General features: G+C 43.1%; 44 protein-coding genes, 4 tRNA genes and 1 rRNA gene. 37 read left to right on the top strand and 12 right to left on the bottom strand.

All coding sequences use genetic code 11. The features are described 5' to 3' along the window. The 9 genes from AM506_RS19905 to dnaA all read right to left on the bottom strand — a co-directional run. Positions 1–150: ribosomal RNA gene (locus tag AM506_RS19905) — 16S ribosomal RNA — on the bottom strand; the annotation flags it as partial. A gap of 317 nt (positions 151–467) precedes the next feature. After that, a complete protein-coding gene (locus AM506_RS19900; RefSeq protein ID WP_060674634.1) occupies positions 468–1,553 on the bottom strand; it encodes an HD-GYP domain-containing protein in 1,086 nt (361 codons plus the stop codon). A 149-nt stretch (positions 1,554–1,702) separates the two neighbouring features. Further along, the gene (gene gyrA / locus AM506_RS19895) at positions 1,703–4,237 is read right to left on the bottom strand and encodes a DNA gyrase subunit A (protein WP_060674632.1); all 2,535 of its coding nucleotides are present in this window, start codon (positions 4,235–4,237) and stop codon (positions 1,703–1,705) included. A gap of 108 nt (positions 4,238–4,345) precedes the next feature. Continuing rightward, complete coding sequence (gyrB, locus tag AM506_RS19890; RefSeq protein ID WP_152968637.1) at positions 4,346–6,274, bottom strand: DNA topoisomerase (ATP-hydrolyzing) subunit B; 1,929 nt, start codon at positions 6,272–6,274, stop codon at positions 4,346–4,348. A gap of 42 nt (positions 6,275–6,316) precedes the next feature. Next, positions 6,317–6,571 (bottom strand): extracellular matrix regulator RemB, encoded by a 255-nt coding sequence (remB, locus tag AM506_RS19885; protein WP_060674631.1) that lies wholly within the window; start codon positions 6,569–6,571, stop codon positions 6,317–6,319. Positions 6,572–6,580: 9 nt separating this feature from the next. Beyond that, a complete protein-coding gene (gene recF, locus AM506_RS19880; protein ID WP_060674630.1) occupies positions 6,581–7,699 on the bottom strand; it encodes a DNA replication/repair protein RecF in 1,119 nt (372 codons plus the stop codon). A 17-nt stretch (positions 7,700–7,716) separates the two neighbouring features. Then, positions 7,717–7,935: a S4 domain-containing protein YaaA gene (gene yaaA / locus AM506_RS19875; RefSeq protein WP_034764734.1), complete on the bottom strand. Its 219-nt coding sequence runs from the start codon at positions 7,933–7,935 to the stop codon at positions 7,717–7,719. 184 nt (positions 7,936–8,119) lie between these two features. Next, positions 8,120–9,256, bottom strand: a complete 1,137-nt coding sequence (dnaN, locus tag AM506_RS19870) for a DNA polymerase III subunit beta (RefSeq protein ID WP_060674629.1) — start codon at positions 9,254–9,256, stop codon at positions 8,120–8,122. A 206-nt stretch (positions 9,257–9,462) separates the two neighbouring features. Continuing rightward, positions 9,463–10,806 carry a chromosomal replication initiator protein DnaA gene (gene dnaA, locus AM506_RS19865; RefSeq protein WP_060674627.1) on the bottom strand — a complete coding sequence of 448 codons (1,344 nt, stop codon included), beginning with the start codon at positions 10,804–10,806 and terminating at the stop codon, positions 9,463–9,465. A gap of 930 nt (positions 10,807–11,736) precedes the next feature. Here dnaA and rpmH point away from each other — a divergent pair. The 11 genes from rpmH to AM506_RS19810 all read left to right on the top strand — a co-directional run bounded on the left by rpmH (position 11,737) and on the right by AM506_RS19810 (position 21,914). Further along, positions 11,737–11,871: a 50S ribosomal protein L34 gene (gene rpmH, locus AM506_RS19860; protein ID WP_034764748.1), complete on the top strand. Its 135-nt coding sequence runs from the start codon at positions 11,737–11,739 to the stop codon at positions 11,869–11,871. A 165-nt stretch (positions 11,872–12,036) separates the two neighbouring features. Continuing rightward, a complete protein-coding gene (gene rnpA / locus AM506_RS19855; protein WP_034764749.1) occupies positions 12,037–12,411 on the top strand; it encodes a ribonuclease P protein component in 375 nt (124 codons plus the stop codon). A gap of 141 nt (positions 12,412–12,552) precedes the next feature. After that, positions 12,553–13,341 (top strand): YidC family membrane integrase SpoIIIJ, encoded by a 789-nt coding sequence (gene spoIIIJ, locus AM506_RS19850; RefSeq protein ID WP_060674626.1) that lies wholly within the window; start codon positions 12,553–12,555, stop codon positions 13,339–13,341. After that, positions 13,338–13,955, top strand: a complete 618-nt coding sequence (jag, locus tag AM506_RS19845; RefSeq protein WP_060674625.1) for an RNA-binding cell elongation regulator Jag/EloR — start codon at positions 13,338–13,340, stop codon at positions 13,953–13,955. Before spoIIIJ ends, jag begins: the two co-directional genes overlap by 4 nt. Before the next feature lie 270 nt (positions 13,956–14,225). Continuing rightward, entirely contained in the window at positions 14,226–15,611 is a 1,386-nt protein-coding gene (mnmE, locus tag AM506_RS19840) for a tRNA uridine-5-carboxymethylaminomethyl(34) synthesis GTPase MnmE (RefSeq protein ID WP_060674624.1), read from the top strand. A 56-nt stretch (positions 15,612–15,667) separates the two neighbouring features. Then, positions 15,668–17,560, top strand: a complete 1,893-nt coding sequence (gene mnmG / locus AM506_RS19835) for a tRNA uridine-5-carboxymethylaminomethyl(34) synthesis enzyme MnmG (protein WP_060674622.1) — start codon at positions 15,668–15,670, stop codon at positions 17,558–17,560. Between the two features lie 21 nt (positions 17,561–17,581). Next, positions 17,582–18,298, top strand: a complete 717-nt coding sequence (gene rsmG, locus AM506_RS19830) for a 16S rRNA (guanine(527)-N(7))-methyltransferase RsmG (protein WP_060674620.1) — start codon at positions 17,582–17,584, stop codon at positions 18,296–18,298. A 117-nt stretch (positions 18,299–18,415) separates the two neighbouring features. Continuing rightward, a complete protein-coding gene (gene noc, locus AM506_RS19825; RefSeq protein WP_060674619.1) occupies positions 18,416–19,279 on the top strand; it encodes a nucleoid occlusion protein in 864 nt (287 codons plus the stop codon). A 215-nt stretch (positions 19,280–19,494) separates the two neighbouring features. Continuing rightward, positions 19,495–20,256: a ParA family protein gene (locus AM506_RS19820; protein ID WP_060674617.1), complete on the top strand. Its 762-nt coding sequence runs from the start codon at positions 19,495–19,497 to the stop codon at positions 20,254–20,256. Then, the gene (locus tag AM506_RS19815) at positions 20,249–21,088 is read left to right on the top strand and encodes a ParB/RepB/Spo0J family partition protein (protein WP_060674615.1); all 840 of its coding nucleotides are present in this window, start codon (positions 20,249–20,251) and stop codon (positions 21,086–21,088) included. The genes AM506_RS19820 and AM506_RS19815 overlap by 8 nt, the downstream gene beginning before the upstream one ends. Before the next feature lie 112 nt (positions 21,089–21,200). Then, positions 21,201–21,914: a DUF554 domain-containing protein gene (locus AM506_RS19810; protein ID WP_060674613.1), complete on the top strand. Its 714-nt coding sequence runs from the start codon at positions 21,201–21,203 to the stop codon at positions 21,912–21,914. Between the two features lie 38 nt (positions 21,915–21,952). Here AM506_RS19810 and yyaC read toward each other — a convergent pair whose 3' ends face one another. Then, positions 21,953–22,573, bottom strand: coding sequence for a spore protease YyaC (gene yyaC, locus AM506_RS19805; RefSeq protein ID WP_060674610.1), 621 nt, complete (start codon positions 22,571–22,573; stop codon positions 21,953–21,955). Positions 22,574–22,824: 251 nt separating this feature from the next. Here yyaC and AM506_RS19800 point away from each other — a divergent pair, with 251 nt between their 5' ends. The 11 genes from AM506_RS19800 (at position 22,825) to dnaB (ending at position 33,999) form a co-directional block, all read left to right on the top strand. Continuing rightward, the gene (locus tag AM506_RS19800; RefSeq protein ID WP_060674608.1) at positions 22,825–23,754 is read left to right on the top strand and encodes a mechanosensitive ion channel family protein; all 930 of its coding nucleotides are present in this window, start codon (positions 22,825–22,827) and stop codon (positions 23,752–23,754) included. Positions 23,755–23,767: 13 nt separating this feature from the next. Beyond that, positions 23,768–23,968, top strand: a complete 201-nt coding sequence (locus AM506_RS19795; RefSeq protein ID WP_034764770.1) for a DUF951 domain-containing protein — start codon at positions 23,768–23,770, stop codon at positions 23,966–23,968. Positions 23,969–24,220: 252 nt separating this feature from the next. Further along, entirely contained in the window at positions 24,221–25,321 is a 1,101-nt protein-coding gene (ychF, locus tag AM506_RS19790) for a redox-regulated ATPase YchF (RefSeq protein ID WP_060674606.1), read from the top strand. A 164-nt stretch (positions 25,322–25,485) separates the two neighbouring features. Beyond that, a complete protein-coding gene (gene rpsF / locus AM506_RS19785; RefSeq protein ID WP_034764776.1) occupies positions 25,486–25,773 on the top strand; it encodes a 30S ribosomal protein S6 in 288 nt (95 codons plus the stop codon). 79 nt (positions 25,774–25,852) lie between these two features. Beyond that, entirely contained in the window at positions 25,853–26,368 is a 516-nt protein-coding gene (gene ssb / locus AM506_RS19780) for a single-stranded DNA-binding protein (RefSeq protein ID WP_034764778.1), read from the top strand. 41 nt (positions 26,369–26,409) lie between these two features. Then, entirely contained in the window at positions 26,410–26,646 is a 237-nt protein-coding gene (rpsR, locus tag AM506_RS19775) for a 30S ribosomal protein S18 (protein ID WP_034764780.1), read from the top strand. A gap of 154 nt (positions 26,647–26,800) precedes the next feature. Next, on the top strand, positions 26,801–28,861 hold the full coding sequence (locus AM506_RS19770; protein ID WP_160316901.1) for a methyl-accepting chemotaxis protein: 2,061 nt from the start codon (positions 26,801–26,803) through the stop codon (positions 28,859–28,861). Positions 28,862–29,079: 218 nt separating this feature from the next. Beyond that, positions 29,080–30,003: a YybS family protein gene (locus tag AM506_RS19765; protein ID WP_060674602.1), complete on the top strand. Its 924-nt coding sequence runs from the start codon at positions 29,080–29,082 to the stop codon at positions 30,001–30,003. Positions 30,004–30,029: 26 nt separating this feature from the next. Beyond that, positions 30,030–32,003 carry a DHH family phosphoesterase gene (locus tag AM506_RS19760; protein WP_060674600.1) on the top strand — a complete coding sequence of 658 codons (1,974 nt, stop codon included), beginning with the start codon at positions 30,030–30,032 and terminating at the stop codon, positions 32,001–32,003. Continuing rightward, positions 32,000–32,446: a 50S ribosomal protein L9 gene (gene rplI / locus AM506_RS19755; RefSeq protein WP_060674598.1), complete on the top strand. Its 447-nt coding sequence runs from the start codon at positions 32,000–32,002 to the stop codon at positions 32,444–32,446. Before AM506_RS19760 ends, rplI begins: the two co-directional genes overlap by 4 nt. 200 nt (positions 32,447–32,646) lie before the next feature. Continuing rightward, the gene (gene dnaB / locus AM506_RS19750) at positions 32,647–33,999 is read left to right on the top strand and encodes a replicative DNA helicase (RefSeq protein WP_060674596.1); all 1,353 of its coding nucleotides are present in this window, start codon (positions 32,647–32,649) and stop codon (positions 33,997–33,999) included. A gap of 50 nt (positions 34,000–34,049) precedes the next feature. On the opposite strand, the gene AM506_RS19745 is transcribed toward dnaB, so the two are convergent. Further along, positions 34,050–35,774: an ABC transporter ATP-binding protein gene (locus AM506_RS19745; protein ID WP_060674594.1), complete on the bottom strand. Its 1,725-nt coding sequence runs from the start codon at positions 35,772–35,774 to the stop codon at positions 34,050–34,052. A gap of 291 nt (positions 35,775–36,065) precedes the next feature. Here AM506_RS19745 and AM506_RS19740 point away from each other — a divergent pair, with 291 nt between their 5' ends. After that, complete coding sequence (locus tag AM506_RS19740; RefSeq protein ID WP_060674590.1) at positions 36,066–37,358, top strand: adenylosuccinate synthase; 1,293 nt, start codon at positions 36,066–36,068, stop codon at positions 37,356–37,358. Positions 37,359–37,398: 40 nt separating this feature from the next. Here the strand turns inward: AM506_RS19740 and AM506_RS19735 are convergent, their stop codons facing one another. Next, positions 37,399–38,421 (bottom strand): potassium channel family protein, encoded by a 1,023-nt coding sequence (locus AM506_RS19735; RefSeq protein ID WP_060674588.1) that lies wholly within the window; start codon positions 38,419–38,421, stop codon positions 37,399–37,401. A gap of 124 nt (positions 38,422–38,545) precedes the next feature. On the opposite strand from AM506_RS19735, the gene AM506_RS19730 reads away from it, so the two are divergent. The 14 genes from AM506_RS19730 (at position 38,546) to AM506_RS19665 (ending at position 49,417) form a co-directional block, all read left to right on the top strand. Beyond that, a complete protein-coding gene (locus AM506_RS19730; RefSeq protein WP_060674586.1) occupies positions 38,546–39,010 on the top strand; it encodes a hypothetical protein in 465 nt (154 codons plus the stop codon). Then, positions 39,007–39,315 carry a hypothetical protein gene (locus AM506_RS19725; RefSeq protein ID WP_060674584.1) on the top strand — a complete coding sequence of 103 codons (309 nt, stop codon included), beginning with the start codon at positions 39,007–39,009 and terminating at the stop codon, positions 39,313–39,315. Before AM506_RS19730 ends, AM506_RS19725 begins: the two co-directional genes overlap by 4 nt. Before the next feature lies 1 nt (position 39,316). Continuing rightward, a complete protein-coding gene (locus AM506_RS19720) occupies positions 39,317–40,558 on the top strand; it encodes a glutathionylspermidine synthase family protein (protein ID WP_060674582.1) in 1,242 nt (413 codons plus the stop codon). Positions 40,559–40,573: 15 nt separating this feature from the next. Further along, complete coding sequence (locus AM506_RS19715) at positions 40,574–40,987, top strand: DUF350 domain-containing protein (protein ID WP_060674580.1); 414 nt, start codon at positions 40,574–40,576, stop codon at positions 40,985–40,987. 240 nt (positions 40,988–41,227) lie between these two features. After that, positions 41,228–41,303 (top strand) — tRNA-Lys (locus AM506_RS19710). Positions 41,304–41,311: 8 nt separating this feature from the next. Continuing rightward, positions 41,312–41,383: transfer RNA gene (locus AM506_RS19705), tRNA-Glu, on the top strand. A 175-nt stretch (positions 41,384–41,558) separates the two neighbouring features. Next, a tRNA-Asp gene (locus AM506_RS19700) sits at positions 41,559–41,635 on the top strand. A 173-nt stretch (positions 41,636–41,808) separates the two neighbouring features. Then, positions 41,809–41,881 (top strand) — tRNA-Phe (locus AM506_RS19695). A gap of 355 nt (positions 41,882–42,236) precedes the next feature. Beyond that, the gene (locus tag AM506_RS19690) at positions 42,237–43,721 is read left to right on the top strand and encodes a M23 family metallopeptidase (protein WP_060674578.1); all 1,485 of its coding nucleotides are present in this window, start codon (positions 42,237–42,239) and stop codon (positions 43,719–43,721) included. Between the two features lie 216 nt (positions 43,722–43,937). Next, positions 43,938–44,645, top strand: coding sequence for a response regulator YycF (gene yycF / locus AM506_RS19685; RefSeq protein WP_060674576.1), 708 nt, complete (start codon positions 43,938–43,940; stop codon positions 44,643–44,645). A gap of 6 nt (positions 44,646–44,651) precedes the next feature. After that, positions 44,652–46,478, top strand: coding sequence for a cell wall metabolism sensor histidine kinase WalK (walK, locus tag AM506_RS19680; RefSeq protein ID WP_060674574.1), 1,827 nt, complete (start codon positions 44,652–44,654; stop codon positions 46,476–46,478). After that, the gene (locus tag AM506_RS19675) at positions 46,475–47,827 is read left to right on the top strand and encodes a YycH family regulatory protein (protein WP_060674572.1); all 1,353 of its coding nucleotides are present in this window, start codon (positions 46,475–46,477) and stop codon (positions 47,825–47,827) included. The genes walK and AM506_RS19675 overlap by 4 nt, the downstream gene beginning before the upstream one ends. Beyond that, positions 47,814–48,617, top strand: coding sequence for a two-component system regulatory protein YycI (locus tag AM506_RS19670; protein WP_060674570.1), 804 nt, complete (start codon positions 47,814–47,816; stop codon positions 48,615–48,617). Before AM506_RS19675 ends, AM506_RS19670 begins: the two co-directional genes overlap by 14 nt. A 5-nt stretch (positions 48,618–48,622) precedes the next feature. Next, complete coding sequence (locus tag AM506_RS19665; protein ID WP_060674568.1) at positions 48,623–49,417, top strand: MBL fold metallo-hydrolase; 795 nt, start codon at positions 48,623–48,625, stop codon at positions 49,415–49,417. Positions 49,418–49,732 lie beyond the last annotated feature (315 nt).

The following is a 49,732-nucleotide window of genomic DNA, read 5'->3' as shown; positions in this document are numbered from 1 at the left end:
GTTATCCCAGTCTTACAGGCAGGTTACCCACGTGTTACTCACCCGTCCGCCGCTGATATCAGGGAGCAAGCTCCCATCAATCCGCTCGACTTGCATGTATTAGGCACGCCGCCAGCGTTCGTCCTGAGCCAGGATCAAACTCTCCGATAAAAGTTTGAATAGCTCTTTAAAAATAAATCTAGAATTAACGTTGACGTATTGTCTTGTTTTGTTCAGTTTTCAAGGTTCAATGTGTAAGCGCTTCGTTTGAAGCGACCTATATAATATATCATTTAAAGCGTTTATCGTCAAGGTGTTTTTATTATTTTAGAAAAGTTATTTTCTTGATAATTATGTAATGCCTTTCGGACAACAAATAATAGTATACACACTATTAAACAAGTTTGCAAGAGGTAAATGTTAAAAAGTCGCACGTCACTTTACTGACCTGCGACTCTCTTCATTCGGAAGCCAAATCGTAGACGACCTTAAATAAAAACCTCTGTAATATAGATGTCCTTTTGCTGAGATAAATCTACTATTTCTTCTGTCTTTAGTTTAACAATCGGACTGGTGAAGTCGTTCGGTTTGGTATATATGACTTCTCCAAATTCTCCGGACGATAACTTTACCGGGGTGCCTGTTCTTAAGTCTCCCATTAATTGAAGGAGTCCTTCCACTACTTTTATATCAAATTTGCCAAACAAGTCTTTGCTGATCATATCCAATACTTTGAAGATCGGCTGCTTGCTTCTGTATATTCTTTCTGATGTCATGGCATGAAACATGTCTGCAATCCCGACAATCTGTGAATAGAGGTGGATACGTTCGCTCTTTTCTGATGCAGGATATCCTGTTCCATCAAAGCGTTCATGATGCTGAAAGATCGCAAGCTTCGTTTCGGTTTTTAATAAGGGAGTGTCTTTGACCATCTTATACCCATTTGCCGTATGCAGCTTCACTTCTTTAAATTCACTTTCTGTCAGTGGCTGATCCTTGGATAATATGCGGGGGCTCACCTTAGCCATCCCACAGTCAGCAAGCGCCCCCGCTAATGCCAGTTGATTGATCTGTCCCGACTGTAAACCGATCTTCTTTCCTATTAAAGCACTGATGATACTGACTGAAACCGCATGATGATAGAGATAATCCTTCTTCGTTGAATAGTGGTGAAGGGAATAGATATAAATATGGTTTTGTTCCACCTGTTGAATAACGGGGAGTATGAGTTCTCTCACTCTTGCCACGTTAACAGCCGTACCCGACTGCCAATTCATAAATTCCTTCTTGTATTCTTTTACTGTCGTTAAATAAAGATCTACAAATCCTATTGTCTCCTTAGAATCCGTCTCTTCCTGAGTGGATGCCTTATCAGAAGAGAGCGGTGACCTGAATGGATTCCCGTCGGCTTTTGTTTTCTCTATGTATAACTCGTTGATATGGAATGCTTGAAGGATATTAAAATGTTCTTCTTCAAGCACCGTATTCTTTGGAATGATCGGGTTTGCTGCCATTCCCATGATATCTTCTGCAACGATGCAGCCTAATTGTATTTCCCCGCGATGTACCTTCAACTATACACACCTCACGTCTGTCCTTTTAGTTTATTTTACCAAATTCAGTGAAGTATGTTTGTTATTTTCAAAAAATAAATAGGTCTCCTACAAAAAATAAGCTATTTCCAGAATGGATATCCATTACTGAAAATAGCTTACTCTATTATTTATTCTTCTGTATCTTCATTAGCCTCATCTGAAGCCGGTTGTTCTTCCATGTCATCCTGTTCCATTCCTTCAACAGATTCGACAGGGGCTTCCGTTTCTTCTTCATCTTCTTTTTCAACTTTGGCGACGGTTGAAACGAATTCACTTTCTTGAAGACGGATCAGCTTGACCCCTTGAGTGTTACGTCCCGTTGTGGAAATATCATTTACGTCCATACGGATGAGGACACCATGGGCCGTGATGATCATTAAGTCTTCTTCGCCTGTGACGGCTTTGACAGAGACGAGTTCTCCATTACGCTCAGTCACATTACATGTCTTCAATCCTTTACCACCACGGGTTTGGACTCTGTACTCACTGGCTGGAGTACGTTTTCCGTAACCATTTACCGTGACAACCAGGACATCACTCTTGTCTTCAAGGATTTCCATACCGACAACGATATCATCATCGCTGAGGTTGATTCCTTTAACTCCAGTGGCTGTTCTTCCCATGGAACGGACGTCTGTTTCAGGGAAACGGATCAGCATACCCTGCTTCGTTCCGATGATCATATCTTTTTGGCCATCGGTCAGTTTCACGGAAATCAGCTCGTCATTTTCCCGAAGGTTGATGGCGATCAGCCCGTTCGTCCGGATATTGGCGAAATCCGATACCGGCGTACGTTTTGAGATCCCTTGCTTCGTCGTAAAGAATAAGTACCAATCGTCCACAAATTCTTCGACCCGGATCATGGCGTTGATCCACTCATCTTTTTCTACTCCGAGCAGATTGATGATCGGAAGTCCTTTTGCAGTACGACTGAACTCTGGGATTTCATATCCTTTTGCACGATACGCTTTTCCTTTGTTTGTAAAGAAGAGGATCGTGTCATGAGTAGAAGTCGTCAACAGGTTTTCAACGAAGTCTTCACCATTGGTACCCATACCCTGGATCCCTCTTCCGCCACGTTTTTGACTGCGGTAGGTAGAAACCGGGAGACGCTTGATGTAACCATTATGGGTGAGGGAAACGACGATGTTCTCTCGAGGAATCAAGTCTTCATCCTCGATGTTCTCGATTCCACCCGCTACAATTTCCGATCTTCTTTCATCATTGAAGCGATCTTTGATTTCGATGAGCTCTTCTCGGATGATTTCCAGAACTTTTTCGTCATCTGCAAGGATCGCTTTAAGTTCAGCAATCAGCTTCACCAGTTCCTGGTACTCATCTTCAATTTTTTCACGTTCTAAACCGGTTAGACGCTGAAGACGCATATCCAGGATCGCTTGGGCCTGTTTATCAGATAAGGAGAAATTCTCCATCAAACCTTGTTTCGCAAGCTCTGTTGTTTGTGAGCCGCGGATAAGGGCAATGATTTCATCAATATGGTCCAGGGCAATCCTCAGACCTTCTAAAATATGGGCCCTTGCTTCCGCTTTACGCAATTCAAATTCCGTTCTGCGGCGAATGACTACGCGTTGATGCTGAAGATAGTGAAAGAGACATTCTTTTAAGTTCAATACCTTCGGCTGGCCGTCTACAAGTGCCAGAAGATTGATCCCGAAGCTTGTTTGAAGTGCCGTTTGTTTATATAAATTATTTAGCAGTACGTTCGCATTGGCATCTTTTCTTACTTCAATGACGATGCGCATACCATTCCGATCCGATTCATCACGGAGATCCGTGATACCATCAATCTTCTTATCCCTGACAAGATCCGCGATCTTCTCGATGAGTCTCGCTTTGTTCACCTGATAGGGGATTTGATGGACGATGATCGTTTCTTTTCCATTGCTCTTTGTTTCGATTTCCACACGGGCGCGCATGGTGATGGAACCTTTACCCGTTTCGTAAGCACGGCGGATCCCGCTTCTCCCAACAATCAAACCGGCAGTAGGGAAATCAGGACCGTAAATGAATTCCATCAGCTCTTGGATCGTAATATCAGGATCTTTACTTAATGCAAGGATTCCATCGATGACCTCTCCAAGATTATGGGGAGGGATATTCGTTGCCATCCCTACGGCGATTCCTGAAGAACCGTTTACCAAAAGGTTAGGGAAACGCGCAGGCAATACTTCCGGCTCCCGCTCAGTGCCATCATAGTTATCTTTATAATCAATTGTGTCTTTATTAATATCACGAATGAGTTCCATAGAGATCTTGGACATACGTGCTTCTGTATAACGCATGGCCGCTGCAGCGTCACCGTCCACAGAACCGAAGTTACCGTGACCGTCAACCAGCATATAGCGATAGTTGAAATCCTGTGCCATACGAACCATGGTGTCATAAACGGCAGAGTCACCATGAGGGTGATACTTACCGATTACTTCACCGACGATACGGGCTGATTTCTTGTACGCTTTGTCAGACGTCATGCCGAGGTCATTCATCGCATATAAAATACGGCGATGGACGGGCTTAAGGCCATCACGTGCATCTGGTAAGGCACGTGAAACGATGACACTCATCGCGTAATCCAGGAAAGACGAGCGCATTTCACTGCTTATATTAATCTCTTTAACATTCGATCTTGGTGTTTCTGCCATAGTAAAAGGGACCTCCTTTTAAAGAAAGATTTAGACCTTTCTCACTCTTTACCTTGTCCGCTATGTAAAAGACAGGATAGCACCCAGGTCTATCCTGTTTATTTTATTTTAGATATCCAAGTTCTTGACGTAAGCTGCGTTTTCTTCGATGAAGTTACGTCTTGGCTCTACTTTGTCACCCATCAGGATATCAAAGGTTTCGTCAGCTTCGATCGCATCTTGAAGACTTACTTGCAGTAATGTTCTTGTTTCTGGATCCATTGTCGTTTCCCATAACTGCTCAGGATTCATTTCTCCAAGACCTTTGTAACGCTGGATGCCAGGTTTAGGTGTTGGGGAAATCTCTCCAAGGATGCGATCCAGTTCTTTATCATTATAGGCATACTCAATTTTCTTCCCTTGTTGTACTTTATACAAGGGTGGTTGTGCGATGTAGATGTAACCTGCTTCAATGATGTTTCTCATGTAACGATAGAAGAACGTTAATAATAGCGTACGAATATGAGCGCCATCGACGTCGGCATCGGTCATGATCACAATTTTATGGTATCTCGCCTTAGCTAGATTGAAATCTTCACCGATCCCTGTACCGAGAGCGGTAATAATCGCACGGACCTCGTTATTAGAAAGGATCTTATCAAGACGCGCCTTTTCTACGTTGATGATTTTACCACGTAGAGGAAGGATGGCCTGGAAGTGGCGATCCCGACCTTGCTTGGCAGATCCACCAGCTGAGTCACCCTCAACCACATAGATTTCGCTGATGCTTGGGTCTTTAGAAGAACAGTCCGCCAGTTTACCAGGTAAGCTCGAGATTTCCAGGGCACTCTTACGACGGGTAAGCTCCCTTGCTTTTTTCGCAGCCAGTCGGGCACGGGCAGCCATCAGGCCTTTTTCCACGACTTTTCGTGCGACAACCGGGTTTTCAAGTAAGAATGTTTCCAGATGCTCTGAGAAAAGGGAATCTGTGATTGTCCTTGCTTCTGAGTTCCCGAGTTTTGTTTTCGTCTGACCTTCGAACTGAGGGTCAGGATGTTTGATAGAGATGATGGCTGTCAATCCTTCCCGGACATCTTCCCCTGAAAGATTCGCATCATTCTCTCTGAATACATTATTTTTACGGGCATAATCATTGATGACCCTCGTCAATGCCGTTTTGAATCCAGACTCATGGGTTCCACCTTCATGGGTATGGATGTTATTGGCGAATGAGTAAAGGTTACTTGCGAAACCGTCATTGTATTGAATGGCGACTTCAACAGTTATATCATCCTTCTCACCCTCAATGTAGATCGGCTCTTCATGAATGACTTCTTTCGAACGGTTAAGGTGCTCAACGTAGGACTTGATTCCACCTTCATAATGGTAGTCCCTTCTTTTCCCTTCACCGCGCTTATCTTCAATACTGATCTGGATCCCTCTGTTCAAGAAAGCCAATTCGCGAATACGATTTGCTAGTATGTCATATTCGTATTCCGTTGTTTCAGTAAAGATTTCAGGATCTGGAGTAAAATGAATGATCGTTCCTGTCTTATCCGTTTCTCCAACCACTTTAAGGTCGAAGCTCGGGGCACCTTTTTCGAATTTCTGATAGTAGATATTTCCATCACGATGGACATGTACCTCAAGCTCCGTGGAAAGGGCATTAACAACCGATGCCCCTACTCCGTGCAGACCTCCGGATACTTTATATCCGCCGCCGCCGAACTTACCGCCGGCATGAAGGACCGTCATGATGACCTCTACAGCAGGTCGTCCCATTTTTTCGTGGATACCGACAGGAATACCACGTCCATTATCTGTCACCGTGATACTGTTATCCTCTTCAATGATGACTTCGATTTCGCTACAGTGTCCGGCTAATGCTTCATCAATACTGTTATCAACGATTTCCCACACCAAGTGATGCAGACCTCTGCTGCTTGTTGATCCAATATACATACCCGGTCTTTTCCGAACGGCCTCTAAACCTTCTAAAACCTGAATCTGATTTTCATCATAGGAGCCGCCTTGCGCTTGATTTTGCTCTATAGCCATACTGATTCACCTACACTTTCTAACCTTCAGGGCTTTATATTTCTATAATAAATTCTCATAGTTTGAGTATTTCTTTGATCGCTTTTTCAACGTACTTGATGCCAGTGGTGAAAGATACAACTGGCCTGTTGTGATAACAAGAGATTTATATGAACCCTTCGCGAGATTGCAAAGGTTTTTATCTTTCGTTTTTAGGAAATGTTGAATTTCCTCTGAAAATTGAACGGTGTCTCGATCAATAATGGCGATGATTTCATCTGTACGTACCATGACATCTTCTCCAACATGTATGTACAAGGTAACACCTCATTTCAATCTTTTCATGGATCCGGCTTCTACTTCGAACGTAGTGGCCTCATTTAAGGTTTGATGATCAATTCCGTCCACGTTGGTCGTGGTGACGAAGGTTTGAACTTTCCCCTGGATGGTATTTAATAAGTGAGACTGACGATAATCATCGAGTTCAGATAAAACATCATCCAGAAGTAAAATGGGATACTCTTTGATTTCAGAGTGGATCAGTTCGATTTCTGCAAGCTTCACCGAAAGGGCCGTTGTCCGTTGCTGCCCCTGAGATCCGAATGTTTGAACATCCCGTCCATTCACAATGAATTGAAGATCATCCCGGTGCGGTCCCACCAGGGTCACACCCCGATCAATTTCCCGTTCACGGATACCATCAAATTTCTGCTCATATATATCTACCATTTTTGACCATTCTTGATTATCTGATACATCCAAAGACGGTTTATATACGATTTCCAACGTTTCTAAGTTCCTTGAAATCCCTGAATGGATCGGTTTCGCCCAACTTTCCAACAATTGAACGAACTCAAATCGTTTCTTCGTAATTTTTACCGCCATCTCGATGAACTGTTCCGTCAAGACATCAAGCATCGTCTGGTCTTTTTGTTTTCGCGTTTGCAACTGTTTTAAATAATGGTTCCGTTGCTGTAATATTTTCTGATAAAGGCTGATATCATGTAAATAAACAGGAGAAACCTGACCAATTTCCATATCGATAAAACGGCGCCTGACTTGAGGGCTCCCTTTTACCAAATGAAGATCTTCAGGTGCAAACATGACCACATTCATATTCCCGACATATTGACTCAATTTAGATTGTTCAAGGTGATTACTCTTCGCCTTTTTTCCCTTTTTGGACAGGATCAGCTCCAAAGGCAATCCACCGTTATATTTCTGAATCCTACCTTTTATTTTAGCATATTCCTGGTCCCAACGGATTAAATCTTTATCATTTGAGGTCCGGTGGGATTTAGCCATTGCCAGGACATAGATAGACTCCATGATATTCGTCTTCCCCTGGGCATTTTCTCCAAGGATGACGTTCACCTTATTTTCGAAACTCACGTCTATCGATTCGTAATTACGGTAGTTTCTTAATTCTAATTGTTCAATGTACATGGACATAACACCCTTTATTATTCTCCAGCAACCACAAAGACCCCTACTTCAGGAATTTCAACTTTGTCACCAACCGTAAGTTTTCTCCCTCTTCTTTGGTCTTGTTCCCCGTTTATGTATACTTCATATTCACTTAAGAACCATTTCGCCATCCCGCCGGACTGAATCACTTCAGCAAGCTTCAGGAATTGACCCAATGTGATGATTTCTGTTTCTATGGTGATCTCTTTTGCCACTAAAATCACTACTTTCCGTATAAAGTCTCTAATATCTTATTTTACTCTAAATGGAGTTAAGTCACAACTAACGAAAAATGGAGAAAGATCTGGAGGTAATTTCCGCTGCAGATGCTCGGTTTCTGCGGGGTTAATAATAAAAGCCAACACCTGATCTTTTTCTAAGGTGTTGGCTTTTTGTCTTTTAGTACGTCCTTACCGGAAGGATCAATTGAAGAATGGAATCATCATGAAGGGGCTTCAATACAAACGGTCTCATCGCTCCCGTGAAGTTTACATGGATTTCGGTTCCTTCAATGGCTTTTAGTGCGTCCATCATATATTTCGCGCTGAAGGAGATTTTCAATTCTTCCCCTTCCACCGATTGGCTTTCCACCTGCTCGATGACCTTCCCGATTTCAGGCGTGTTCGATGAAATTTCAATGATTCCGCCATCCAGCGTCGAAAGTTTCACGACGTTATTTCTTCCTTCTCTCGCCAGTAGTGATGCACGATCGATCGCTTGTAAAAATTCTTTTGTATTAAGGGTCAATTCTGTTTTCGTATCAGAAGGAATCAAACGGCTTGTATCCGGATAGTTCCCTTCTAATAATCTTGAGAAAAATAATAAATGTTTAGCCTTGAACAGGACCTGGTTTTCCGTAATGACGATTTCAACGGCTTCATCCGTATCATCAAGGATCTTGTTCAACTCATTTAAGCTCTTCCCGGGTATCACAATATTGTAAGACGCATCATGATTGGTCTCAATCGGTGCTTTTCTCATCGCAAGTCTGTGACTATCTGTTGCAATACAGCTCAACGCCCCGTCTTCGATCTGACAGTTTACACCTGTCAAGATGGGGCGTGTTTCTGAGGTGGACACTGCAAATACGGTTTGTCTAATCATCGTTTTAAGAAGGTCCGTTGCAACTTTAATTCCATTTCCTTCTTCAATTTGTGGAAGATGCGGATATTCTTCAGGATCCAGACCGTTTAAATTGAATTCTGCCTGTCCTGAACGAATGACCGTTTGGAAATGACTTTGAACTTCGATTTCAACCGTATCTTTCGGTAACTTCTTTACGATCTCACTAAAGAATTTAGCCTGGAGGACGATTCCTCCTGTTTCCATGATACCAACGATCTCAGTACCTTCTTCCTCATTTGGAATAAAGGATTCAATCGAGATATCCGAATCACTGCCGGTCAATGTGACTCCATCTTCCGTTGCAATGATTTTGATCCCTGTCAGGATGGGAATCGTTGTTCTTGATGTGACAGCTTTCATGACGTCCTGGACGCTCTGGACAAGATGGTCCCTTTGAATAACAAATTTCATGATTTATTCCTCCAATTTGCACATAATTTTATGGACTGAATCATATACTAATAATTTATTTAGAAAATAGTAATAGAAGTAGTAGGGCCTGTTGATATGTGGATAAGTGTGTGAATCGAACGTAAACACAGCCTATCCACATGTGGACAGACTGTGTGCTAGTTAGTCGTAGTTATTCACATTATCCAATTTGGTTGTGTGTAAAATCAGGCCTTTAATGTTTCACGAATTTCCTTTAATTGCTGCTGAAGAAGGGCATCCGTTCCGAGCAATGTACTGATTTTCTCATGAGCATGAATGACAGTCGTGTGATCACGTCCTCCAAACTCTTCCCCGATCTTCGGAAGGGAGGAATCCGTCATTTCCCTGGATAGATACATAGCGATTTGTCTAGGGAATGCGATGGACTTTGTTCGTTTCTTCGCTTTAAAGTCCTCAAGCTTCACATTGAAGTGCTCACCAACGACACGTTGAATTTCCTGGATGGTAATCGCCCTTGGCTTCGAGCTCGGGATGATATCCTTCAACGCTTCGGCGGCAAGATCTGCATTGATGTCTTTATTTATAAGAGAAGAGTACGCGACGACACGGATCAATGCGCCCTCTAACTCACGAATATTGGAATCAATTTGATTTGCTATATAAAGCATGGCTTCATTTGGAATATCCAGTCCTTCAGCCTTTGCTTTCTTTCGTAAAATCGCAATTCTCGTCTCGAGATCCGGTGGTGTGATATCTGTAATAAGTCCCCATTCGAAGCGGGAACGAAGTCTATCTTCAAGTGTCGGGATTTCTTTCGGTGGCCGATCACTGGAAATGACAATTTGCTTGCTTTCTTCATGTAAGGTATTAAAAGTATGGAAAAATTCCTCTTGTGTTTGTTCTTTACCGGCTAAAAATTGAATATCGTCAATTAATAAAACATCAACACTACGGTATTTATTGCGGAAATCGACTGCTTTATTATCCCTGATGGAGTTAATGAATTCGTTTGTGAATTTTTCGGATGATAGATAAACCACTTTTGCAGCAGGATTATGTTCGAGTACATAATGGCCGATGGCATGCATCAAGTGAGTTTTTCCAAGGCCGACTCCCCCATAAATAAACAAGGGATTATAGGCTTTGGCAGGTGCTTCAGCCACAGCCAAAGAAGCGGCATGGGCGAACCGGTTGCCCGAACCGATAACAAACGTGTCGAAAGTGTATTTAGCGTTCAGCATATTTTGATTGATATCCTGCTGATCATCATCTTTCATCGACTTTGGCGGTATTTGAATATCAAACTCTTCCGGCTCCTGGTTTTGAGGAATGATAAATTTAACGACTAGTTCTTCGCCTGTAATATCATACAAAACCCCTGAGATTAGCTGAGAGTAACGACCTTCCAGCCAATCTCTTGCAAATTCATTTGGAGCTGTAATCACAAGGGTGTCCCCTTGAATGGAATGGGCCTTAGTTGATTTCAACCAAGTATCAAAGCTTGGTTTACTGATCTTTTTTTCGATATTTTCTAAGGCCTTGCTCCAAAGATCCCCGATATTCTCCAATCCTGATCCCTCCTTTTCTTAGTTTGTATAACCTCTGTACAATCATTACGCATTATACATTCCTTAAACTCACGCTATTTTATAAAAATACAATTCGTTGAATGTGGAAAAATATATAATAAGGAAGGAAAATGGTTTTTCGACATTATCCACTACTTGTGGACAACGTTTTACAAACCCTTTGTATAAGTTACCCACATGATATCCACATTTTGTGGATAAGTTATTTCCTTGAACACAGTTATCAAGAGTGAAAACACAATAATCATATCAAAATATCCTTAGAGGTGCAATGCTTTTTATATTTTATCCACAACCCCCCACACCTTGTGGAACAGAATTGTCCACAACCCAAGAACTTGTGAAAAAGTTGTCAGTATGTGTTGTGGATAATTTAAAACCATGTCGAATCCTATCCACAGGCACCTTGGATAGGAAAATCGGATAGGGTTTGTAGAAGGAAAATGATAATGAGGATTTTGAGTGTTCTTGGAGATACCCAACGATCATCAGAGGAAATTTTGTAAACAAAAGATTGGATGCTTTAAAGAGGATACCTTCATAATGAGAGGCATTTAATAAAGCACATTAATAATGGACGGTGTATTGTTAATTGAGCTTACTCGGTAAAATTTTTAAATAAGACTAATAAAGTTGATTGGAGCGGAAGGTGCTCGACTCCTGCGGGAAACGCTGGACAGGTGAGACCCCGCAAGGCGAAGCCTGAGGAGGCTCACCGCCAGCCCCGCGGAAAGCGAGCACCTGCAGCGGAAATCAATCACCACTCGCTAGTAACAAATGAGAAAAGCCGACTGAATCAACACTTTAAAAGAAAAATAATCTGAGTGTTGACTTTTTATGGGTAGCGTCTTTATAATAGTGAGGAATGTCTTTAACTTTTTAAAGATATCCTTCAGGGAGGTGTCATAGATGAAAAGAACGTTTCAACCAAATAACCGCAAAAGAAAAAAGAATCACGGTTTCCGTGCACGCATGAGCTCTAAAAACGGACGCAATGTTTTAGCTCGCCGTCGCAGCAAAGGAAGAAAAGTATTATCTGCCTAGACCACTGAACTGACTCAGTGGTCTTTTTTTTCCTCTCAATAATGAGATAAGACGATTTGGCTCGTTCGTATTTCGGTTTACGCGAAAAAGTACTTATAATTTCATATGAATGAGCCAATAATGTCGAGGTTAGATCAAGACAAAAATGAAAATTAGGTGTGGTCCATGAGGAAAGAGCAAAGAGTAAAGAAAAATAAAGAGTTCCAGGAAATATTCAAAAAAGGAACATCCTTCGCGAATCGTCAATTCGTCTTGTATCTATTAAAGAAGGAAGAGCCACAGCCCTTTCGAATCGGAATTTCCGTCAGCAAAAAAATCGGGAATGCTGTTTGCCGTAATCAAATCAAGCGTTATGTGAGGCAGGCTTTCTTAGAATTACAAGAAGAGGTTCACGATCAGTACGATTATCTTATCATCGCCAGGAAACCGGCGGCCGACATGAATTTCCATGAGGTGAAGGGGAGTCTCACCCATGTTTTAAAACGAGGAAAAGTATTGAAAAGGTCTTCTTATGGCAAATATGATAGGAAGAAGTCATAACATTTTGAGAGAATGACAGGTTTCGTCATCACAAGCCTCAAAAAAGATGTTACAATACGAGGGATTGTACTTTTTTAGTACGGAATGATGGTACTTGTTTTACATTTTACTTGAAAGATATTAGTTGGGAGGAAAATAAGGGTGAAAAAGAGAATTATAGCCCTGGTGGGAATCATTGGGCTAATGGCTATTCTATCAGGTTGTACCGATTACAATAAGCCGATCACATCTGATAGTAGCGGAATATGGAATGAATACATTGTCTATCCTTTATCACAATTAATTACAATGGTTGCGGAGTTCATGGGTGGATCTTATGGATTGGCGATTGTGATTGTTACATTGCTTATTCGTACAGCGATTCTGCCATTGATGATCAAACAAACGAGAAATTCAAAAGCCATGCAGACATTACAACCTGAAATGAAAAAACTGCGTGAAAAATATAGCTCGAAAGATGCACAAACTCAGCAAAAGCTTCAACAAGAAACGATGGCTTTATTCCAAAGTCACGGGGTGAATCCTTTAGCGGGTTGTTTCCCTTTGATCGTTCAAATGCCGATCTTAATCGGTTTCTACCATGCGATCGTCAGGACACAGGAAATTAAAGCGCATAACTTCTTATGGTTCGATCTCGGGAACCCGGATCCATACTATATTTTACCTTTAGTAGCAGGTTTAACAACGTTCATCCAACAAAAATTAATGATGGCGGGTACAGCGAATCAAAATCCGCAAATGGCGATGATGCTTTATATCATGCCGGTCATGATCATCATTTTTGCGATTAACTTCCCTGCAGCTCTATCCTTATACTGGGTAGTCGGAAATCTATTTATGATCGCTCAGACATACTTTGTAAAAGGACCTGAAATCAAAGAGGCGCAAGCAGCTAAAGCTGGTGGGAATTCAGGAGGAAAGAAAAAGTGAGAGAAGTAGAAGCGACTGGTCAAACGGTGGAAGAAGCCATTGAATCAGCCTTGTCTCAACTGAATATCACCAAAGATGAAGCAGAAATCGACGTCATTGATCAAGGTAAAAAAGGTTTATTCGGATTGTTCGGTGGAAGGCCTGCAATTGTCAAAGTAAAGAAAGCGGTTGATCCAGTAGAGGAAGCAAAGGATTTTCTTCTATCCGTTGCACGTGAAATGGGCGTGGAAGCGACCATAGAAGTGAAAAGGGATGGAAGAGATGTGGAATTCAACATTTCCGGTGAAAAAATGGCTCTATTGATTGGAAAAAGAGGACAAACGTTGAATGCTCTTCAACATTTGTCTCAATTGGTCGCCAATCGGGTATCCGGTCAGTTCATTACGATCCTGTTGGATGCCGAAAACTATCGGGAAAGACGGAAGCAGACGCTGACAACGCTTGCGGAACGGTTGGCAGAAAAGGCACTGCGCACCAATCGCTCTGTTTCATTGGAACCGATGCCCTCATATGAACGAAAAGTGATCCACTCCGCTTTAGTGGATTCCAAAAGGGTCGATACCCACTCAGAGGGAAGAGAACCCAATCGATACATTGTCATTGCACCAAAATAATGAAAGACGATTCCTTTCGGGGGATCGTTTTTTTTATTGCTTCACCCGTTTGAATCTTATTTTCACCCCGGTTTATTGTTATTCACATGTGGATAAGTTAAAATGATAGAGATAAGATGTTATCTTTGTGGATAACATTATTTGGTGACGAACAAAGGGTTTCCTTTCTTTAGTATTAAAACGGATTGTGATATTCTATTAATTTGGGGAAACGTTACTTTCTACAATACATTTCATATAGATAGATCAGCTATAAGAGAGGTGAACATAATGGAATTTGATACAATTGCAGCCATATCCACGCCGATGGGAGAGGGAGCGATCGCCATCGTCCGTTTGAGCGGTGACCAGGCATTCGATATCGGTGATAAAGTCTTTAAGGGAATGAAAGGAAGTTCCATGAAGGAATTTGCATCCCATACCATTCATTATGGAAATATCGTTGATCCAGACACCGATCAAGTGGTGGAAGAGGTCATGGTTTCCGTGATGAAAGGGCCGAAGACATTCACCCGGGAAGACATCATCGAGATCAACTGCCACGGTGGACTTGTGTCGGTGAATAAAGTTCTGCAGTTGGTGTTGAAGAACGGGGCGAGACTTGCAGAACCCGGTGAATTCACGAAGCGGGCTTTCCTGAATGGCCGAATCGATCTCTCTCAGGCAGAAGCAGTGATGGATCTCATTCGGGCTAAAACCGACCGGGCTATGAATGTAGCCCTGAATCAAATGGAAGGCCGTCTTTCCAATTTGATCAGAAAGCTCCGCCAGGAAATTCTTGAAACACTTGCCCATGTCGAAGTGAATATCGATTATCCGGAGTATGATGATGTAGAAGAGATGACGCACAACGTCCTTCTGGAAAAATCCAAGCACGTGCGGGATGAAATCGACCGGCTGGTTCGCACTTCAGAACAAGGGAAGATTTTAAGGGAAGGTCTTTCTACGGTAATTATCGGACGGCCCAATGTAGGGAAGTCCTCCCTCTTAAACAGTCTTGTTCACGAAAATAAAGCTATCGTGACGGATATCCCCGGGACAACACGTGATGTGATCGAGGAATATGTCAATGTAAGGGGTGTACCGCTCCGTCTTGTGGATACGGCGGGGATTCGTGAGACCGAAGACATCGTTGAACGGATTGGCGTGGAGCGCTCGAGACAGGTGTTGAAGGAAGCCGATTTAATTTTACTCGTGCTCAATTATGCAGATGAATTAACCTTTGAGGATGAACAGTTATTCGAAGCGGTGAAAGGAATGGACGTCATTGTCATCGTGAACAAAACCGATCTTCCTCAGAAGATTGATATAGATAAGGTAAGGAAACTATCCGAACATCATCAGTTGGTGACAACGGCTTTACTGGAGGAACAGGGAATCGATGAACTGGAAGAAGCCATTTCATCCTTATTCTTTGCAGGATCCATTGAAGCGGGGGATATGACATATGTATCCAACAGCCGTCATATCGCTTTGCTCAACCAGGCATCCCTTGCAATCAACGAAGCGATCGACAGCGTAGAGATGGGGACACCGATTGATATAGCTCAGATCGATCTGACGAGAACCTGGGAACTATTAGGTGAAATCATCGGGGACAGCGTTCATGAAAGCCTGATCGATCAGCTGTTTTCTCAGTTCTGCTTAGGAAAATAAACACTATTATAATGTGGACGTGATTTATCCGTCCTACAAGGAGGAAATAACAAACCATGCAATATGACGCAGGGCAATATGATGTCATTGTCATTGGTGCTGGCCATGCCGGGGTGGAAGCGGGACTTGCTTCTGCACGTATGGGAGCGAAGACGTTAATGGTCACCATTAATCTTGATATGGTCGCCTTTATGCCGTGTAATCCATCTGTTGGTGGACCGGCCAAAGGGATCGTTGTAAGGGAAATCGACGCTCTCGGTGGAGAGATGGGGCGTAATATAGATAAAACACATATACAAATGAGGATGTTGAATACAGGGAAAGGTCCTGCCGTACGTGCATTACGGGCACAGGCAGATAAATTCCTCTATCAGAATGAAATGAAGCGGACAATCGAAAACGAACCGAACATGACCTTGATGCAGGGAATGGTAGAGGAATTGATCGTGGAAGATGATGAATGTAAAGGTGTCGTCACGATGACAGGTGCTGCCTACCGTGCCAAAACGGTCGTCATCACTACAGGTACCTTCCTTCGTGGTGAAATCATATTGGGAGACCTGAAATATTCAAGCGGTCCCAATAACCAACAGCCTTCCATCAGACTATCTGATCATTTGCATGAGCTTGGCTTCGATACGGTACGGTTTAAAACCGGTACACCGCCGCGGGTCAATAGCTCGACGATCGATTATTCGAAAACGGAAATTCAGCCTGGTGATGATGTTCCACGTGCATTCAGCTATGAAACGACAAAATACATCACGGATCAACTTCCATGCTGGCTGACGTATACGAATGAACTGACTCATCAATTAATCGACGACAATCTTCATCGTTCGCCAATGTATTCAGGTATGATCAAAGGAACCGGACCTCGTTACTGTCCTTCCATTGAAGATAAGGTCGTGCGTTTCCACGACAAGCCGCGTCATCAAATCTTCCTTGAGCCGGAAGGAAGAAATACTCAGGAAGTATACGTACAAGGATTATCGACAAGCCTGCCTGAAGATGTGCAGCAAAAAATCCTGCAGACCATTCCGGGTCTTGAGAAAGTCCAAATGATGCGTGCCGGTTATGCAATCGAGTATGATTCCATCGTACCGACGCAATTATGGCCGACCCTAGAAACGAAAAAAATTAAAAACCTTTATACCGCTGGTCAAATCAACGGAACATCGGGCTATGAAGAAGCGGCTGGTCAAGGTTTGATGGCCGGAATCAATGCTGCGTGCCGTGCTCTTGATAAAGACGAGGTGATCTTAAGCCGATCAGACGCTTATATCGGGGTACTGATCGATGACCTTGTGACAAAAGGGACGAACGAACCGTATCGTCTTCTGACTTCCCGCGCGGAATACCGCCTGTTGCTCCGTCATGACAATGCCGATCTTCGCTTAACGGATATCGGTCATCAGATCGGATTGATCTCAGAAGATCGTTTTGAACGATTCACCACAAAGAAAGAAGCGATATCAGCAGAGAAGAAGCGACTTGAAACCGTCCGCATCAAGCCGACTGAAGAAACTCAAAGGGTTATCCGAGAAGCAGGCGGAAGCGAGTTGAAAGACGGGATAGTGGCTGCTGATCTCCTGAAGCGGCCAGAAATGAATTACAGCCATATTAAGACACTCGTCCCAAGCGATATCGAGCTTGATCCCGACGTAGAGGAGCAAGTTGAAATCCAGGTGAAATATGAAGGTTATATTGAAAAATCTCTTCAACAGGTCGATAAAATGAAGAAGATGGAAAATAAACGAATTCCTGAGAACATTGATTACAGTGCGATCAGCGGGTTAGCTTCTGAAGCAAGACAGAAATTGATCGAGGTCCAGCCTCTTTCTCTTGCACAGGCCTCCCGCATTTCAGGCGTGAATCCTGCAGATGTCTCTATATTGATGGTCTACATCGAGCAGGGGAAAATCGCTAAAGTATCCGGTGATCAATAGAGGTAAAGGAAGGAAAATTTCATGAACGTAAATGAATTTCAATCAATGCTTGAGGAGAAGGGGATTTCCCTTTCTTCCAGGCAATTAGATCAGTTTGAACGCTACTATGAATTGCTTGTTGAATGGAATGAAAAAATGAATTTGACGGCAATCACGAACAAGGAAGATGTCTATTTAAAGCATTTTTACGATTCCATCAGTGCAGCATTTTATGTTGACTTCACGGAAGTTCAATCTCTGTGTGATGTTGGGGCAGGTGCCGGTTTTCCAAGTATTCCGCTTAAAATATGCTTCCCCCATCTACATATCTCGATTGTTGATTCCTTGAACAAGCGGATCACATTTTTAAATCATTTGTCGGATGAGCTGGGACTGGAAAATACCCATTTTTATCATGATCGTGCAGAGACATTTGGAAAAAATAAGGCTCACCGCGAAAAATATGATATGGTTACAGCAAGAGCCGTAGCCAGGATGTCCGTTTTAAGCGAATTATGCCTGCCGCTTGTGAAAAAAGGTGGAGCGTTTGTCGCCATGAAGGCTTCGAATGTTAATGAAGAGCTGTCTAATGCTAAGAAAGCCATCGGAACGCTTGGTGGACAAACGGATAAAATGTATTCCTTCGTTCTTCCTGAAGAGGAAAGTGAGCGGAATATCGTGAAGATCAATAAAGTGAAAGAAACGCCTAATAAATATCCCAGAAAACCCGGGACACCGAATAAATTACCGTTAGAATAGTATGGTCACTCTCCTGCCTTTATCGGTCATGGTATAATCGGCATATGCAGAAGGCAGGAATTTGACATATTTTAGAGAATATTAATTAAGGGAGTTTCTTAAAGGTGGTGTAGGAAGATGAAGCATCCTTTCTCTCGTTTTTTTGGCCTAGGTGAAAAGGAGCAAGATGTTGAATCTGAAGAGTCAAATGTAGTGGAAGAAGTTCGTGATGAAGTGAGGAAAATACAGGTCTCACAAATCATCCCTAATCGATTTCAACCAAGGACTGTGTTTAATGATGAAAAGATAGAAGAGTTATCCAGAACGATACACACTCATGGCATCATCCAGCCGATCGTGGTGAGACAATACGATGATGACCAGTTTGAAATCATTGCGGGTGAACGGCGATACAGAGCTGTTCAAAAGCTTGGCTGGGAAACCGTACCGGCGATTGTGAAGAATCTTAATGATACAGAAACAGCTTCTGTCGCATTAATTGAGAACTTACAAAGAGAAGAGCTCTCTCCTATAGAGGAAGCAATCGCATATGGAAAACTGTTGGAATTACATGATCTAACTCAAGAAGCCCTTGCTCAACGCTTAGGAAAAGGACAATCAACCGTGGCGAACAAGCTTCGTCTCCTAAAGCTTCCAGAAGAAATTCAATCGGCTCTACTAGATAAACAAATCACTGAACGTCACGCCAGGGCTTTGATTCCTCTGAAGAATTCTGAAAAGCAGATCCAGCTCCTTCAAGAAATCATTGAAAAGAGTTTGAATGTCAAACAGACCGAAGACCGGGTTGTGAAAATGCAAGAGGGAACGACTCAAAAGCCGAAGCCTAAACGGAAGGCATTCAGCAAGGATATGAGAATTGCCGTGAATACGATCCGACAATCGCTGTCCATGGTATCCGATAGCGGGATCAATCTCGACTCAGAAGAAGAAGAGCACGAGGAATTCTACCAATTCACCATTCGTATTCCGAAAAAAAAATAGATTCCCAGACTAAAAGTGAGAAACATATCCGAACCGTTTCTCACTTTTTTTATTGGGAAACGAAGCTAGTAAGGGAGCAACTTTCCTTTCCTATTTGTGGAAACGTGTCTCTTTTTGAAAAATTGACAGACAATTATCCGGGAATTTTGATAGAATAAAAGAATACTGTGAAAAAATGAAATCAATCTTAGGAAGTCAAAAGGTAGGTGACAACCTTGGGCAGAATCGTAGCCGTTACAAACCAAAAGGGCGGAGTGGGAAAGACCACGACATCCGTCAATTTGGGGGCTTGTTTAGCTTATATAGGGAAAAAGGTTTTACTCGTAGATATCGATCCTCAGGGAAACGCCACTAGTGGTGTCGGCGTTGAAAAAGGGGATGTACAGCAGTGTATCTATGATGTGTTGGTGGATGATGTAGACGTAAAAGACACGATTAAACAATCAAAAGTGGAGAACTTATCGATTGTCCCTGCAACGATATCACTTGCCGGAGCAGAAATTGAACTGGTCCCGACCATCTCCCGTGAAGTCCGTTTAAAGAAAGCGTTGGAGAAGGTGAAAGACGAATTCGAATATATCATTATCGATTGTCCCCCTTCATTGGGTCTGTTGACGATCAATGCGTTAACGGCTTCTGATGCTGTCGTCATACCGGTCCAGTGTGAATATTATGCCCTCGAGGGATTAAGTCAGCTGTTAAGCACGGTCCGTTTAGTGCAGAAGCATCTGAATCATGACCTTATGATTGATGGTGTGTTGTTAACGATGCTTGACGCCAGGACCAATCTTGGAATCCAGGTCATCGAAGAAGTGAAAAAATACTTTCAAGACAAAGTGTATCGCACAATTATCCCACGTAACGTTCGTTTAAGTGAAGCACCCAGTCATGGTGAACCGATTATCATCTATGATGCGAAATCCAGGGGAGCAGAAGTTTATTTAGAACTGGCAAAGGAAGTGGTGGCGAATGGCTAAAGGTTTAGGAAAGGGCATCAATGCTCTCTTTACCAATATGCAAACAACGCAAAATGAAGAGTCCGTCCAGGAAGTGAGCCTGAAAGAAATAAGGCCGAACCCTTATCAGCCACGAAAGATCTTTGAGCCGCAGGCAATCGAAGAATTGAAAGAATCGATCCTGGAACACGGGATCCTCCAACCGATCATTGTCCGTAAGTCCATTAAAGGATATGAGATAGTGGTCGGTGAACGCCGTTATCGTGCAGCGACAGCGGCCAAGTTAGAGACAGTTCCAGTTGTAGTGCGTGAATTGAATGATCAACAAATGATGGAACTCGCGGTGTTGGAAAACCTTCAACGTGAGGATCTGACACCGATCGAGGAAGGCGCAGCCTATCAAATGCTGATGGATAAATTGAAGCTTACCCAGGAAGAACTGGCGAAACGATTAGGGAAGAGCAGACCTCATATCGCAAACCATATTCGCTTACTCTCCCTCCCTTCACCCGTTCAGGAACTTATTTCGGAAGGTAAGCTGTCAATGGGACATGGCCGGGCACTTCTTGGATTGAAAGATAAAAAGAAGCTGTCCATGATCGTCAATCGGATCCTTAAAGAATCATTAAACGTCCGTCTATTAGAAAAAATCATTCAAGAAGCCAATGACAATGTTCCACGTGAAACAAAAAAGACCGAGAGAAAAGATGTCTTCATTCAGGAACAGGAATCCCTCTTGCGTGAACGCTTCGGTACAACCGTAACGATTAAACAATCGAAGAAAAAAGGGAAAATCGAACTGGAATTCTTTTCGAAGGAAGACTTGGATCGGATTTTGGAATTATTGCAGTAACATCATTGTAAAAGGGACTGACTTAAGTGGTATATCTCATGCCATTTAAGCCAGTCCTCTTCCATATGGTACATATACTATTCTTTGGGAAATAATCATAAGGGGAAACGTCATGGTACTTTTAGGAACGCTAGTAAATGGAGTATGTATTATCATCGGGACGCTTCTCGGGAAGGTCCTGCACCGCATACCTGAAGATATGAAGGGAACAGTCATGAAAGCGATCGGACTCGCCGTTATCGTTCTTGGTTTACAGATGGGGTTGAAAAGCGAGAACTTTCTTATCGTGATCATCAGTCTTGCCCTCGGTGCTGCCTGGGGAGAGTGGATGAATCTTGAGGACAGGCTGAATGCCCTGGGGAACTGGTTGGAAACAAAGATCGGCAGCAAAAATGAAACGTCCATATCTCAAGGCTTTGTCACCGCGACCCTGATATTTGTCATTGGGGCCATGGCCGTTATCGGTGCGTTGGATAGCGGGATCAGGGGAGATCATGATGTTCTTTTGACCAAGTCGATCATTGATGGGTTTACTTCATTAATCCTAACGACGACCCTCGGGATCGGTGTTATGTTCTCAGCCATTCCAGTCGTCCTCTATCAGGGAATCATCGCACTATTCGCCACTCAAATCCATCAATGGGTGCCTCAGGAGCTCATGGATGCTTATATTGTCGAAATGACGTCAACAGGAGGGATCATGATTTTTGCGATTGGTCTCAACCTCCTGGGTGTAACGAAAATAAGAGTCGCCAACTTACTTCCGGGCATCATCGTGGTCGCCATGGTAGTCGGAATCATCCACTCCTATCATACGTATTTGTAATCAAAAAGGGAGATGGCTGAACACCCCATCTCCCTCCTTTATTGCTGCAATTCTTCCCGCCATTTTTCAATACTGACGGCATTTCTCCGTTCTACTGAATGACCTGCCAGTACAATCGCTTCAGCAATCGTCCTCGCCATCTTCATCACAAGATTCAAACGAGTATTCTGTAGGACAAAAAACTCCATAAACCCACTGACATTTACAATACCGGTCAAATGAATTTCCCCAACCTCAGGCAGCTCTTTATTTACTCCGGCTCCTGGTCGTAATGGACCTTCACTCAACTGTATGGCACCGACACTCTTTAATCGTCCGAGACAGGCATCGACACCTATGATAAAGGGGTTGATATGTTTCGAAGCGATCTCCTTGAGCTTCTCCTCCAGATTGACAGCATGGATCGGGTCATCCAAGGTTCCATAGACATGGAATGGTTTGATATCCTGTTCCTCTATTAATGTACCGACCAAAGGCCCCAAGGAATCCCCTGTCGACCGGTCCGTGCCGATACATATAAACACAATGGGCCTTGTACGATAATAAGTGGGAAGCATCGACGACAATTGAACTGAAAGCTCCTGTGCTGCACCCTCTTCCTGATGAAGGACTCTAAAAGGTTCAGGTCTTCGTTCAAATAATCCTTTTTTCAGATTCATCGCTTCCACTCCTTTGGGTGTGTGTAAGAGGTGACCTAACGCCCGCCGCCCCCCTTAAATCACAGTCAGAATTTTAAGTACTATCAGTATACGGACGAATTCTTTTTTTCATACATAAGATGGCCCGATTTTTCATAAAATAAAAATTTTCCTACAATCTATCTATTATGAGGTTATATCTACACAAGGAGAGGGAAAGTTGATAAAATAAGGAATACTTCTTATTGAATGATAAGTGGAGGTTCGATTATATGAGTGCGAATGATACCAAAGCTAAGATAGATGACACTATTGATAAAACTGCTGAGAAACTGATAGATAATGAAATGTGGATGTCCCTTGGAACAGGTGTTTTGAAGATTGTTGCTATTATGGTCATTACCTACATTGCTCTCAGGCTGGGGAGGTCGGCCATACGAAACGTATTCAAAGTACGTTCCCGTTCCCCTCTTAAGTTCACTGAACGACGGGAAGCTACGTTATCCAAGCTATTAGAGAACGTCTTGACCTATGTGATTTATTTCATCAGTCTGATGACCATTTTATCGACGCTTGACATCGACGTGAAAGGGCTCATCGCCGGTGCCGGGATCGTCGGTCTTGCGGTTGGTTTCGGGGCACAGAATCTGGTTCGTGATATCATCACCGGTTTCTTTATTATCTTCGAGGATCAATTTTCCGTAGGTGATTATGTGCGCATCGGTTCTGCAGAGGGAACCGTTGAAGAAATCGGCCTTCGTACCACAAAAATCAAGAGCTGGACCGGGGAATTGCATATTTTCCCCAATGGGAATATTACGGAAGTGACGAACTTCTCCATTCATAACAGTATTGCCGTTGTGGATGTCAGTATTGCGTATGAAGAAAACATAGAAGAAGCCGAGAAAGTGATGCAGGAACTTCTCCTCTCTTTACCACAAAAGTACGAAGATCTTGTGAATCCCCCTGAACTGTTAGGGGTTCAAACCCTTGGCGCTTCAGATGTCGTCATCCGGATCGTTGCTGAAACAGTTCCCATGAGGCACTGGTATATGGCCAGGATGATCAGGAAAGAAGTGAAACTTTGCCTGGATTCGCATGGTATTGAAATTCCATTCCCTCGTATGGTGATGTATTCACGTAAAGATGAAGAAGAGCTTCACCCCCGTGAAGAGAAACAAAGAAGACTTGAAAGCGAATGAGGAGGAGTAACCAGTGGAGCCAAAGACGTTCACATTAAATGATATTGTAGAAATGAAGAAGCCTCATCCATGTGGGACAAACCGCTGGAAAGTGATCCGAATGGGGATGGATATTCGCATCAAGTGTGTCGGGTGCGGTCACAGTGTCATGATCCCCAGAAAAGACTTTGCAAAAAAAATGAAAAAAGTCATCTCAAGCGGTGAAGAAGAATAAGTATTCTTTTTTTACCCATAATTCTTTTGACCTAATCCATCTTATGTTCAGATGATTGTCATCCAGAGCATCCAGTCGTTCTCATACGAGTGGGTGCTTTTTTCTATAGGAATGTTTTCCTCCCGGACGCCGGAAGCTTCACTTGTCTTTTCCCGCTATTATCTCTATAATTGTGAAAGGTTCGACCGTTTACTTATTTTTTGATCTTACAGGATTTTTAATAGATAAGAATATGGATGAGGAGTGACTGAAATGGCATTAACAGCTGGTATTGTTGGACTACCTAACGTTGGTAAATCCACTTTATTCAACGCAATTACAAAAGCAGGTGCAGAGTCTGCGAACTACCCTTTCTGTACCATTGATCCGAACGTGGGAATCGTAGAGGTTCCGGATCACCGTCTGGATAAATTAACAGAACTCGTGGACCCGAAGAAGACCGTTCCCACAGCCTTTGAATTCACGGATATTGCCGGAATTGTAAAAGGGGCAAGTAAAGGGGAAGGATTGGGGAATAAGTTCTTATCCCACATCCGTCAAGTGGACGCGATCTGTCAGGTTGTCCGTTGTTTCGCGGATGATAATATCACACACGTATCCGGTAAAGTAGATCCGATTGCAGACATTGAAGTCATCAACCTGGAATTGATCCTGGCAGACCTTGAAACTGTCGATAAGCGTCTTGCAAGAGTTCAGAAAATGGCGAAGCAAAAAGATAAAGAAGCAGTATTTGAGCATGATATCCTTGTGAAAATCAAAGAAGCGTTGGAAGCAGAGCAGCCAGCCCGTACAGTGGAATTCTCCGATGAGCAGATGAAACTTGTGAAACAGCTTCACCTTCTGACGTCAAAGCCCGTATTATATGTGGCAAACGTAAGTGAAGATGAAATTGCGGATCCTTCTGACAACGAGTATGTTCAGAAAGTACGTGAATTTGCGAAGGACGACAATGCAGAAGTGATCGTTGTCTGCGCGAAGATTGAATCTGAAATTGCCGAGCTTGACGATGAAGAAAAGGCGATGTTCCTGCAGGAATTAGGCATTGAAGAATCAGGCCTTGATCAGCTGATCCGTGCTACCTACTCCCTATTGGGACTGGCTACCTATTTCACGGCCGGTGTCCAAGAGGTCCGTGCCTGGACGTTCCGCGAAGGAATGAAGGCCCCTCAATGCGCCGGAGTCATCCACACCGACTTCGAAAGAGGATTCATCCGTGCCGAAACCGTATCCTATGAAGACCTGGTCGCGGCCGGAACAATGGGTGCAGCCCGCGAAGCAGGAAAAGTCCGCCTCGAAGGTAAAGAATACCTCGTAAAAGACGGGGACATCATTCACTTCCGCTTTAACGTGTAAGTTTTAATAAAAAAGACTAGAGTCCCGATTCTAGTCTTTTTTTTACGTCATATTGCAATAATAGATATCTTATGCTATAATTTTATTTCGTGAGTAATGAACGCATTGCTCCTTGTTCTTTCATAAAGAAAGGACCGCATAGACCACGAGGAGGTGACATTCAGATGAGAAAGTACGAAGTTATGTACATTGTCCGCCCAAACATTGACGACGAGTCAAAGAAAGCAGTAGTTGAGCGTTTCGATAACGTTTTAACAACTAACGGCGCGGAAATCATCGAGTCAAAAGATTGGGGTAAACGTCGTTTAGCGTATGAAATCAACGATTTTCGTGATGGTTTCTATCAACTAGTTAAGATGAGCGCTACTTCTGATGCAGTTAACGAATTCGATCGTTTAGCTAAAATCAGCGATGATATTATCCGTCATATCGTTGTTAAAGAAGAAGAATAATCCGTACGTTTTTTAAGATATACACTTCTATCATCTGTTTCACGTGAAACAGGAAACTAGAAGGAAGGGGTTGATTCTGATGATGAACCGAGTTGTATTAGTAGGGCGTTTAACCAAAGACCCTGAATTAAAATATACTCCAAGTGGAGTGGCTGTTGCCTCGTTTACACTGGCTGTCAATCGTAGTTTTACGAACCAATCAGGAGAGCGGGAAGCAGATTTTATTAACTGTGTTGTATGGCGTCGCCCTGCAGAGAATGTAGCAAACTTTCTTAAAAAAGGCAGCTTAGCTGGCGTTGACGGTCGCATTCAAACACGTAATTTCGAAGGACAGGATGGACGCCGTGTGTTTATGACGGAAGTTGTAGCAGAAAGCGTTCAGTTCTTAGAACCGCGTAGTGCGAATCAAGGCGATCGTGGAGGAAGTCCGGGCTATTCGGGTGGAGGTCAGCGTGACCAAGGAAATCCGTATAGTCAGAATCAGAATCAACAACGCAACAACAATAACAACAACAACTATACACGTGTAGATGAGGATCCATTTGCAAATGACGGTCAGCCGATCGACATTTCCGATGATGATCTGCCATTCTAAACGAACGATAACGAATCCAAACAAGATAGGAGGCGAAACAAATGGCAGGAGGACGTAGAGGTGGACGTAGACGTCGTAAGGTGTGCTACTTCACAGCAAACGGAATTACACATATCGATTTCAAAGATGTTGATCTTCTTAAGAAATTCGTATCTGAACGTGGAAAGATTCTTCCACGTCGTGTAACTGGAACTAACGCTAAGTACCAACGTAAGTTGACTCGTGCGATCAAACGCGCTCGTACAATGGCATTACTTCCATACGTTACTGGTGAATAATATCATCGACTTAAAAGCAGCAGAGACTTGTCTCTGCTGCTTTTTTATGTCTAATAACTTACGGTTTTTCCCCCGGCTATAAAGAATTGCAGAAAAATGTCGATGATTAAGGGTGTATACATAGATGCTTTTTGTGGTAAAAGGGGGAATTTCGTTGAAAAAAAAGAGAAACAAAATTAAGTCGGAACGTAAGATGGGCTTTATTTTATCATCCATCAGAATGAAGCTTATTGTCATCATTTCTATCTTATTTATGGTTTCCTTGGCTGTCATCATCTCTATTACGAGCTGGCAGACGAGAATGAAAACGGAGGATGAAGTCATTAGTCAGACTCAAGGGATTGTGGGAGAGCTCAATAATTCCGTACAGCTATTTCTGGGACAATATGAAAAGAGTATTGATCAATACTCTGTTTCCAACTCACTGAAAAACTATGCAAAGGCACAAATGCAATCAGAAACGGGAGCAGATAATACGGAGTTATATGCGAATATCCAGTCGGATTTTGATAATTATCTTGGTTTGTACGAGGAAGCTACTTCGATCTACTTTGCATCTCCGAATAAGAAACTGAAGATCGTCCCTTCCGTCTCCCTGCCGAGTGATTTTGATCCGACGAGCAGAGAATGGTATAAATCTGCTGCTGAAGCAAAAGCCGGAGTCGTATGGAGCGAACCTTATGTCGATACGGCAACGGAGGAATACATCATAACGGCTTCAAGGGCGATTGTATCAGAAAATAAAGTAGTCGGTGTACTGGGTGTGGATATCAATTTATCCAAACTGACCGACAGGGTCTCCAAAATGGAAATAGGATATAACGGCTACCCGTTTTTAATCGGACTTGACGGCACGGCCATCGTCCACCCTACCAAGCGTGGGGAGAATCTTTCGACATTGCCTTTCATCAGCAAGATGCTGAAATCAGAAAAAGAATCGGACACCATCCGATATGAGCTGGAAGGCGATAAGAAAGTATTAGTGTACAGTACAGTTCCAAAGACGAATTGGAAAGTGGGATCGGCTTATAACATGGAGGATCTCATTCAATCCTCGAAAGACATTGAACGCTTACTTCTGATTACGGCTTTGATTACACTGGTCATCATGCTGGTACTGGTTGTCATTGTAGCCAATATGATGACAAAACCGATTAAAGAACTGCAAAAAACGGTAACCGACGTTTCGGCCGGCGATTTATCGATTCAATCTGGAATTAACAAAAAAGATGAAACGGGCCTACTGGCTGCAGATCTAAATAAAATGATCGTGAATATGAAAGATACGATAAAAGTCGTTCAGGAATCAATTTATAATGTTCGGGAATCTGCCGAAGGGTTAAGTGCGGTTTCTGAGGAAACAAATGCGTCGAGTGAGGAAATGTCAAGGGCTGTAACGGAAATCGCCACGGGAGCTTCCCAGTCAGCGGCTGACTCTGATCGTGCCCAGCTCCAAACAGAGCAATTGGGAACGAGAATTGATGGGGTTTATGCAAAATCCAAAGCCATGTCTGAACTTGCAGGGAAAGCGGATGTCATGAACCAGTCCGGATTGAATCAGGTGAAAGAATTGGAAAATGCCTACCACTCTTCCAGTGAATACATCACTTCCATGGAAAAAGTCATCCTTAGCCTGGAAGCGAAAGTGAAGACGATTGAATCAGTCATGGGAACAATCACGGAAATTTCGTCTCAAACGAATCTCCTGGCCCTCAATGCAAGCATTGAAGCGGCAAGAGCCGGTGAGCACGGTAAAGGATTCGCAGTGGTAGCCGAAGAGGTCCGCAAGCTTGCAGATCAATCCGTGAAAGCAACGGAAGAAGTAAAGCGCACGATAGTTGAGATCCAACAGGGCTCTCATCAGGCAGTGGACGAAATGGTTAAGACGAAAGAAACATTCGAGGTACAGAATGATGTGATTCAAAAAACCCATCATGTATTCGACGAAACCTCTCAATTAATGAAATCCATGCAGCATGAAATTGAGAATATGTATAACGAAGTGGGTCAAATCAATCTCGAAAAGGATGAAGTGGTCAATGTGATTCAAATGATGGCCGCGACAGCCGAAGAGACAGCGGCTTCCTGCGAGGAAATGAGTGCTTCGACAGAGGAGCAGGTAAGGGCCGTACAATCCGTTACAGAAGCAGCGGAGCGTCTGACGGACTTAAGCGGCGAGCTTCAGTCCTCCATTGAAAGGTTTAAAATTTCATAATCTGCGATAGTAGGGTGGTCCTGACACATTGCCATTCTTTATCTCCTACGTATACTCCTTTTTAGAGTGAGTGCATACTAGAGTAGATGAAGAAGAGTTGCATGTTGAAGGACCGCCTTCTTTTTTTGTGTGAGTCATTAAGATGAAATCTATCTCTAAAATTGATATGATAGTGCTATTGCATGTTGTTGTTTATTTTATTGTAAGGAGCGTTTTGAGTGAGGAATCCCCGTGTGTTGACTGAAGGTGCGCTTATGCTCGCCATCTTTACTGTGCTAATGTTATTGAGTTTATATGTTCCGCTTATTGGGACCCTGGCATTTTTTGTGTTGCCCCTCCCTCTAATTTTATTCAGTTCCAAGTATTCGTTATGGAATTCGATCTTAGTATTGATCGGATCACTCGGTCTGTCTTTCTTATTCGGAGGACTGCTTGCATTGCCGGTTGCCTTTATGGTGGCTACAACCGGGGTGGTCATTGGCTGGTGTGTGAAGGCAAGAGTGGATAAGATGAGGTTGTTTATGGCAGCGAGTCTCACACTTGTCATTAATATTGTGCTCGGTTATGTTGTTTCGATTCTTTTTTTAGGCGTGAATGTGATTGAAGACAGCCTGAAGGAATCGAAGGCTGCCTATTATTCTTTTTTTGAAAAGCTCGGACAGCAACCGGATAAAAAGCTGGTTGATAGTCTGGAAAGTTCCGTCGAGTTGATCCATACCTTGATTCCTACTTTGTTTGTAGGGATAGCGGTGGTACTTGCTTTATTATTCATTTTGATCAATTTCCCGATAATGAAGCGTCTCGGGAGGGATGTACCGGTATTCAGGCCATTCAGGGAATGGAAACTCCCTAAGAGCATTCTTTGGTATTATTTGATCACACTTGTGCTGTCCATGATTCTTCAGCCGGAAAAAGGAACATACGTTTATATGGCGCTGATTAATATTTTGTATGTACTGCAGACGTTGATGGCGGTGCAAGGCTTGTCTTTCATTTATTTCTTTGCTCATCTGAAAGGATGGTCCAAAGGGATTTTGGTATTAATTACAATCATTTCGATTCCTCTTCTTTATCTCGTGCGAATTTTAGGTATAATTGACTTAGGATTTGATCTAAGACAACGCCTGCAACGCAAGTCATAGAAATTTAAGATCCAGGAGCTGAAATCATGCCATCTTATTTTAATAAGCGAATGATCCGCTACCCATTGTACGGTCTAGCTATATTAACAGCTCTTATGTTAGTAGCGGTTTCCTTTTACCAATGGATCATTTCGTTAATAGGGTTGATTGTCTTTGGAATCGTGTACTTTCTCGCTTTCTATTTTGAAAGAAGGTCACACGAAGAAACAGAGGAATATATCTCCACCTTATCCTATCGTGTCAAGCGTGTAGGGGAAGAAGCGTTAATGGAGATGCCCATTGGGATCATGCTGATCAATGATGAATATTACATAGAATGGACGAATCCTTTTCTAGCCTCTTGTTTCAATGAAGACACAGTCGTAGGAAGGTCCCTTTATGATGTGGCTGAATCACTTGTTCCATTAATCAAACAGGAAGTCGATTCGGAAATTGTGACGATTAATGAACGGAAGTACCATGTCGTATTGAAGCTCAAGGAAAAACTACTCTACTTCTTTGATGTCACAGAGCAAAAAGAAATAGAAAAGCAATATCATGATGAACGCACGAATATTGGAATCATTTTTCTAGATAACTATGATGAGTTGACCCAAGGCATGGATGATCAGACGAGAAGCAGTTTGAACAGCCTTGTGACATCCATCCTGAATAAGTGGGCGAAAGAGTACGGAGTGTTCTTGAAGAGGGTGTCTTCCGAACGGTTCATCGCCGTCATAAATGAGAAGATCCTTCAAGTACTGGAGAAAGAAAAGTTCGGAATCCTCGATGATGTAAGGGATACGACTTCGAAGCAAAATGTCCCCCTCACATTGAGTATCGGTGTCGGGACAGGGGTCTCTTCCCTTCCTGAACTCGGGACTCTGGCCCAATCAAGCCTTGACCTCGCTTTGGGACGAGGCGGTGACCAGGTCGCGATCAAACAGACCAATGGAAAGGTCAAGTTCTATGGCGGGAAAACCAACCCAATGGAAAAACGCACCCGGGTCCGGGCAAGGGTCATTTCCCATGCCTTGAAGGAAATCATGATCGAGAGTGACAAGGTCATCATCATGGGGCACAAACATCCCGATATGGACGCGATTGGAGCGGCGATCGGAATCAGGAAAGTGGCACAGATGAATCAGCGTGACGGCTACGTCGTCTTGAACTTTAATGAAATCGACAACGGTGTGAAACGATTGATGAAGGAAATCAAAGCCAATTCCGATCTTCACCCACGCTTCATCACACCGGAGGAAGCACTTGAGATGGCAACGGACGATACGGTGCTCGTCGTCGTCGATACCCATAAGCCTTCCCTGGTCATTGAAGAAAAGCTTTTAAATAAGGTGGATAAAGTCGTCGTCATCGATCATCATCGACGTGGCGAAGATTTTATTAAAAACCCACTGCTTGTCTATATGGAGCCATACGCTTCCTCTACGGCAGAGCTTGTAACAGAGCTGCTTGAATATCAGCCGAAGCATGAGAAGATCACGATGCTTGAAGCGACGTCGCTCCTCGCAGGGATCATTGTCGATACGAAGAGCTTTACGCTTCGGACAGGCTCGAGAACGTTTGATGCGGCGTCGTATTTACGGGCACAAGGTGCGGATACGGTACTCGTCCAAAAATTCCTCAAAGAGGATGTCGAAACGTACATCAAGCGTTCCCGATTAATCGAATCGGTCAAATTCTTCCGTGAAGGAGTCGCCATTGCGAAAGCCGAAGAGGATGTCATTTATGATCCCGTTCTCATTGCCCAGGCGGCAGACACTTTACTGACAATGGATGAGGTCATTGCGTCCTTCGTCATCTCAAAGCGGGATCCTGACACAATCGGTATCAGTGCCCGTTCGCTCGGTGACGTCAACGTACAGATCATCATGGAAAACCTGAACGGTGGAGGTCATTTAACCAATGCCGCCACTCAAATCAAGCAGGTATCGGTCCTTGAAGCGGAAGAACAGCTCAAAGAAGCACTAAATGATTATTTTGAAGGGAGAAAAGAGATATGAAAGTCATTTTCTTAAAAGATGTTAAAGGTAAAGGAAAAAAAGGCGAAGTGAAAAACGTAGCAGACGGCTATGCACATAACTTTTTATTAAAAAAGGGCCTGGCTGTTGAAGCAACGAACGCAAATATTGGCCAACTTGAGGGTCAAAAGAAGAAAGAAGAGCAAGTGGCTCAAGAAGAACTGGAAGATGCAAAAAGATTAAAAGCGACGTTAGAAGAGATCACTGTCGAAATGAAAGCGAAGTCCGGTGAAGGTGGGCGTTTATTCGGTTCCATCACGAGCAAGCAAATCGCAGACGCGTTGAAAAAGGCACATGACATTAAAATCGATAAACGTAAAATTGAAATGAACGATGCCATCCGTGCCCTTGGCTACACGAATGTCCCTGTGAAGCTGCATACAGATGTGTCCGCAACATTAAAGGTACACGTAACGGAAGAATAGTCTTCCAATGAATATACGAAATTTGGTAACTTCATTTTGAGAAAAACATGTTAAAATGAATATAGCTTGATATAAAATGTGATCTGGATTTTATCCTGATCACATTTTTTCGGTAGAACTACAATCTTTTTTATATAGATAAAGAAAGTCAGGATCTGTGGGGAAACTCCCACTAGATCGTAAGGGAGGCTTGAGCATAGATGAATGAAATGTTCCAGGACCGGGTTCCACCTCAGAATATCGAGGCTGAACAAGCGGTATTAGGGGCTATTTTCCTAGAGCCCAGTGCATTGACGACCACATCGGAAATATTGATTCCAGAGGATTTTTATCGTCATTCTCACCAACGGATATACAATGTCATGCTGAATCTCGGGGATGGGGGAAAAGCCGTCGACCTGATTACGGTGACCGAAGAATTGGCAGCTGCGAAAGAGCTCGAAGATGTCGGCGGGGTCGCTTATTTGAGTGAACTTGCCGCTTCCGTTCCAACTGCTGCGAATATTGAATACTACGCAAAGATCGTGGAAGAGAAGTCATTACTCCGCAGGTTGATCCGTACAGCGACGGATATCGCTTCTGATGGCTATGCCCGCGAGGATGAAGTGGATGCACTATTGGGAGAAGCAGAAAAAAATATAATGGAAGTGGCCCAAAGAAAGAACGGTGGTGCCTTTCATAATATTAAAGATGTTCTTGTAAGAACATATGACAATATTGAAACCCTGACAAATCGAAAAGGTGACGTAACAGGCATTTCAACCGGATTTGCTGATTTGGATCATTTAACAGCCGGTTTCCAACGAAATGATCTCATTATCGTCGGTGCCAGACCTTCCATGGGTAAGACAGCATTCGCCCTGAATATCGCTCAGAATGTCGCCATCAAAGCGAAAGAAAATGTAGCCATCTTTTCCCTGGAGATGGGGGCAGAACAGCTTGTTATGCGTATGCTGTGCGCAGAAGGCAATATTAACGCACAGAACCTCCGGACAGGTGATCTGACAGACGAAGATTGGAGAAAGCTTACGATGGCGATGGGCAGTCTCTCAAATGCAGGTATCTTTATAGATGATACACCGGGAATCAAGGTGGGGGAAATACGTTCAAAATGCCGACGTCTCGCCCAGGAACATGGTCTAGGAATGATACTTATTGACTACCTGCAGCTTATTCAAGGAAACGGTCGATCCGGTGAAAACCGTCAGCAAGAGGTTTCCGAAATCTCCCGTTCGTTGAAAGGACTGGCTCGTGAACTGGAAGTGCCGGTCATCGCTTTGTCCCAGCTTTCCCGTGGAGTGGAGCAGCGACAGGATAAGCGTCCGATGATGTCGGATATCCGTGAATCAGGAAGTATCGAGCAGGATGCGGATATCGTAGCCTTCCTTTACCGTGAAGATTACTATGATAAAGAAGCGGAAAATAAGAACATCATCGAAATCATCATCGCCAAGCAGCGTAACGGTCCGGTTGGGAACGTATCATTGGCGTTTGTGAAGGAATATAATAAATTCGTGAATCTGGAGCGGCGATTTGACGACGCTCCTGCTTAATAGAAAAAATCCAAGCCCTGTCTGAAACAGGTGCTTGGATTTTTTTGTGTTTATAGAATGGTTGCATGCTGATGGGCATGGAGTCTTGTAAAGATGCCGTCCTCTTTTGAAAGGAGTTCTTCATGAGTCCCATCTTCCGCAATCCCATTTTCGGTGACGACCAGAATGCGGTCCGCTTTCCGGATCGTTGCCAACCGGTGGGCAATGACCAGGGTGGTACGGTCTTTTGCCAGTTCATTCAAAGCCTCCTGGATGATCGCTTCTGTTTCTGTATCCAGAGCGGAAGTGGCCTCATCCAGAATCAGGATTCGTGGATTCTTTAGGAACATACGGGCAATGGATAAGCGCTGCTTTTGGCCACCGGAAAGCTTCAGTCCCCTCTCCCCGATCTGGGTATTATATCCGTCTGGAAGGGATGCGATAAGGTCTGTGAGATGCGCACGTCTCGTTGCTTCCTCGATTTCTTCCTGTGTGGCATCAAGCTTTCCATAAGCAATATTTTCACGGAGCGTTCCAGTGAATAAGAACACATCCTGCTGTACGATCCCGATCTGGGCACGAAGGGATTCCTTCGTCATCTCCCGAATATCGATCCCATCAATGGTGATGGCTCCTTCTTCTATATCATAGAAGCGGGGAATCAAGGAGCAGATCGTCGTTTTCCCGGCACCGGAAGGACCGACAAATGCGACGGTCTGTCCTGATTGAATGGTAAAGGATAAATCGTGAAGAATAGGTCGATCCGGCTCATACCCAAAAGTTACGGCGTCAAAGGCAATATCCCCTCTCAGCGTGGACACTTCAACAGCATGGGGGCGATTCTCGATATCCGGCTCCACATCCATGAGCTCAGTGAACCGTTTAAAGCCTGCCATCCCCTTCGGATACAGCTCAAGGAGGGCGGAAATTTTATCAATAGGTTTAAACAGGACATTGATATAAAGGATGAAAGCAACGAGTTCCCCATATGAAAGGGCCCCTGAAAAACTTAACCATGCCCCGTATACCAGTATGATCAAGGTCATCAATCGGGTCGTAATGTAAATGCCGGACAAATTCACGCTCATCACATTATAAGCTTTCAGTTTGGATTTGCGGAAAAATTGATTGTTCTCGTTAAATCGTTCCATTTCATAAGGCTCATTGGTGAATGATTGAACCACTCTCGCCCCAGAAACACTGTCTTCAACGCGGCTGTTGACGTCGGCGATATTTCCATACATCTTCGTCCAGGCCGCATTCATTTTAATATTTGAGTACGAAATGAGCCATACAAGGAATGGAACAATGATAATAGCGACGAGAGCAAGCTCCATATTGATGGTGAGCATGATCCAAAACGCACCTATGAAGGTCATGACAGCGATGAACAAGTCTTCAGGACCGTGGTGGGCAAGCTCCCCGATATCCATCAGGTCGTTTGTCACACGGCTCATGATATGCCCCGTTTTCGTATTGTCAAAGAAGCGGAACGATTGTCTCTGTACATGCTGAAACAATTCTCTCCTCATATCCGTCTCGATGTTGATCCCAAGCTTATGCCCCCAGTAGTTCACCACGAACTGCATGGATGAACTCAGAAGATACAGGACCAGGAGACCGGCAGATACAGCGAGAATCGTGCTCCAGTTTCCATCAGGCAAAAGCGAATCAATGAACCACGATACCGCCAAAGGAAATCCCAACTCTAAAAGTCCCACCAACACCGCACAGGCAAAATCAATATAAAAAAGCCGCCGGTGCGGACGGTAATAACTGAAAAATCGTTTAATCATCACATCGTCACCTCGATATTCAATTGTATGTAAAATTCAAAATGCTTATTTTAGATTAGCAAAAGATTCTAAAATGCGCTATCATAACCTGTCGACACTCTTTCAATTATTTATTTGTCTTAAAATCCTTAATGTAGAGGAATCTCACATCATAAAGTACGTATTTACACGAACATAAATATAATTACCTATTTAAACGTTCGTGTTTTGATTGACTTTCAGTTTTAGTGTTGATAAAATGAGTTTGTTTGATAAAAGAGGGAATACTAATTCCCGTCGGAGGTGCTTAATATGTCTTCAGTAGTAGTAGTAGGTACACAATGGGGAGACGAAGGAAAAGGAAAGATCACTGACTTCCTTTCTGAACATGCAGAAGTAATCGCGCGTTACCAAGGTGGGAACAACGCGGGTCATACGATTAAGTTTGACGGTGAAACATATAAATTACATTTAATTCCATCAGGTATATTCTATAATGAAAAAACGTCCGTCATCGGAAACGGGATGGTTGTCGATCCGAAAGCTCTTGTGAAAGAGTTGAAGTATCTTCACGATCGCGACGTAACAACAGAAAACTTAAGAATCAGCAATCGTGCACACGTGATTCTTCCATATCACTTAAAGCTGGATGAAATTGACGAAGAGCGTAAAGGTGCCAACAAAATCGGAACCACGAAAAAAGGAATCGGTCCTGCTTATATGGATAAAGCAGCACGTGTCGGTATCCGTATCGCAGATCTTCTGGATCGTCAATCATTCGAAGAAAAGCTTTCACGTAACCTTGAAGAGAAAAACCGTCTCTTTGAAAAATTCTATGAAACAGAAGGCTTCAATATTGAAGACATCCTGGATGAATACTACGAGTACGGTCAGCAAATCAAGCACTACGTTGTCGATACATCCGTTGTCTTAAACGATGCCATCGATAACGGCCGTCGTGTTCTATTCGAAGGAGCTCAAGGGGTTATGCTTGATATCGATCAAGGTACATATCCATTTGTCACGTCTTCTAACCCGGTAGCCGGTGGAGTGACAATCGGATCTGGTGTAGGCCCTACAAAAATCAACCATGTAGTCGGCGTATCCAAAGCATACACAACCCGCGTAGGGGACGGACCTTTCCCGACGGAACTGACGAATGAAACAGGAGACAGAATCCGCGAAGTGGGCCGTGAATATGGTACAACGACTGGACGTCCACGCCGTGTCGGTTGGTTTGACAGTGTGGTTGTGCGTCATGCGCGCCGTGTCAGCGGATTAACAGATCTTTCACTGAATTCGATCGACGTTCTGACTGGAATCGAAACATTGAAAATCTGTGTTGCTTACAAGTATAAAGGGGAAGTCATGGAAGAGTTCCCTGCTAACCTGAACATCCTGGCTGAATGTGAGCCTGTGTACGAAGAGCTTCCAGGCTGGACGGAAGACATCACAGGATGCAAGACGTTAACGGATCTTCCTGAAAATGCTCGTCACTACTTAGAGCGAGTATCACAATTGACAGGTATCCCTCTTTCCATCTTCTCAGTCGGACCGGACCGTTCTCAAACGAATGTGGTTCGCAGCGTGTGGAGCCCGAATTAATGATAAAAAAACTCTCAGCCTTCAAGCGGCTGAGAGTTTTTTATTGATTCAATTCTTCATACACCCGGTCATGACAAACGACATAGAGGATGTCATCAGTATGAAGCTCCCGATTCGTAGCATCGGTGAAATCCATATTATCATTCACGGCAAGGAGAATGGCCCCTTTTTCAAGAAGTTCCTCTGATGCCTGCTTGATGGTTTTCCATTCCTCTTTCACCTTAATCTCATGAATGTTATTTCCGTATCGCTTACTGAGCAGTTGTCTGAACAGATTGGTTGTTCCAGGATGAAGGGTGGCTTTAGCCATGAGAAGGGAGACAGAATCATTTGATAGAATGAAATCTTCTACGGCAATATGCTGGAACTTCGGAATATGACGGTCTTCCGATACTTCTACGATGGTATGGACTTCCTTCTCATGCATTTTTGATAAGCCTTCAACGGCGGACGCTATTAACAATGTCTTCCCATCCACCAGGGAAGGATCCTCGATCTTTGAATCGGAAAAGATCGCAATCCGTTTCGCTTCGAAGATATTGGCCTTTAGTAAGACATTTTCATCAGAAGGATCTCCTTGGATGAAATGTACCTGCTCATGCTCGATCGGCGTGATGGGCAGCATGTCAATAAGGACAATCTCAGCCTCGGGCATATGGGCGAGAATTTCTTCAATGGCCCTCTCCGTTTTCTTTGACCAATTGATATAAATATAATGATCTTCATATGTACACACTAATTTTCCCTCCCTTTTGAATTTCTGAAACGTCGTAATCGAATCAACCGTCTTACTGATCAACACCCCGATGATCCCGATTCCAAAGATGAATAGGAAGATCCCAAGCATCCGACCTCCAACCGAAACGGGAAAGTAATCCCCATAACCGACAGTGGTCAAGGTCGTCATCGTCCACCAGAATCCGTCAAAGAGCGTTGGAAAGGTTTCAGGTTCCAAAAAATGACTGCCAACGGTTCCCAACAGGATGATAATCAGAGATAATAGAAGAATGAAACCAAAGTCCATTTTTGTGATCTGTTTCCAAATCCTTTGGAAAATAAGCATACAGCCCCTCCTTTTTTAAAAAAATCATAGTTCAATCATACCAATGAACACCCGGGAAATGAAACCTTTTCCACAGTGGTCCGTATAGTTAAAAGAAATCACTTGCAGGAGGCTGGAGTAATAAATGAAAGCACCGATATTAGAATATAGATTGAGAAAAGGGAATGACACCTTTGAAGCGATTTATCATTATCAAGATATTGAACTGGAGCAGATCCTGGCAAGAAGGGAATGTGAGTTCTTCGTGAAGGAAGGAGTCACCTTCCGGCAGCTGTCTTCTGCGATTGAAGGGGATTTATTCATCATTTATGTAGAAACCTATGAAGAGGAACCGCTGAAGGATCCGTTATTTCCCCCTGAACGACTGATACTGGAGGTCAGGGAATTAAATCAGCGGAAAAGTAATCCCATTTTAAAATTAGAACATCATGATTACCATCTTGATATTTTAAGCGTCATCGGTTCTGTTTATTATTATATAGACGGGATTGAATGGGAACGGGACTCTGCTGAAATCGATGAGGACCGTTATGTGTATATACTATATGTGAAGGCAACGGGATATAAGCTGGAGGAGGAAAGAAGATGAACAAAACGAAAAAAATGATGGCGGGAGTGGCCGCTTCCGTCATGGCGATATCTGTCACAGGATGCGGGAATCAGGACCTTCCACCGGAACCGACGGATGTAGACTGTGACGACTGGGATTGGGATGACGATAGCGGGACGTATTATTGCGATGACAAACGGTCACCCCACTTCGGCTATTTTTGGTTCGCCGGCAGGATGTTTAAAAACAAATCAAACCTGAAAAGCTTCTCCAAATACAAATCATACTCCAAAAGCTATAAGTCAGGAATCGGGAGCGGCTCTAAAGGTGGATTCGGAGGCTGATATGACAACCTCTCATCGTGAAAAAAGAAATGACTTTTACAACGGAATCCCTGAGTTCTGGCACAATTTATATGACATGGAATATGCCTTATTGGATCTTCATATGAAATCACGTGAAACGGTTCTAAGGATTCACGAAGCATCCAAGCGGGTGTACGCCATATTTGATAAGACAGCCGATTTGCTGCGGGAATTAGAAGACGACACCCTCCTCGAACTCGGCTATCCCGAGGAATCACTTTCTTATATTAAACTCAAATCCATTCCGCAAGAATGTCTTATCGGAAGATTCGATTTTGTCGTTTCAGAAGGGAAAATGAAACTATTGGAATTTAATAGTGATACTCCTACCTTCATCAAAGAGCTCTATTACGTAAATGAAAGGGTATGTCAGTATTTTGATTGTCCGAACCCGAACGCCGGGATGGAACAGCAATTAACCAAGGAGTTGAAACGGGGTCTCTTATCTTCCTGGAAGTCCCTTCAACGAAAAGGAGACGCAAAAATCGTCTTCACTTCTCATGCTGATCATGAAGAAGATTACTTGACGACGAAGTATATTCAGGGCCTTTCAGGAGTCCCTTCAGAATATGTCAGTCTCGATCAGCTGCAAATACGGGACGATGGACTATATACTCCCACTGGAGAGCGAATCGATGTCTTATACAGGCAAACCTATCCTGTCGAGCATCTCGTCGATGATCAAGATCCACTGACCAAAGAAAAAGTCGGTCTGGAACTGATGCATTTGGTATTGGATAGAAAGCTTGCGATCCTGAACCCTCCTTCCGCCTTTTTGCTGCAATCGAAAGGGGTGCAGGCACTCATATGGGGGCTGCATGAAGAGGGTAGCCCCTTCTTTACCGAAGAAGAACACAAATGGATCGAACGCTACTTCCTTCCAACCTATTTGGATCCCGAACCATTCGAGGAAAGCGGGATAACCTACGTTCAGAAACCTGCATTCGGCCGCGAAGGAGATACGGTCAAGATCTTGGAAGCAACAGGGAAGGTCCTATTACAGGATAAAAATGAAACCTATAAACAAACCCTCCCTGTATATCAAAAATTCTGCCCACTTCCTGTCTCGGAGATCACAACCGATGAAGGAAAAAAGGAAGCAAGCCTGATGGTCGGGAGCTTCATTATCAACGGCAACCCGGGCGCCATCGGCATACGAGCCGGAAATGCCATAACCGATAACGAATCATACTTTCTGCCTGTAGGGATACGGGAGAATTAAAAAGGAGAGAAACACATGCAAATCATAACAAGTGACGCCTTACTCAGCTTTCTGGCCCACGTCGGTACCGGTCTTGGACTCATGATCCTCGGAATCGCCGTCTTCGCCTTCACCACCAAATTTTCAGAAGCCGCCCTGATCAAAGAAGGGAACATCGCCGTAGCCTTGAAGCTGTGGGGAAAAGCCATCGGACTCGCCATCGTCATCTACACCGTCTGGGCGAACAGCCTGAACCTGCTTGACGCTTTCGTCTGGGGCTTAATCGGAATCGCAACCCAGGTCATCGCCTACTGGATCATCGAGTACGTTCTGACTCCGCGTACGAACTTAGCGAAGAAAGTGGAAGAAGGAAACATCGCCATCGGGTTCAGCCTCTTCTCCGCAGCGATTGTCGTCGGATTGGTTGTAGCGGCTAGTTTGACTTATTGATTGTGGGATCTGCTGTTGGAGCGGTTTGTGGCTCTGATGGCGGGTCTTTTTTTGTGTGTGGATTCATTAAAATTAATTCACCTATATACTGAAAGAACCAAATTATTCCCCAAGAAATAATTTTCGACAAAAAAACCAAAAAAACTGTTGCCCTCGACAATCATACTGTGATAATATTAATTTCGTTGTCACGAAAGAGGCTTTGATCAAGCCTTCGATTCGTGTTTATATATACTTAGAGAGCCATTAGCTCAGTTGGTAGAGCATCTGACTTTTAATCAGAGGGTCGAAGGTTCGAATCCTTCATGGCTCACCATTTTTTACGGCCCATTGGTCAAGCGGTTAAGACACCGCCCTTTCACGGCGGTAACACGGGTTCGAATCCCGTATGGGTCATTTTTATTTCCTTAATGATAGATTGCTGGCATACTAGGCAACACTATTCGGAAATAGAATACATATTTTATGCAAACGCAAAGCAGGGTGAAATATTTTGCTAGCGCAAGATAATGAAACCTATTTTGCTAACGCAAAGTAAGGATAGTTATTTTGACTATCGTCAAAAAACTCTGGTCCGGTAGTTCAGTTGGTTAGAATGCCTGCCTGTCACGCAGGAGGTCGCGGGTTCGAGTCCCGTCCGGACCGCCATTTACATATCTGATATGCTTGAAATGATATTCATGAAATGGAAAAGGGTTTCGATAAGCGAGAAGGTCAAGGAAGCGATCGAAGGAACACCGGAGCGTATTTTACATACGTGAGGATGTGACTGAGTGAGCTGACGAAGAGATTCGAAGCTTAGCGGAAGCCGAAAACTATTTGGCTCAGTAGCTCAGTTGGTAGAGCAATGGACTGAAAATCCATGTGTCGGCGGTTCGATTCCGTCCTGAGCCATCACACAAAAAGTACTGCGACGACTTTGACTCTCGTAGTACTTTTTTATTATGCATTTGTAACACGCGTGTAACATAAATCATCAGAAATCCTCTAATTTCTACCAATCCTATTTCAATTACGAATCCTTCCTTAGTCCTATACTATTCCCATTATGACGCGGATTATTGTCCAAGAGGTAAAAGAATATTTTCAGACAAATTATACAGTTATATTACAATCATGATTCTGCGTCCCGGATTTCGTCGAATTATGGTAAATTAGTAAAGTAGTAATTTTATAGAATTTGACTAAATTAGGCTTAATGAACTACCGTTAACTGGGATTTTTGCTTTAGTTTATAGGAGGCAAGTCAATGAGTTTTGGAGAGAAGTTATCACCCATTTTAGAAAAATACAAAAAACTTAATATTCGACATAGATCAAGTCAATTAGTAAAGAGAGTAGGGATTACAACACTCGCTCTTACCACTTTAACCTTTTCTTCTGCTGCGGCTTCAGGGTCAGGAAAAGATTTGCAAACCATCTATCATGTGTACATGGGTAGTGAGTATGTAGGTGCCGTTACAAGTCAGGACGAAGTAAAGGCTGTATTGGAGGAGAAGCTTGAGAAGGCTCAGAAGGAATACAGTGATTATCAGGTTGATTTCGATCATGAAGTTACATACATACCTGAGAATGTATTTGAAGCTTCCAAAACAAATAATCAACAAGTCATTGAGAGTTTAAATCAATCTGTAGCGATTGAAGCAAATGCATTTACTTTGGTTGTCGATAATAAGCCGGTTGCGTATGTGAAAGACGAACTGGCGGCTGAAGAAGCTTTAAAAGCCTTTAAGCTTAACTATGTTTCTGAAGAAGAGCTGGCTGATTTAGAGGCAAGAGAAAAGGACTCTTCCACTACTTCTTTACCCGCTTTAAAAGAAAATGAAACTCGTTTATTAGAAGTTTCTTTCAAAGAGAATGTAGACGTGAAAAAGGCACAGGTGAAACCGGAAGAGATGATGTCTCCTAAAGAAGCGGCTGATCTTCTTGAAAAAGGTTCGTTAGAAGAGAAGAAGTACAAGGTGCAAGAAGGCGATTCTCTTGGTACGATTGCTGAAGATCATCAATTGACGACCGGTACTTTACTTAAGTTAAACGAAGGTTTGAAAGAGGACGACGCGCTGAAAGTGGGTACAGAGTTAAACGTGACTGTATACGAGCCACTTGTTCACGTACTCGTTAAGAAGGAAGCAAATAAGATTGAAAAGATCGCTTATGATAAAGAAGTAGAGGAAGACTCTTCTATGAACAAAGGCGACACGAAAGTGAAACAGGAAGGTCAGGATGGTGAGAAATCCGTTACTTTCGAAACGACGGAGGTAAATGGTTCTCAGACTGCTAAAAATGTAAAAGAAGAAAAGAAATTAAAAGATCCAGTGAAATATATCGTGATTAAAGGAACGAAAGCCATTCCTTCAAGAGGATCGGGAAGTTTTGCTTGGCCGACGAATGGTGGTTATATTTCTTCCAAGCAAGGACAGCGATGGGGGAAAATGCACAAAGGTATCGACATCGCCCGTCCAAGTGACCGTACGATTAAATCCGTTGATAACGGAAGAGTCGTATCAGCAGGCTGGGATGATGGCGGTTATGGAAATAAGGTCATCATCGATCATGGAAATGGATATAGAACTCTTTATGCTCATTTAGACTCGATCTCTGTTTCTGCCGGCCAAACGGTTGAAAGAGGGCAAAAACTCGGAGTCATGGGAGAAACCGGTGAAGCAACAGGCGTTCATCTTCACATCGAAATATTCAAAAATGGATCATTGATTAATCCATTGGATGTATTGTAATTATATAGAGGTAATCAAGCAAGGGACTGACACAATCATTTTATTTGTCAGTCCCCTTTGTTATATTTAGATTATAGTCAACAAGCATTGAAATAAAGGGTATGATAGAGTTAAAGATGAATTAATATGGAGAAAGTGGTAAATTTAAAGGAAGAATCCTATACTAATCACAAATTTATATGATCCATTACTTTTTTCTAAAGGAGATCAATTGATATGGAAAAGAAAATATTAGTCGTTGACGATGAGAAACCAATTGCAGATATATTACAGTTTAATTTAAAGAAAGAAGGCTATGAGGTTCATTGTGCATATGATGGCGATGAAGCGGTCAAGATGGCGGAAGAAATCAAGCCGGATCTTGTCCTCCTCGACATTATGCTTCCGAATCGTGATGGAATGGAAGTGTGCCGTGAAATCAGGAAGAAGTATGAAATGCCGATCATCATGCTGACAGCGAAAGACTCTGAAATCGATAAAGTACTGGGTCTTGAGCTTGGGGCGGATGATTATGTGACCAAACCGTTCAGTACACGTGAATTGATTGCCAGGGTGAAAGCCAATCTGCGACGTCATCAGCATGGGGCCCAACAAGCTGTCGAGGATGAAAACAATGAAATAACCGTCGGATCCTTAACGATCCATCCGGATGCCTACGTTGTTTCAAAAAGGGGAGAAACAATCGAATTGACTCACCGTGAGTTCGAGCTCCTTCATTACCTAGCAAAGCATATTGGACAGGTCATGACCCGTGAGCATTTACTTCAAACTGTTTGGGGTTATGATTACTATGGCGATGTACGTACAGTCGATGTTACTGTCAGACGTCTTCGCGAGAAAATTGAAGATAACCCAAGTCACCCTACCTGGATCGTAACACGTAGAGGAGTAGGTTATTACTTACGAAATCCTGAACAGGAGTAATATGTAATGAAGAAAGTTGGCTTAACCCGTTCGATTCATCTTAAATTTGTTCTGATTTATGTTCTGCTCATCCTGCTCGCCATGCAAATCATCGGGGTTTATTTTGTGCGGGAACTTGAGCAGAAGCTTGTAGAGAACTTTAAAACCTCTATTACCAATAGAGTGAACTTATTAGAATATACCGTTAAAGAAGCCATGTTGAAAAAAAGGACAGAGGACGATCCCACCCTTCAAGAGGATATATACAGGATATTGGATGATAGCAGTAAAACATCTGATATAGCTGAAATCAGGGTCATTAATAGCCGAGCCAGGATTGAGGGGACCTCTGATCCTAATAATCAGGGTCTGGTCGGTCAGATCAGTGCAGAAAAAGAGGTTAAAAAAGCTCTTGCACTCGGATTTGGAGACGATGATATCTACCTTGATGATAAGACAAAGGATCGAATATGGGTATACACCAAACCGATTGAGTCGAACAACGAAGTCATAGGTACCATCTATATCGCCGGGGAAATCGAAACGGTTTATGATCAAATGAGTGAAATCAATAAAATATTCACGAATGGGACCATTATTGCTTTGGCGATAACGGCAGTTCTGGGTGTTTTATTAGCACAGACCGTTACCAGGCCCATATCGGATATGAGAAAGCAGGCCTTAGCCATGGCGAAAGGTAACTTTTCGAGGAAGGTAAAGGTCTATGGATACGATGAAATCGGTCAGTTGGCTATTACGTTTAATAATCTGACGAAGCGTCTTCAAGAAGCCCAGGCAACGACTGAGGGGGAACGAAGGAAGCTTTCTTCAGTTTTGTCTTATATGACGGATGGTGTCATTGCGACAGATCGAAAAGGCCGGGTCATTCTCATTAATGATCCTGCTGCTGATATGCTGGATGTTTCACGTGAAACAGTCGTTTCCCAACCGATCGTTTCGTTGTTGGGGCTGGATGAGGAGTATACATTTGATGATTTATCAAATGCACAGGACTCTATCATTTTGGATTACAGTACCAAGGATAAACCGTATATTTTACGCGCGAATTTCTCTATTATCCAAAAAGAAACGGGCTTCGTGAATGGTCTTATAGCAGTTTTGCATGATATTACGGAACAAGAGAAGATAGATTTAGAGAGACGGGAATTTGTCGCCAACGTTTCCCACGAGCTTCGAACTCCTTTGACGACGATGAGGAGCTATCTTGAGGCTCTGGCAGAAGGAGCATGGGAAGATAGGGAAATAGCCCCCCAATTTCTTGACGTGACCCAGAACGAGACAGAGCGAATGATACGTCTCGTCAATGATCTCCTCCAATTATCAAAAATGGATAGCAAAGACTACCGTTTTAATAAGGATTGGGTGGACTTCATCCTGTTTTTCCATAAAATCATTGATCGTTTTGAAATGACGAAAGATATAAATGTGACATTTAACCGTTTCTTACCGGATAAAGCGATGTTTGTAGAAATTGATCAGGATAAGATCACTCAAGTGCTGGATAATATCATTTCCAACGCATTAAAGTATTCACCAGAAGGCGGAACCATTACTTTTATGGTGAAAGAAAAAGAAGGATTCATCGAGATCAGTGTATCCGATCAGGGGCTAGGGATTCCGAAAGATAATCTGGAGAAGATCTTTGAGCGTTTCTACCGTGTAGACAAAGCCCGTACGAGACAAATGGGCGGTACTGGATTGGGGCTTGCCATTGCGAAAGAAATGATATCGGCACACGGTGGAGATGTGTGGGCGAAGAGTAAAGAAGGCAAAGGGACGACAATCGTATTTACCCTCCCATATGATTCAACACAGGAGGATGATTGGTCATGAATTATGAAAAAATCAAATCGATAGTCTTAACCGTACTTGTTTGCATAAGTGTCTTCCTTACCTTTAATCTCTGGACCTATTCACCAGGTTACGATACGATCAACAGCGATGGTGCTTATGATGTTTCTGTCGGGGAAAAGCTCAAGGATAATGAGCTGAATACCCATCTGATTAAGCCGTTTAAGCTCTATTATCATGGAAGAGACAAAACGGTCGGTACGTCCAGTCAGACCGAAATGGATAAAGTGACCGAGCAGCTGGGAAAGTGGTCTCTTTTTGAAATTAAAAATGTATCGAATGAGTATAGTTTTCAAGAAATAAATACTCTTATTCAGAGCAAAGACAAGGTTGAACTCGTATATCCCGACATCGTTCCCTTATCTGTCTTTAGTCAAGGATTGAACTTGGAAGAAAAAAATATTTCAACTGCTTCGTTTAATCGTATTGTCATTGATTTAGATAATGATAATCGTGATACAGGCTCCATTTTCTTTATTACAGTGAGCGACGATAAAAAGGAGAAGGCTGTGTATGAAAGTCAGGTCAGCCTTGCCAGTCTGGATTCATTTAAACGGAACTTCGTGCAAAGAGCATTATATAATAGCGCTTATCGTCAATATGTGGAACAACCTATAAATGAGAAGAAAACCATTTTTCTGCCCAAGGATGCCGAGGATTATGTCAGTTATTATTACTACACGGAATTAAGTTCGCTGGAAGAATATAAACAGGCATTATTTAGTGATCCCAATAGTGTGAATATGGGCTCAGTGGACGATTTGGCGACCTATATGGATGTTTCATCCATATTGACGGTCGATAAGAGTCACAATACATTTTCGTTTGTTAACCCTTCTGAGGAGAAAGATGATGGCTCCTCACCTGCTATGCTGGTTCAGAAGAGCATGGAGTTTGTCAATGATCATGGAGGTTGGACGGATGATTACCAACTCTTCTCCATAAGCCCTTATGAAAATAAGATTGTTTATCGACTTTTCCTGCAAAACCACCCTGTCTTCAACGATAACGGGATGGCTGAAATCTCCCAAACATGGGGTCAGAATGGCATTAACAAATACAGTCGGCCTTACTTTAAACTCGACTTCTCCTTTAAAGATACGGCTGAAGTTCGCTTGCCATCAGGTTCTTCCGTCATCTATGCTTTGAATCAAGTGGATTCGATCAATCTTGATTATGTAGAAGATATTGCCATTGGGTACAAAATGACCAGAGACCCAAATGAAAGCAGAAAGCTTAATTTCGAACCCTCCTGGTATTACAAATACGATGGTAATTGGTTGAGGTTACCCGTGGATGACAAGGAGGGACTAAAAGATGGATTGGAGTAAAACGAAAAGCATTTTCATTATTGTTTTTCTCGTATTAGATATCTTTTTGATGTCCCTTTTTGTTAATAAAGTGTCTGAAAGCAATCCGGAAACACTTAGTCAGGCTACTTTTGAGGAAAAATTAAAGGCGGACAAGATAAAATATCCCAAGACGTTATCACAGGATCCAACGGAAGAAAAATATATCCAGGCTAAATCGAGGAAGTTTAAGGACGCAGATATCAGCGTATTAAAAGATCAAGACGTGACCATTATTAACGAAAGTACAATTCATTCCACGTTAGATGAACCTGTTCCATTAGATAAGGATTTTTCACCGGACGATTTAAATGACTTCATGGAGAACCAGGTCATTGATGGTGATAAGTATAGCTTTTGGAATTACAGCACGGAAGAACAGACGATCACGTATTATCAGACCTATCGGGGAAGACAGTTATTCAATAATACAAATGGAAAGATCGTCCTTACTGTCAATAATGATAACAAAATTGTATCGTATAAACAGTCGATGCTTGAGGATCTGAATGAGTTTGGAGAAGATAAATCCATCATCCCGTCGTTTGTAGCATTGCAGGGCCTTTATACGAATCAAAAAATCAGTCCGGATAGTGTTGTCCATAAACCGAAATTGGGGTATTGGACGTTTCTGTCCGAGGAGTCACAGGTCCTGGCACCTACCTGGCACTTTGTCGTGGAATCAGGAGACAAAAAAGAAAATTTGTTTATCAACGCGGTGGAAGGACAGATTGTAGAGATCAGCAAACCGGAAAAAGAAACATTGGAGTGAGAGATATGACGATGCATTTTAGTGTACTTGCAAGCGGCAGTACGGGAAATGCGATATTTGTTGAGTCGGAGGAACATTCCTTTCTTGTTGATGCCGGATTGAGCGGCAAGCAGATGGAAGGATTGTTCAGCCAGATCGACCGAAAGATAGAAGATTTGTCGGGGATCCTGGTCACCCATGAGCATAGTGATCATATTAAGGGGATCGGTGTGTTGGCGAGGAAGTACAAGCTGCCGATCTATGCGAACGATAAGACGTGGAGCGCCATGGACGGTCTAGTGGGGAAGATTGATACAGAGCAGAAGTTTTCCTTTGATATGGAAACGGCCAAGCACTTTGGGGGGATAAGCATCGAGTCATTTGGGGTGTCGCACGATGCGGCTGAGCCGATGTTCTATGTCTTTCACCAAGGGGATAAGAAGCTTGTTCTTGTCACCGATACGGGGTATGTAAGCGATCGGATGAAAGGGATCATCTCGAATGCCGACGCCTATGTATTTGAAAGCAATCACGATGTAGGAATGCTCAGAATGTGCCGTTACCCATGGAATATCAAACGCCGGATCCTTAGCGATTACGGCCATGTGTCCAATGAAGATGCGGCCATAGCCATGAGTGAAGTGATGGGTGATAACACCAAGGGTATTTACCTCGCCCATCTGAGCCTCGATAACAATATGAAAGATCTCGCGAGGATGAGTGTCACCCAGACGCTCGAATCAAGAGGAATCTTGGTAGGAGAACAAATCGATCTATTTGATACGGACCCAAAAGTACCAACACCTTTAGTTGCGATTTAAACCGATTCAAATGTTTATGATTTCTCTTTTCAAGGTATGAAAAAGGTGAGGGCTTCTGTCTTCGCCTTTTTTGTTGTGCGCCCGGCATGGGTGTGATCTATAGGGTGAGAGTCCCGAGCCGTGAAGACAGTTGTAGCGGTTAGCTTAACGCAAGGGTGTCCGGGGCGACCCGGAATCTGAAGGAAGCGGGCGGCAAACCTCCGGTCCGAGGAACACGAATCTCATATAAGGCTTGTTGCACTGGATAAGTCTGCAATACAAGATGAAGTCCGAACTGTCGAAGGTGCAGAAAGTAAATGAGGCGGATAGATGGAG

Source organism: Rossellomorea vietnamensis, assembly GCF_001305855.1.
Lineage (GTDB): Bacteria > Bacillota > Bacilli > Bacillales > Bacillaceae_B > Rossellomorea > Rossellomorea vietnamensis_A.
This window is presented reverse-complemented; position numbering and strand designations above follow the sequence as displayed.

What these genes read in the sequence shown, in the direction of transcription:
- AM506_RS19715 (WP_060674580.1), top strand. Translation starts at nt 40,574, where the DNA reads ATGCAAATCATAACAAGTGACGCCTTACTCAGCTTTCTGGCCCACGTC.
- AM506_RS19730 (WP_060674586.1), top strand. Translation starts at nt 38,546, where the DNA reads ATGAAAGCACCGATATTAGAATATAGATTGAGAAAAGGGAATGACACC.
- walK (WP_060674574.1), top strand. Translation starts at nt 44,652, where the DNA reads ATGAAGAAAGTTGGCTTAACCCGTTCGATTCATCTTAAATTTGTTCTG.
- AM506_RS19800 (WP_060674608.1), top strand. Translation starts at nt 22,825, where the DNA reads ATGAGTGCGAATGATACCAAAGCTAAGATAGATGACACTATTGATAAA.
- ychF (WP_060674606.1), top strand. Translation starts at nt 24,221, where the DNA reads ATGGCATTAACAGCTGGTATTGTTGGACTACCTAACGTTGGTAAATCC.
- dnaB (WP_060674596.1), top strand. Translation starts at nt 32,647, where the DNA reads ATGAATGAAATGTTCCAGGACCGGGTTCCACCTCAGAATATCGAGGCT.
- rpsF (WP_034764776.1), top strand. Translation starts at nt 25,486, where the DNA reads ATGAGAAAGTACGAAGTTATGTACATTGTCCGCCCAAACATTGACGAC.
- AM506_RS19810 (WP_060674613.1), top strand. Translation starts at nt 21,201, where the DNA reads ATGGTACTTTTAGGAACGCTAGTAAATGGAGTATGTATTATCATCGGG.
- yyaC (WP_060674610.1), bottom strand. Translation starts at nt 22,573, where the DNA reads ATGAATCTGAAAAAAGGATTATTTGAACGAAGACCTGAACCTTTTAGA.
- AM506_RS19735 (WP_060674588.1), bottom strand. Translation starts at nt 38,421, where the DNA reads ATGCTTATTTTCCAAAGGATTTGGAAACAGATCACAAAAATGGACTTT.
- rpsR (WP_034764780.1), top strand. Translation starts at nt 26,410, where the DNA reads ATGGCAGGAGGACGTAGAGGTGGACGTAGACGTCGTAAGGTGTGCTAC.
- AM506_RS19720 (WP_060674582.1), top strand. Translation starts at nt 39,317, where the DNA reads ATGACAACCTCTCATCGTGAAAAAAGAAATGACTTTTACAACGGAATC.
- dnaN (WP_060674629.1), bottom strand. Translation starts at nt 9,256, where the DNA reads ATGAAATTTGTTATTCAAAGGGACCATCTTGTCCAGAGCGTCCAGGAC.
- AM506_RS19675 (WP_060674572.1), top strand. Translation starts at nt 46,475, where the DNA reads ATGAATTATGAAAAAATCAAATCGATAGTCTTAACCGTACTTGTTTGC.
- gyrB (WP_152968637.1), bottom strand. Translation starts at nt 6,274, where the DNA reads ATGGCTATAGAGCAAAATCAAGCGCAAGGCGGCTCCTATGATGAAAAT.
- AM506_RS19665 (WP_060674568.1), top strand. Translation starts at nt 48,623, where the DNA reads ATGACGATGCATTTTAGTGTACTTGCAAGCGGCAGTACGGGAAATGCG.
- AM506_RS19745 (WP_060674594.1), bottom strand. Translation starts at nt 35,774, where the DNA reads ATGATTAAACGATTTTTCAGTTATTACCGTCCGCACCGGCGGCTTTTT.
- gyrA (WP_060674632.1), bottom strand. Translation starts at nt 4,237, where the DNA reads ATGGCAGAAACACCAAGATCGAATGTTAAAGAGATTAATATAAGCAGT.
- mnmE (WP_060674624.1), top strand. Translation starts at nt 14,226, where the DNA reads ATGGAATTTGATACAATTGCAGCCATATCCACGCCGATGGGAGAGGGA.
- rnpA (WP_034764749.1), top strand. Translation starts at nt 12,037, where the DNA reads ATGAGGAAAGAGCAAAGAGTAAAGAAAAATAAAGAGTTCCAGGAAATA.
- noc (WP_060674619.1), top strand. Translation starts at nt 18,416, where the DNA reads ATGAAGCATCCTTTCTCTCGTTTTTTTGGCCTAGGTGAAAAGGAGCAA.
- recF (WP_060674630.1), bottom strand. Translation starts at nt 7,699, where the DNA reads ATGTACATTGAACAATTAGAATTAAGAAACTACCGTAATTACGAATCG.
- AM506_RS19690 (WP_060674578.1), top strand. Translation starts at nt 42,237, where the DNA reads ATGAGTTTTGGAGAGAAGTTATCACCCATTTTAGAAAAATACAAAAAA.
- rplI (WP_060674598.1), top strand. Translation starts at nt 32,000, where the DNA reads ATGAAAGTCATTTTCTTAAAAGATGTTAAAGGTAAAGGAAAAAAAGGC.
- ssb (WP_034764778.1), top strand. Translation starts at nt 25,853, where the DNA reads ATGATGAACCGAGTTGTATTAGTAGGGCGTTTAACCAAAGACCCTGAA.
- AM506_RS19760 (WP_060674600.1), top strand. Translation starts at nt 30,030, where the DNA reads ATGCCATCTTATTTTAATAAGCGAATGATCCGCTACCCATTGTACGGT.
- AM506_RS19670 (WP_060674570.1), top strand. Translation starts at nt 47,814, where the DNA reads ATGGATTGGAGTAAAACGAAAAGCATTTTCATTATTGTTTTTCTCGTA.
- AM506_RS19740 (WP_060674590.1), top strand. Translation starts at nt 36,066, where the DNA reads ATGTCTTCAGTAGTAGTAGTAGGTACACAATGGGGAGACGAAGGAAAA.
- rsmG (WP_060674620.1), top strand. Translation starts at nt 17,582, where the DNA reads ATGAACGTAAATGAATTTCAATCAATGCTTGAGGAGAAGGGGATTTCC.
- AM506_RS19815 (WP_060674615.1), top strand. Translation starts at nt 20,249, where the DNA reads ATGGCTAAAGGTTTAGGAAAGGGCATCAATGCTCTCTTTACCAATATG.
- rpmH (WP_034764748.1), top strand. Translation starts at nt 11,737, where the DNA reads ATGAAAAGAACGTTTCAACCAAATAACCGCAAAAGAAAAAAGAATCAC.
- mnmG (WP_060674622.1), top strand. Translation starts at nt 15,668, where the DNA reads ATGCAATATGACGCAGGGCAATATGATGTCATTGTCATTGGTGCTGGC.
- AM506_RS19725 (WP_060674584.1), top strand. Translation starts at nt 39,007, where the DNA reads ATGAACAAAACGAAAAAAATGATGGCGGGAGTGGCCGCTTCCGTCATG.
- yycF (WP_060674576.1), top strand. Translation starts at nt 43,938, where the DNA reads ATGGAAAAGAAAATATTAGTCGTTGACGATGAGAAACCAATTGCAGAT.